We start from the raw sequence: 57,671 nt of genomic DNA, 5'->3' as shown, positions 1-57,671 counted from the left end.
GGTGGTGGACAACTACTGGCAGACCGAGACCGGCTGGCCGATCATCGCCATCCAGCGCGGCGTCGAGCCGCTGCCGCCCAAGCTGGGCTCGCCGGGCGTGCCGGTGTACGGCTACGGCCTGAAGATCGTCGACGAGAACACCGGCGCCGAATGCCCGCCCGGGCAGAAGGGCGTGGTGGCCATCGACGGCCCGCTGCCGCCGGGCTGCATGACCACCGTGTGGGGCGACGACGAGCGCTTCGTCAAGACCTACTGGACCGGCGTGCCGGGGCGCCGCTGTTATTCCACGTTCGACTGGGGCGTGCAGGACGAGGACGGCTACATCTTCATCCTCGGGCGCACCGACGACGTCATCAACGTGGCCGGCCACCGGCTCGGCACGCGCGAGATCGAGGAGAGCATTTCCTCGCACGCGGCGGTGGCCGAGGTGGCGGTGGTGGGCGTGCACGACGCGCTCAAGGGCCAGGTGGCGATGGCCTTCGTGATCGCGCGCGACGCCAGCCGCACGGCCACCCAGGCCGACCGCCTGGCCTTCGAGGGCGACCTGATGAAGACCGTGGACCAGCAGCTTGGCGCGGTGGCGCGCCCGGCGCGGGTGTTCTTCGTGGGCGCGCTGCCCAAGACCCGCTCCGGCAAGCTGCTGCGGCGCGCCATGCAGGCCGTGGCCGAGGGGCGCGACGCGGGCGACCTCACCACCATCGAGGACCCGAGCGCGCTGGCGCAGTTGCAGGCGGCGATGCAGGGCTGAGGCGGACGGAAGGGCTGGCCGGGGCGGGGCGGCGAATGCCGCGCCCCGGCCGGAGATGACGGCGGCGCCGCTGCGCCGCCGCAGAGATTGTGCTTGCCAGGCGCCGGCATGCGGGCTAATATTTTAGGAATAAAATATTTAGGCATGATCTAGATGCGCGGCCGCGCATCGCATGTGCCGAGTTCGCCGGCCGGCGGTATTCCCGGGCCGGCACGCAGGAGACGGAAGATGCGAGTGCTGTGTATCGGCGGCGGCCCGGCGGGGCTGTATTTCGGCCTGCTGACCAAGCTGCGGGACCCCGCCAGCGAGGTCTGGGTGGTCGAGCGCAACCGCCCCTACGACACCTTCGGCTGGGGCGTGGTGTTCTCCGACGCCACGCTGGACAACCTGCGGCAGGCCGATCCGGTCAGCGCGCGCGAGATCGACGCGGCGTTCAATCACTGGGACGACATCGACGTCCACATCGGCGGGCGCACCATCCGCTCCGGCGGGCACGGCTTCATCGGCATCGGCCGCAAGCGCCTGCTCAACATCCTGCAGGCGCGCTGCGAGGCGCTCGGCGTGCACCTCGTGTTCGAGACCGACGCGACCGACGACCAGGCGCTCGCGCAGCAGTACCGGGCCGACCTCGTGATCGCCTCGGACGGCATCAACAGCCGCGTGCGCACGCGCTATGCCGACACCTTCCGGCCCGACATCGACACGCGCCGCTGCCGCTTCGTCTGGCTCGGCACGCACAAGCTGTTCGACGCCTTCACCTTCGCCTTCGAGAAGACCGGGCACGGCTGGTTCCAGGCCCACGCCTACCGCTTCGACGACAGCACTTCCACCTTCATCGTGGAGGCGCCGGAGCCGGTGTGGCGCGCCGCGGGCATCGAGCAGATGAGCCAGGAGGAGGGCGTGGCCTTCTGCGAGCGCCTGTTCGCGCGCCATCTCGACGGCCACCGCCTGATCAGCAACGCCACCCACCTGCGCGGCTCGGCCAGCTGGATCCGCTTCCCGCGCGTGATCTGCCAGACCTGGGTGCACTGGAACACGCTGGCCGACGGCCGCCGCGTGCCGGTGGTGCTGATGGGCGATGCCGCGCACACCGCGCATTTCTCGATCGGCTCGGGCACCAAGCTGGCGCTGGAAGACGCCATCGAGCTGGCCGACAACATCCGCGCCGCTGGCGATGCGGGCGATGTCGGCGCCGCCGCGCTGCCGCGGGCGCTGGAGCGCTACCAGGCCAGCCGCAGCGTGGAGGTGCTCAAGATCCAGAACGCCGCGCGCAATTCCACCGAGTGGTTCGAGAACGTCGAGCGCTATGCCGGCATGGCCCCGGAGCAGTTCGCCTACTCGCTGCTGACGCGCTCGCAGCGCATCTCGCACGAGAACCTGCGCGTGCGCGACGCGGCCTACGTGGCAGGCTTCGAGCGCTGGCTGGCCGGGCAGGCCGCGGCGCATGCCGGCGGCGCCGCGCCCGCCGCGCATCCCGTGCCGCCGATGTTCACGCCGTTCCGCGTGCGCGGCGTGACGCTGAAGAACCGCGTGGTGGTGTCGCCGATGGCGATGTACTCGTGCGTGGACGGCGTGCCGGGCGATTTCCACCTGGCGCATCTCGGCGCGCGCGCGCTCGGCGGCGCGGCGATGGTGGTGGCGGAGATGACCTGCACTTCCCCGGACGCGCGCATCACGCCGGGCTGCCCGGGTTTGTGGAGCGACACCCAGCGCGACGCCTGGCGCCGCATCGTGGACCTGGTGCACGCCAGCAGCGACGCGCGCATCGCCATGCAGCTCGGCCATGCCGGGCGCAAGGGCTCGACCCAGCTCGGCTGGGAGCAGATGGACTATCCGCTTGCCGGCGGCAACTGGCCGCTGCTGTCGGCCTCGCCGCTGCCCTACCTGCCCGGTGTCTCGCAGGTGCCGCGCGAGATGACGCGCGCCGACATGGACCGCGTGCGCGACGATTTCACCGCCGCCGCGCGGCGCGCCGCCGAAGCCGGCTTCGACTGGCTGGAGCTGCACTGCGCGCACGGCTACCTGCTGTCGAGCTTCATCTCGCCGCTGACCAACCGGCGCGCCGACGAATACGGCGGCACGCTGGCCGCGCGGCTGCGCTATCCGCTCGAGGTGTTCGCCGCGGTGCGCGCCGCGTGGCCGCAGGACAAGCCGATGTCGGTGCGCATCTCGGCGCACGACTGGGTCGAGGGCGGCATCACGCCCGACGACGCGGTCGGGATCGCGCGCGCGTTCAAGGCCGCCGGCGCCGACATGATCGACTGCTCGTCCGGCCAGGTCAGCCCGGACCAGGCGCCGGTGTACGGCCGCATGTACCAGACGCCGTTCGCCGACCGCATCCGCAACGAGGCCGGCATCGCCACCATTGCCGTGGGCGCGATCTTCGAGGCCGACCACGTCGACAGCATCATCGCCGCCGGGCGCGCCGACCTGTGCGCGATCGCGCGCCCGCACCTGGCGGACCCGGCCTGGACCCTCCACGAGGCGGCGCGCATCGGCCACCGCGAGCTGGCGTGGCCGAAGCAATACCAGGCCGGCAAGCGCCAGCTCGAGACCAATCTGGAGCGCGCCGCGCAGGTGGCGCAACAGCAGGCGGCGCAGGCGGCGCGGGCGATACAAGCGGCGGCGCGGCATGCGCGGCAAGCGGAGGAACGTTGAACATGGCGGCACAACTTGCATTGCAGGGCCGGCACGCGCTGGTCACCGGCGGCGGCCGCGGCATCGGCGCGGCGATCGCGCGGCGGCTGCTCGCGCACGGCGCCAGCGTCACGCTGCTCGGGCGCGACGCCGCCACGCTGGCCGCCACCGCCGACGCGCTGGCCGACGCGGTGGTGCCGCCGGCCACGCTCGGCACGGTGAGCGCGGACGTCGCCAGCGCCGACAGCGTGGCGGCGGCCTTTGCCGCGGCGGCCGCGCGCGCGGGGCGCATCGACATCCTCGTCAACAACGCCGGGCAGGCGCGCAGCGCGCCGTTCCTGAAGACCGATCTGGTGCTGTGGCAGGGCATGCTCGAAGTCAACCTGACCGGCACCTTCCTGTGCACGCAGGCGGCGCTGCCCGGCATGCTGGAAAACGGCTGGGGCCGCATCGTCAACGTGGCCAGCACCGCCGGGCTGGCCGGCTACGGCTACGTCAGCGCCTACTGCGCGGCCAAGCACGGCGTGATCGGGCTCACGCGCGCGCTGGCGCTGGAGACCGCGCGCGGCGGCGTGACCGTCAACGCGGTCTGCCCCGGCTACACCGAGACCGACATCGTGCGCGACGCGGTGGCCAACATCGTGCGCAAGACCGGCCGCGGCGAAGCCGAGGCGCGCGCCGAGCTGGCGAAGGGCAACCCGCAGGGCCGGCTGGTCCAGCCCGAGGAAGTGGCCGACGCGGTGGCGTGGCTGTGCCAGCCGACTGCCGGCGCCATCACCGGGCAGGCGGTGCCGGTGGCCGGCGGCGAAGTCATGGCCGGCTAGCCGCGCGCGCCGGGACACGACCCACGCAATCCAACCAACACCCGCAAGCGAGAGAGACGAGATGAGCGAAATCGCACTGGACATGCGCCACCACAAGCGCAGCTTCGCCGGCTACCAGCCCAGGCACTTCCTGTGGTCGGTCTCGGCCGACGGCAAGGTCGGCACCGTGACGCTGAACCGCCCCGAGCGCAAGAACCCGCTGACCTTCGATTCCTACGCCGAGCTGCGCGACCTGTTCCGCGGCCTGTGCCATGCCAGCGACATCAAGGCCGTGGTCGTCACCGGCGCCGGCGGCAATTTCTGCTCGGGCGGCGACGTGCACGAGATCATCGGCCCGCTCACGCGCATGACCATGCCCGAGCTGCTCGACTTCACGCGCATGACCGGCGACCTGGTCAAGGCCATGCGCGCCTGCCCGCAGCCGGTCATCAGCGCCGTCGACGGCATCTGCGCCGGCGCCGGCGCGATGATGGCGCTGGCCTCCGACATGCGGCTGGGCACGGCGCAGGCCAGGACCGCCTTCCTGTTCGTGCGCGTGGGCCTGGCCGGCGCCGACATGGGCGCGTGCTCGCTGCTGCCGCGCGTGATCGGCCAGGGCCGCGCCGGCGAGCTGCTCTACACCGGCCGCGCGATGAGCGCAGAAGAGGGCCTGCAATGGGGCTTCTTCAACGCGCTGCACGCGCCCGGCACGCTGCTGGCCGACGCGCAGGCGCTGGCCGCGCAGATCGCCGCCGGCCCCACGTTCGCGCACAGCGTGACCAAGAAGCTGCTGCACCAGGAATGGAACATGGGCCTGGACGAAGCCATCGAGGCCGAGGCCGAGGCGCAGGCCATCTGCATGCAGACGCGCGACTTCCGCCGCGCCTACGACGCCTTCGTCGCCAAGGCGCGCCCGGTGTTCGAAGGCGACTGAATCTTGCGCGCAACGCCGAACCAGAGGAAATCCCACGCCATGTCCGACAAGAGTTATCTCTCGCTGCCGTTCTTCGACGATGCGCACCGCGCGCTGGAGCAGCGCCTCGACGCCTGGGCCGCAGCCTCGCTCGCGGTCGACCACCGCGACACCGACGCCGCCTGCCGCGCGCTGGTGCGCCAGCTCGGCGCGGCCGGCTGGCTGCGCTATTGCGTGCCGGCCGCCTATGGCGGCGCGCTCGACAAGCTGGATTCGCGCTCGCTGTGCCTGCTGCGCGAGACGCTGGCCCGCCACGACGGCCTGGCCGACTTCGCCTTCGCCATGCAGGGGCTGGGCAGCGGCGCGATCTCGCTGGCCGGCAGCGAGGCCGTGCGCGAGCGCTACCTGCCGCGCGTGGCGCGCGGCGAGGCCATCGCCGCGTTCGCGCTGTCCGAGCCCGATGCCGGCTCCGACGTGGCGGCCATGCAGTGCCGCGCCGCGCGCGACGGCGACGACTACGTGCTCGACGGTGCCAAGACCTGGATCTCCAACGGCGGCATCGCCGATTTCTACTGCGTGTTCGCGCGCACCGGCGAGGCGCCCGGCGCGCGCGGCATCTCGGCCTTCGTGGTCGACGCCGACACGCCCGGGCTGACGATTGCCGAGCGCATCGACGTGATGGCGCCGCACCCGCTGGCCACGCTGCGCTTCGACCGCTGCCGCGTGCCGGCCGGCGCGCGCCTGGGCGAGGCGGGGCAGGGCTTCAAGGTGGCGATGATGACGCTGGACATCTTCCGCGCCTCGGTGGCCGCCGCGGCGCTCGGCTTCGGCCGCGCCGCGCTGGACGAGGCGTTCGCGCGCGCCAGCACGCGGCCGATGTTCGGCGGCGTGCTGGCCGACCTGCAACTGACGCAGGCCGCGCTCGGCGACATGGCCACCGCGATCGACTCGGCGGCGCTGCTGACCTACCGCGCGGCGTGGCTGCGCGACGTGGCCGGCGTGCGCACCACGCGCGAGGCGGCGATGGCCAAGATGGTGGCCACCGAGAACGCGCAGCAGGTGATCGACCGCGCCGTGCAGATGTTCGGCGGGCTCGGCGTCAAGGTCGGCACGCGCGTGGAAAGCCTGTACCGCGAGATCCGCTCGCTGCGCATCTACGAAGGCGCCACCGAGGTGCAGAAGCTCATCATCGCGCGCGAGACGCTGGCGCAGCAGCGCGGCTAGCGCGGCGGACAGCGCGGCAAGACCCTTACCAGCATCATCAGAATGAAGGAAGCGGAGACAATCATGGCTAGCACAGCCCACCTCGATACCTTTGCGCGCGACCGGCTGCCGCCCCCGGAGCAGTGGCCCGAGCTGCTGTTCAACGAAGACACGCAATATCCGCCGCGCATGAACTGCGCGCTGGAGCTGGTCGAGCGCCACGTGCGCGAGGGGCGCGGCGCGCGCGTGGCGATCCGCTACGAGCAGGACGGCGCGCGGCACGCGGTCACCTACGCGGAGCTGGCCGCGCTGTCCAACCGCATCGCCCACGTGCTGACCGGCGACATGAAGCTGGTGCCCGGCAACCGCGTGCTGCTGCGCGGGCCCAACAACCTGATGATGGCGGCGAGCTGGCTGGCGGTGGTCAAGGCCGGCCTGATCGCGGTGCCGACCATGCCGCTGCTGCGCGCCAAGGAACTCAGGCAGGTCATCGACCGCGCCCAGGTCGGCGCGGCGCTGTGCGACGCGCGCCTGCGCGACGAGCTCGACGCCAACCTCGCGCCCGGCGGCGCGCAGCACTGCCCGGGCCTCGCGCAGGTGCGCTACTTCAACGGCAGCGGCGCCGACGCGCTGGAAGCGGCCATCGCCGGCAAGCCGGACGCCTACGCGGCCTGCGACACCGCCGCCGACGACATCTGCCTGATCGCCTTCACCAGCGGCACCACGGGCCAGCCCAAGGGCACCGTGCATTTCCACCGCGACGTGATCGCCATGTGCGACCTGTTCCCGCGCCACGTGCTCAAGCCGGGCCCGGACGACATCTTCTGCGGCACGCCGCCGCTGGCCTTCACCTTCGGCCTGGGCGGCATGCTGTGCTTCCCGCTGCGCGCGGGCGCCTCCACCGTGCTGGCCGAGCGGCTCACGCCGGAGAGCCTGCTGGCGCTGATCCAGTCGTGGCGCGCCACCATCGTCTTCACCGCGCCGACCTTCTACCGCCAGATGGCGGCGCTGGCGCCGGGCTACGACATCGCCAGCCTGAAGAAGAGCGTGTCGGCCGGCGAGGCGCTGCCCGACGCCACGCGCCAGAGCTGGAAGGCCGCCACCGGCATCGAGATGACCGACGGCATCGGCGGCACCGAGATGATGCACATCTTCATCTCCAGCGCCGGCGCGGACGTGCGGCCCGGCGCGATCGGCAAGGTGGTGCCGGGCTACGTGGCGCGCATCGTCGACGAGGCCATGCAGCCGGTGCCGCCGGGCACGGTCGGCAGGCTCGCGGTGCGCGGGCCCACCGGCTGCCGCTACCTGGACGACCCGCGCCAGGCGGCCTACGTGAAGGACGGCTGGAACCTGCCCGGCGACACCTTCATGGCGGATGCCGACGGCTATTACTTCTACCAGGCGCGCTCGGACGACATGATCGTCTCGGCGGGCTACAACATCGCCGGCCCCGAGGTGGAGAGCGCGCTGATGCGCCACGTGGCGGTGGCCGAATGCGGCGTGGTCGGCATGGCCGACACCGAGCGCGGGCAGGTGGTGGCGGCCTACGTGGTGCTGCGCCCCGGCGTGCCGGCGGGCGAGGACACGCGCGCGGCGCTGCAGGCCTACGTCAAGGCGGAGATCGCGCCGTACAAGTATCCGCGCCGCGTGATCTTCGTCGACGCGCTGCCGCGCACCGAGACCGGCAAGCTGCAGCGCTTCCGCCTGCGGCAGATGGCCGAGCAGCAGGCGGCGGCGGACGGCGGGGCGGGGCAGCCGTGAGCGAGGTCTTCGCCGGCACGCGGCGCGTGCGCTTCAAGGACTGCGATGCCGCCGGCATCGTGTTCTTCCCGCGCTACTTCGAGATGCTCAACGACCTCGTCGAGGACTGGTTCCGCGAGGCGCTGGGCTGGCCCTTCGGCGAGATGCACGGCGCCGGCGGGGCCGGCGTGCCGACCGCGGCGCTGTCGTGCCGCTTCATGGCGCCGAGCCGGCTCGGCGAGGTGCTCACGCGCGAGCTGCGCGTGACGCATCTCGGGCGCAGCAGTTTTTCGCTGCTGGTGCGCTTTCGCGGGCCGGCCGGCGACGCGCGGCTGGAGATCGCGCAGCGGCTGGTGTGCGTCGATGCCGGCAGACTGGCGCCGCGCGCGCTGCCGCCCGCGGTGCACGCGGCGATGGCGCGCTTCCTGGCGCCGCCGGGCGAGGCCGGCGGTATGCCTGCCGACGGCCCGCGCGGCGAGGACGGCGGCTGAGCGCCGCGCCAGCCCGGGCTGCATGGGACTGCACGGGGCCGCATCGGAAAACATGGAATTCAACATCACAAGAACGACGGGGAAACCGATCATGAAGATTCTGCAACCACCAGACTGGGCGCCGCCGCGCGGCTATGCCAACGGCGTGATGACGGAGATGCGCGTGGGCAGCCGGCTGCTGTTCGTCGGCGGCCAGATCGGCTGGAACGGCAGGTGCGAGTTCGAGACCGACGATTTCGCGGAACAGGCCGGGCAGGCGCTGCGCAACGTGGTGGCGGTGCTGGCCGAGGGCGGGGCGCGCCCGGAGCACATCGTGCGCATGACCTGGTATGTGAAGGACAAGGCGGCCTACGTGGGCGCCTACCGCGCCATCGGCGAGCATTACCGCGCCACCATCGGCCGCCATTTCCCGGCCATGACGGCGGTGGAGGTGTCCGACCTCGTGGAGGCGCGCGCCAAGGTGGAGATCGAGGTGACGGCAGTGGTGCCGCCGGCATGAACCCCGCGGCGTGCGGCCGCAGGCCGGGTGGCCCGCACGCCGCCGTGCGGTCCGCAAGTCCTTGATAACTTGAGAAAATGGGCGCGGCAGGGTATAATCCGAAAGTTTCGCTTTCAGAACCCCTCACCCTAGCGCCTACCGAATTCCACCTTCCGCCGCCCCCATTTCGCCCTGGCTCCGCCCCATGTTTTCGTGTGGCGTTTCGAGCGCCTGGCGAACGGTCCGGGCAACAGGCGGCGCCTCCGGCGCCATGCCTGCTGCCAAGCCGGACAACGGGGCAAGAGGCGTTGAGCAGGTCGGTCACGGGGTGAATCCAGCAGGAGCCTACCCGTGTTACCGTCTTTTCCGTCCGCCATTCTCGCGCTTGCAGACGGCACGGTCTTTCGTGGCTATTCCATCGGCGCTTCCGGTCATACGATTGGCGAAGTGGTGTTCAACACCGCCATCACCGGATACCAGGAAATCCTTACCGACCCGAGCTATTCGCGGCAGATCGTCACGCTGACGTATCCGCATATCGGCAATTACGGCGTCAACGGTGAGGATGTCGAGGCAACGAAAGTCCATGCCGCCGGCCTGATCATCAAGGATCTGCCGATTCTGGCCTCCAGCTTCCGCAAGGAGCACACGCTCGCGCACTACCTCAAGCAGGAAAAGGTGGTGGCGATCGCCGGCATCGATACCCGCAAGCTGACCCGCATCCTGCGCGAGAAGGGTGCCCAGAACGGCTGCATCCTGGCCGGCGAGGACAATGTGCAGAAGGCCATCGACCTGGCCCGCTCGTTCCCCGGCCTGGCCGGCATGGACCTGGCCAAGGTGGTGTCGGCCAGGGAGCCGTACGAATGGACCCAGTCCGAGTGGAAGCTCGGCGCGGGCTACGGCAAGCAGGAGCAGCCGCAGTTCCACGTGGTCGCCTATGACTACGGCGTCAAGTTCAACATCCTGCGCATGCTGGCCCAGCGCGGCTGCAAGGTGACGGTGCTGCCGGCGCAGGCCAGCGCGGCCGACGCGCTGGCGCTCAACCCGGACGGCATCTTCCTGTCCAACGGCCCGGGCGACCCGGAGCCGTGCGACTACGCCATCGCCGCCACGCGCGAGTTCATCGCGCGCGGCATTCCCACGTTCGGCATCTGCCTGGGCCACCAGATCATGGCCCTGGCCGTGGGCGCGAAGACGCTCAAGATGAAGTTCGGCCACCACGGCGCCAACCACCCGGTCAAGGACCTGGACGACGGCCGCGTGGTGATCACCTCGCAGAACCACGGCTTCGCCGTGGATGCCGCCACGCTGCCGGCCAACGTGCGCACCACGCACGTGTCGCTGTTCGACGGCTCGCTGCAGGGCTTCGCGCTGACCGACAAGCCGGCGTTCTGCTTCCAGGGCCACCCGGAAGCCTCGCCCGGCCCGCACGACGTGGCTTACCTGTTCGACCGCTTCACCAAGATGATGGCGGACGCGCGCAAGTAAGCGCGGCGCAACGGACCGGCAACGAAGCAGAACCGAAGAAGAAACGAAGACAGCAAGACCCAGGAACCAGCAGGAACCCCCCATGAACGCCTTCATGCACGCCACGCTCGGCATCACCGATTTCTGGACCTATGTGCTCGGCACGATCTTCATCGTGCTGCTGCCGGGGCCGAACTCGATGTACGTGCTGTCGGTCGCCGCCCAGCGCGGCGTGCGCGCGGGCTACAAGGGCGCCTGCGGGGTGTTCCTGGGCGACGCGGTCCTGATGGTGCTGTCGGCGGCGGGCGTGGCCTCGCTGCTGCAGGCCAGCCCGGCGCTGTTCTACGTGGTGAAGTACATCGGCGCGGCCTACCTGGGCTGGATCGGCCTGCAGATGCTGCGCGGCGCGCTGCGCAGCTGGTCGCAGCGCGGCGCCGAGGCCGGGCGCGAAGCGCCCGCGGCCGCGCCGGCGGACCGCGCCAACCCGTTCCGCAAGGCGCTGGTGGTGAGCCTGCTCAATCCCAAGGCGATCCTGTTCTTCATCTCCTTCTTCATCCAGTTCGTCGATCCGCAGTTCGGCCATCCGGCGCTGTCGTTCGCCGTGCTGGGGCTGGTGTGCCAGGTGTTCAGCTTCGCCTACCTCACCTCGATCATCTTCGCCGGCGCCAGGCTGGCGGAGATGTTCCGCCGCCGCCGGCGCCTGTCGGCGGGCATGGCCAGCGGGGTGGGCGCCATGTTCATCGGCTTCGGCGCGAAGCTGGCCACGGCCACCCTGAACTGAATCGAATCCTGATATCCGGCGCGGCCCGCGCGAGCGCGCGGCCGGCCAACAAAGAGAGCGTGCAATGCCAAAGCGCACAGACATTAAGAGCATCCTGATCATCGGCGCCGGCCCCATCATCATCGGGCAGGCGTGCGAGTTCGACTATTCCGGCGCCCAGGCCTGCAAGGCGCTGCGCGAGGAAGGCTTCAAGGTCATCCTGGTCAACTCCAATCCGGCCACGATCATGACCGACCCCAACACGGCCGACGTGACCTACATCGAGCCGATCACCTGGGAAGTGGTCGAGCGCATCATCGAGAAGGAGCGCCCCGACGCCATCCTGCCGACGATGGGCGGCCAGACCGCGCTGAACTGCGCGCTGGACCTGCACCGCCACGGCGTGCTGGACAAGTACAAGGTGGAGCTGATCGGCGCGTCGCCCGAGGCCATCGACAAGGCCGAGGACCGCCAGAAGTTCAAGGAAGCGATGACCAAGATCGGCCTGGGCTCGGCCAAGTCCGGCATCGCCCACTCGATGGAAGAAGCGCTGGCCGTGCAGTCGCAGATCGCCAGGGAAACCAGCACCGGCGGCTACCCGATCGTGATCCGCCCGTCCTTCACGCTGGGCGGCTCGGGCGGCGGCATCGCCTACAACCGCGAGGAATTCGAGGAAATCTGCAAGCGCGGCCTGGACCTGTCGCCCACGCGCGAGCTGCTGATCGAGGAATCGCTGCTGGGCTGGAAGGAATATGAGATGGAAGTGGTCCGCGACAAGGCGGACAACTGCATCATCATCTGCTCGATCGAGAACCTGGACCCGATGGGCATCCACACCGGCGACTCGATCACCGTGGCCCCGGCGCAGACCCTGACCGACAAGGAATACCAGATCCTGCGCAATGCCTCGCTGGCGGTGCTGCGCGAGATCGGCGTGGACACCGGCGGCTCCAACGTGCAGTTCTCGATCAACCCGGCCGACGGCCGCATGATCGTGATCGAGATGAACCCGCGCGTGTCGCGCTCGTCGGCGCTGGCCTCCAAGGCCACCGGCTTCCCGATCGCCAAGGTCGCGGCCAAGCTGGCGGTCGGCTACACGCTCGACGAACTCAAGAACGAGATCACCGGCGGCCAGACCCCGGCCTCGTTCGAGCCGTCGATCGACTACGTGGTCACCAAGGTGCCGCGCTTCGCCTTCGAGAAATTCCCGCAGGCCGACAGCCACCTGACCACCCAGATGAAGTCGGTGGGCGAGGTGATGGCGATGGGCCGCACCTTCCAGGAATCGTTCCAGAAGGCGCTGCGCGGCCTGGAAGTCGGCGTGGACGGCCTGGACGACAAGTCCACCGATCGCGACGAGATCGTCGAGGAAATCGGCGAAGCCGGCCCGGACCGCATCTGGTACGTGGGCGATGCGTTCCGCATCGGCATGTCGCTCGAGGAAGTGCACGCCGAGACCGACATCGACCCGTGGTTCCTGGCCCAGATCGAGGACATCGTCAAGACCGAGACCCTGGTCAAGGCGCGCAAGCTCGACAGCCTGTCGGCGGCCGAACTGCGCCACCTGAAGCAGAAGGGCTTCTCCGACCGCCGCCTGGCCAGGCTGCTCGGCGCCACGCCGGCCGAGGTGCGCGCCGCGCGCCACGCCGCCGGCGTGCGCCCGGTCTACAAGCGCGTGGACACCTGCGCGGCCGAGTTCGCCACCAACACCGCCTACATGTACGGCACGTACGAAGCCGAGCATGGCGAGTGCGAGGCGCAGCCGACCGCCAACAAGAAGATCATGGTGCTGGGCGGCGGCCCGAACCGGATCGGCCAGGGCATCGAGTTCGACTACTGCTGCGTGCATGCCGCGCTGGCGCTGCGCGAGGACGGGTACGAGACCATCATGGTCAACTGCAACCCGGAAACCGTGTCGACCGACTACGACACCTCGGACCGCCTGTACTTCGAGCCGCTGACGCTCGAAGACGTGCTGGAGATCGTCGACAAGGAAAAGCCGGTCGGCGTGATTGTGCAGTACGGCGGCCAGACCCCGCTGAAGCTGGCGCTGGACCTGGAAGCCAACGGCGTGCCCATCATCGGCACCAGCCCCGACATGATCGATGCCGCCGAGGACCGCGAGCGCTTCCAGAAGCTGCTGCAGGAACTCGGCCTGCGCCAGCCGCCCAACCGCACCGCGCGCGCCGAGGACGAGGCGCTGCGCCTGGCCGAGGAAATCGGCTACCCGCTGGTGGTGCGCCCGTCCTACGTGCTGGGCGGCCGCGCGATGGAAATCGTGCATGAGCCGCGCGACCTCGAGCGCTACATGCGCGAGGCCGTGAAGGTGTCGCACGACTCCCCGGTGCTGCTGGACCGCTTCCTCAACGACGCCATCGAGTGCGACGTCGACGCCCTGTGCGACGGCCAGCGCGTGTTCATCGGCGGCGTGATGGAGCACATCGAGCAGGCCGGCGTGCACTCGGGCGACTCCGCCTGCTCGCTGCCGCCGTACTCGCTGGCCCAGGCCACCGTGGACGAGCTCAAGCGCCAGACCGCGGCGATGGCCCGCGCCCTGAACGTGATCGGCCTGATGAACGTGCAGTTCGCCATCCAGCACACCGACGGCCAGGACGTGGTCTACGTGCTGGAAGTGAACCCGCGCGCGTCGCGCACGGTGCCTTACGTGTCCAAGGCCACCGGCCTGTCGCTGGCCAAGATCGCCGCGCGCTGCATGGCCGGCCAGTCGCTGGACTCGCAGGGCATCCACGACGAAGTGGTGCCGCCGTACTTCAGCGTCAAGGAAGCGGTGTTCCCGTTCAACAAGTTCCCGGGCGTGGACCCGGTGCTCGGACCCGAGATGCGCTCCACCGGCGAGGTGATGGGCGTGGGCAAGACCTTCGGCGAGGCGCTCTTCAAGAGCCAGCTCGCCGCCGGCTCGCGCCTGCCGGAGAAGGGCACGGTGCTGCTGACCGTGAAGGACAGCGACAAGCCGCACGCCGTCAGCGTGGCCCGCATGCTGCACGAGATGGGCTATCCGCTGGTGGCCACGCGCGGCACCGCCTCGGCGATCGAGGCCGCCGGCATTCCGGTGCGCGTGGTCAACAAGGTCAAGGACGGCCGCCCGCACATCGTCGACATGATCAAGAACGGCGAGCTGGCGCTGGTGTTCACCACCGTGGACGAGACCCGCACCGCCATCGCCGACTCGCGCTCGATCCGCATCTCGGCGCTGGCCAACCGGGTGCCGTACTACACCACCATCGCCGGCGCGCGCGCCGCGGTGGAAGGCCTCAAGCACCTGCAGAGCCTGGAGGTCTACGACCTGCAGGGCCTGCACGCCTCGCTGGCCTGAGCGCCGCGGGGCCCGGCCCGGCCGGGCCCCCGGGCCGCCCGCAGTTGCTGCGGGCGGCAGTCTTGGCCTAAACTACGGCAATCTGGTCGGTCAGGGCCGACGACCCAATCTGAGAACAACCTGAAAAGCCGCGGTTGAGCGGAAGTGCCCGGGCACGTTGCCGGTGCATGGTTCCCGCTCCGCTGCGGCTCATTTTTTTGCAGAACGAAAGACATGAGCACGATTCCGATTACCAAGCGCGGCGCAGAGTTGCTGAAAGAAGAGCTGCAGCGCCTGAAGGCGGTCGAGCGTCCCGCCGTGATCAATGCCATTTCCGAAGCGCGCGCGCAGGGTGATCTCTCGGAAAACGCCGAGTACGACGCCGCCAAGGAAAAGCAGGCCTTCATCGAAGGCCGCATCCTGGAAGTGGAATCCAAGCTGTCGGCCGCGCAGGTCATCGACCCGAGCCAGCTCGACACCGACGGCCGCATCGTGTTCGGCGCCACCGTGGACCTGGAAGACCTGGAATCCGGCAAGCCGGTGTGCTACCAGATCGTCGGCGACGACGAGGCCGACCTCGACAGCGGCAAGATCTCGGTCAGCTCGCCCATCGCGCGCGCGCTGATCGGCAAGTTCGAGGGCGACGTGGCAACCGTGCTGGCCCCTGGCGGCGAGCGCGAATACGAAGTCATCACGGTTCGCTACATCTGAACGATCAACGAGGCTTCGTGTTCTCCTCTTCCTATTCCAGTCTGCCGCCGCTGCCGCATCGGATCTTTCTTCTGCTGACCGTGGTCTGGGCCGGCAGCCTGTGGACGGTGGGCTACATGGTGGCCCCGACCCTGTTCGCCGTGCTGCCCAGCCGGGAAACCGCCGGCCTGATCGCCGGCCAGTTGTTCCGCACCGAAGCCATTCTCGGCATCGTGGTGGGCGTGCTGCAGCTGGCGCTGTGCAACCTGATGATCCGCCGCGGCGCGGGCCGCTACCGCGGCCTGCGCTGGCTGGTGCTGGCCATGCTGGTGTGCGTGCTGGCCGGCTATTTCGGCATCCAGCCGTTCATGGAAGACCTCAAGGACAAGGCGTCCGCGCTCGGCGTGGGCGTGTCGGAGTCGCCCTACAAGGGCCAGTTCGGCATGCTGCACGGCGTGTCGAGCGTGATCTACCTGGTGCAGAGCCTGCTGGCCCTGGTCATGGTGTGGCGCGCAGCGGCGCCACGTTCGGCGGGCGAATAAGAAGTCGTTTCAAAAAGATCCTGGCGTCGTTGCGCGGCACGGCAAGTACCAGTTGTACTGTCTGCGGCCGCGCCTGGCCAGGACCGCTTCGCTTCATGTTGAAACAACTTCTAAGCCCGAATAAGGCACATGGCCCGAAGCGCGGCCCTGGCCGCGCCGGGCAGCGCTTCAGTCGAGCGCCTTCTTCTTCTGGCTGGACGGACGCGGACGCGCGCGCTTGACGTTGCCGCCGGCGGTCACGCGCTCGTTGCCGAGCACCGTCACCTGCGAGCGCTTCGGGCGGCGGTTGGGCGCCGCGCTGGGCTTGCGCACCGTCACGGTGCGCGGGGCGGCGCCGCCACGCGGCGCCAGCCGGCCCAGTTCCTGGGGACGGTTTTCCTTGAGGACGGCCGGGCCCGGGCGCCATACCACCAGCAGCTTGCCGATGTGCTGGATCGGGGCCGCGTCGAGATCCTCGCAGATGGCTTCGTAGATGGCGATGCGGTTCTCGCGGTCGTCGCCGAACACACGGATCTTGATCAGGTCGTGCGAGGCCAGGCTGCGGTCGATTTCCGCCAGCACCGGGCGCGTCAGGCCGTCGGCGCCGATCATCACGACCGGGTTGAGGCCGTGGGCGCGGGAGCGGAGTTCGGAGCGCTGGGCTGGAATAAGTTGAAGAGCGGGCATAGATAAAGCGCAGGCGAGGGCGCAAATGGGCGCGGGTTAGTGCAAACGGGCGCGCAGCTCGGTGCGCAAACCAGGCACCGAAGTGCCGAAAAAACGAATCGGCGCGTATTATCCGTCAAACTGGCACCGTCGGGCTGCAAAAACAGCAAAACGAATGAAAAGCGCGCGGCCGCTCCCGGACCGGGGCGGCGCGGCAAATGGTTTCCGGGGCGGGTGCCCCGCGCAGGCATCAGGCGAGTTTCAGGCAGGTATCAGGCAGGTTTCACAGGCAAATGGCCAAGAACAAATTCAATCAGTCGTGGCTGCACGACCATATCAACGATCCGTATGTGAAGCTGGCGCAGCGCGAGGGCTACCGTGCCCGCGCCGCGTACAAGCTCAAGGAGATCGACGAGCAGGACAAGCTGATCCGTCCCGGCCAGGTCATCGTCGACCTCGGCGCCGCGCCGGGCAGCTGGAGCCAGTACGCGCGCAACAAGCTGGCGGCGTCGCCGCGCGCCAAGGACGGCGGCATCGACGGCGCGGTGGTGGCGATCGACATCCTGCCGATGGAAGCCGTCGCCGACGTCACTTTCATCCAGGGCGATTTCCGCGAGGAGCCGGTTTTCCGCCAGCTCGAGGAAATCGTGCTGGCCGCCTCCGGCGGCGCGAAGATCGACCTTGTTTTGTCGGATATGGCCCCCAATCTGTCCGGGGTGGCCTTCGCGGACGCGGCGCGCATCGATTACCTGTGCGACCTGGCGCTGGAATTTGCGCAGGCCCATCTGAAGCCGGAGGGCTCATTGCTGGTAAAGTGCTTCCATGGCAGCGGTTATAGCCAGATCGTGGAGAAGTTCAAGCGCCAGTTCAAGGTGGTCGCCAAACGCAAGCCCAAGGCGTCGCGCGACAAGTCTTCCGAGACCTTCATTCTTGGGCGTTACCTCAAGTCGGTGGGGTGAGATGGGCCAGCGGGACGGGCCTATCGCATCGATGAATTTGCTTTTCCCCCCGGCACCGGGCACTGCATTACAATGCAGCTATCCCGTTGGCAAGGCGTTCGTAAAGGAGTTTGGCCTTGAATAACAACCTGTTTCAAAAGGCGGCAATCTGGCTCGTGATCGCGCTGGTGTTGTTTACCGTCTTCAAGCAGTTCGACAAGCCCCGCACGCAGGAGGGCGTCACCTATTCGCAGTTCATGGATGACGCCAAGAACGGCAAGGTGGGCCGGGTTGACGTGCAAGGCCGCAATCTGGTGGTGACGCCCAAGGAAGGGCAGAAGTACACCATCATCTCGCCGGGCGACATCTGGATGGTCGGCGACCTGATGAAGTACGGCGTCCAGGTGACCGGCAAGGCCGACGACGAACCCAACGTGCTGGTCCAGGCCCTGTACTACCTCGGGCCGACCCTGCTGATCATCGTGTTCTGGTTCTACATGATGCGGCAGATGCAGGGCGGCGGCAAAGGCGGCGCCTTCTCGTTCGGCAAGTCGCGCGCGCGCCTGATCGACGAGAACCAGAACGCGGTCACGTTCCAGGACGTCGCCGGGTGCGACGAATCCAAGGAAGAAGTGGTCGAGCTGGTCGACTTCCTCAAGGATCCGCAGAAATTCCAGAAGCTGGGCGGGCGCATCCCGCGCGGCGTGCTGCTGGTCGGCCCCCCGGGCACCGGCAAGACGCTGCTGGCGCGCGCCATCGCCGGCGAGGCCAAGGTGCCGTTCTTCAGCATCTCCGGCTCGGACTTCGTTGAAATGTTCGTCGGCGTGGGCGCGGCCCGCGTGCGCGACATGTTCGAGAACGCCAAGAAGCAGGCGCCCTGCATCGTGTTCATCGACGAAATCGACGCGGTCGGCCGCCATCGCGGCGCCGGCATGGGCGGCGGCAACGACGAGCGCGAGCAGACCCTGAACCAGATGCTGGTCGAGATGGACGGCTTCGAGGCCAACTCGGGCGTGATCGTGATCGCCGCGACCAACCGCTCCGACGTGCTGGACAAGGCGCTGCTGCGTCCGGGCCGCTTCGACCGCCAGGTCTACGTGGGCCTGCCGGACATCCGCGGCCGCGAGCAGATCCTCAAGGTCCACATGCGCAAGGTGCCGATCGGCAACGACGTCGACGCTTCGGTGATCGCGCGCGGCACGCCCGGCTTCTCGGGCGCCGACCTGGCCAACCTGGTCAATGAAGCAGCGCTGTTCGCCGCCCGCCGCAGCAAGCGCGTGGTCGACATGCAGGACTTCGAGGACGCCAAGGACAAGATCTACATGGGTCCGGAGCGCAAGTCCACGGTCATGCGCGAGGAAGAACGCCGCGCCACCGCGTACCACGAGTCCGGCCATGCGGTCGTGGCCAAGCTGCTGCCCAAGGCCGACCCGGTGCACAAGGTCACGATCATGCCGCGCGGCTGGGCGCTGGGCGTGACCTGGCAGTTGCCGGAGCATGACAAGTACTCGAAGTACAAGGACAACATGCTCGACGAGATCGCCATCCTGTTCGGCGGCCGCGCGGCGGAAGAGGTTTTCCTCAACGCCATGAGCACCGGTGCTTCCAACGACTTCGAGCGCGCCACCAAGACCGCGCGCGACATGGTGACCCGCTTCGGCATGAGCGACACGCTCGGCACGATGGTCTACGTCGACACCGAGCAGGACGGCATGTTCGGCAAGATGTCCTCGAAGACCGTGTCGGAAGCCACGCAGCAGAAGGTCGACGCGGAAATCCGCCGCATCGTCGACGAGCAATATGGCCTGGCCAAGCGCCTGCTCGAGGAAAACCGCGACAAGGTCGAGGCCATGACGACCGCGCTCATGGAATGGGAAACCATCGACGCCGACCAGGTCAACGACATCATGGCGGGCAAGCCGCCGCGGCCGCCGCGCGGCGCGTCCGGCCAGAACGGTGGTGGCAACACCCCGTCGGGCGGCTCGCCGGTGGCGCCCGCCACCGCGCCCGCCGCGGCCTGAACGGCCGGCTCGGCGGCAGCGGCCGCAGTCGTTTGCCTGCCCGTCCACCGAGCCTGAAGCCGGCGCCCCGTGCGCCGGCTTTTTCATTGCCGCCGCCCGGGCGCGGCCTGCTCCGCGGTCTATTCCACGGCCTATTCTGTGGCCTATTCCGCAGCCTGCCTCGCGGCCCGTCCCGGTTTCCTGCACTTTCCCGGTTTTCCCATGTTGTCCCCGATCTCCGCTGACTCGCATTTCCAGTGCGGCCGCTTCCGTTTCGCACGCAACCGCCGCCCGCTGGTGATGGGCATCCTCAACGTCACGCCCGACTCGTTCTCCGACGGCGGCCAGCATGCCGGGCGCGATGCCGCGCTGCGCCATGCCGAGCGCATGATCGCCGAGGGCGTCGACATCATCGACATCGGCGGCGAGTCCAGCCGGCCGGGCTCGGCGGCGCTGCCGCTGGAGCAGGAACTGGCGCGCGTGCTGCCGGTGGTGGAGGCGCTGCGCGACTGCGGCCGGCCCCTGTCGATCGACACCTACAAGCCCGAGGTCATGCGCGCCGCGCTGGCCGCCGGCGCCGACCTGATCAACGACATCTGGGGCTTTCGCATGCCCGGCGCGGTCGCGGCCGTGAGCGAGGCGGCGGCGGGGCAGGCCGGCCTGTGCGTGATGCACATGCAGCGCGACCCGCAGACCATGCAGGAAGACCCGCGCTACGGCGACGTGGTGCGCGAGGTGGCCGGCTTCCTCGGCGAACGGGTGGACGCGCTGCGCGCCGCCGGCGTCGACGAGGCCCGCATCACCCTCGACCCGGGCTTTGGCTTTGGCAAGACGCCGGATCATAATCTGCAGTTGCTGGCCCGCCTGCCGCAACTCGCGGTAGCGGGGCTGCCGCTGCTGGTAGGCTTGTCGCGCAAGTCGACGCTGGGCGCCATCCTCGGCGGCCGGCCGCCACAGCAGCGCGTGGCCGCCAGCCTGGCCGCGGCGGTCTGCGCGGCGGAACGCGGCGCGTACATCGTGCGGGTGCACGACGTGGAGCAGACCGTGGACGCCATCAAGACGTGGTGGGCCATCCGGCAGGAATCGATCACAGGGGACGCGGGCTAGCATCCCCACAAGACAGAACGACGGGAGAAAACACGTATGACACGCAAGTACTTCGGCACCGACGGGGTGCGCGGCAGGGTGGGCGAGGCGCCCATCACGCCCGATTTCGTGATGCGCCTCGGCTACGCGGCCGGCATGGTGCTGGCCCACGGCGCGCGCCAGCAGGCGCAGGGGCGCCCGACCGTGCTGATCGGCAAGGACACCCGCATCTCCGGCTACATGCTGGAAGCCGCGCTGGAAGCCGGCTTCACTTCGGCCGGCGTCAACGTGCTGCTGACCGGGCCGCTGCCCACGCCCGGCGTGGCCTACCTCACGCGCGCGCTGCGGCTGTCGGCCGGGGTGGTGATCTCGGCCAGCCACAACCCGTACTACGACAACGGCATCAAGTTCTTCTCCGCCGACGGCGACAAGCTGCCCGACGAGGTGGAGCTGGCCATCGAGCAGGCCCTGGAAGAGCCGATGGTGTGCGTGCGCTCCGACGACCTCGGCCGCGCGCGCCGCATCGACGATGCGGCCGGGCGCTACATCGAGTTCTGCAAGAGCACGTTCCCCTACGAGCAGGACCTGCACAAGCTCAAGCTGGTGGTGGACTGCGCCCACGGCGCCGCCTATCACATCGCGCCGCACGTGTTCCACGAGCTGGGCGCCGACGTGGTGTCGATCGGCAACCAGCCCGACGGGCGCAACATCAACGCCGGCTATGGCGCCACCGCGCCGGAGAAGCTGATCGAGGCGGTCAAGGCCCACGGCGCGGACCTCGGCCTGGCCTTCGACGGCGATGCGGACCGCCTCCAGGTGGTGGACCGCGACGGCCGCCTGTTCAATGGCGACGAACTGCTCTACCTGATCGTGCAGGACCGCCTGCAGTCCGGACAGAGCGTGGCCGGCGCGGTCGGCACGCTGATGACCAACATGGCGGTCGAGCTGGCCTTCAAGCGCCAGGGCGTCGAGTTCGTGCGGGCCAAGGTGGGCGACCGCTACGTGCTGGAGGAACTGAACAAGCGCAAGTGGGTGCTGGGCGGCGAAGGCTCGGGCCACCTGCTCTGCCTGGACCGGCACACCACCGGCGACGGCATCGTCTCCGCGCTGCAGGTGCTGGCCGCGCTGCGGCGCAGCGGCAAGACCCTGGCGCAACTGCTCGAAGGCGTGTCGCTGTTCCCGCAGACGCTCATCAACGTGCGCGTGGAAAAGGGCTTCGACTGGCAGTCGCACGCCGGCCTGAGCGCCGCGCGCGCGGTCATCGAGCCGCAGCTCGAAGGCAAGGGCCGGGTGCTGATCCGCGCCTCGGGGACCGAGCCGGTGGTGCGGGTGATGGTCGAGGCCGAGCAGGTCGAGACCGCCGAGCGGGCGGCGCAGACGCTGGCCGATTCGCTGCGCGCCTGACACGCCACTCCGCCGCGCGCGGGATGCGGGGGCTTGCCTTCCGCGCCCGCAGGCGGGAGAGGGCAGGCCGCTTGCGCCGCGAGCGTGGCGGATGCGGTGGGCCGGCGTCGCCGGTGGCATGGAGCCGGGTTTTCACCCGGTTTTTTTACGCCCGTACTGCAATTAACGGCCATCTGGTGCGCGCGCGCCAAATGCTAGCAAAATGTGTCTATCGGGGCGATTTTGGGCGAAATAGTGTATTAAACGGCGCGTTTTGTCATGCGCATGTCATCCTCCTGGCGACCGTCAAAGAGACTTGCCGTCGACTTACAAGAAGATCTCGTGATGTCATGGAATTGTCATATACGGGGCATAAAGTTCGACGTGTCAAAAAATTGTCATTCCCCAACCATGTCTCTGGAGGACATATGAAGCTGGTCAAGACTGCCGTAGCAGGCATCGTGTCGTTGGTGGTGGCGGGCACTGCGTTCGCGGCGGAAATTACCGGTGCTGGCGCATCTTTCCCGGCGCCCGTGTATTCCAAGTGGGCCGACGCATACCAAAAGGCAACGGGTAACAAGGTCAACTATCAATCCATCGGTTCGGCCGGCGGCATCAAGCAGATCGGCGCGAAGACCGTCGATTTCGGTGCTTCGGACGCACCCCTCACGGACGACGAACTGGCCAAGCAAGGCCTCGTGCAGTTCCCGACGGTGATCGGCGGCGTGGTGCCGGTGATCAACCTGCAGGGCGTCAAGCCGGGCGAGCTGACCATCACTGGCGAAGTGCTGGCCAACATCTACCTGGGCAAGATCAAGAAGTGGGACGATCCCGCCATCAAGGCGCTGAACCCGCACGCCAAGCTGCCGAGCCAGGACATCCTGCCGGTGCGCCGCGCCGACGGTTCGGGCACGACCTTCATCTTCACCAACTACCTGACCAAGGTCAGCTCGGACTGGAAGAGCTCGGTCGGTGAAGGCACCACCGTCAACTGGCCGGGCGGCGGCACGGGCGGCAAGGGCAACGAAGGCGTGGCCGCGTTCGTGCAGCGCCTGAACGGCGCGATCGGCTACGTCGAGTACGCCTACGCCAAGCAGAACAAGATGACCTACCTGAACATGAAGAATTCTTCGGGTGCGGTCGTGCAGCCCAGCGACGACGGCTTCAAGGCCGCCGCCGCCGGCGCGGACTGGAGCAAGACGTACTACCAGATCCTGACCAACCAGCCGGGCAAGGCCGCATGGCCGATCGCCGGCGCCACCTTCATCCTGCTGCACAAGAGCCAGGAAAAGCCGGCGCAAGGCACCGAAGTGCTGAAGTTCTTCGACTGGGCCTACAAGAGCGGTGCCGCGATGGCCACCGACCTGGACTACGTGCCGCTGCCGGAAGGCGTCGTCAACCAGATCCGCAACACCTGGAAGACCTCGGTGAAGGACGGTTCGGGCAAGTCGCTGTACTGATGCCGGGCTGACCGCCATCGCCGGGCCCTGGCGCCCGGCCTGGCGGTTTTGCCTGTCCGGCGCCGGCCTGGCGCCGGACAGGCAAGACCGCGGCAGACGCTGCCGCGCCGCTGTACCGAAGTACCGAATACCTGAGTATCCAAGGCATCCGCCGCGTCCGCGCGGGCATGCAGCGCGGGCCCCGCAGTCCGCGGCCGCGCTGGCAGCGGGCGGTACGCCACCTAAACGAACCCCAATATCACATCATGGCGACTACATCCGATCTATCCGCAGTGCGGCCCCCCAGCCGCACCGGTGACATCCTGTTCGGTGGCCTGACGCGCGGCGCCGCCATCGTGACCCTGCTGCTGCTCGGCGGCATCATCGTATCGCTCGCGATCAGCGCCTGGCCGTCGATCCAGACCTTCGGCCTGCGCTTCCTGTGGACCGCCGAGTGGGATCCACCCGCGGACGTCTACGGCGCGCTGGTGCCGATCTACGGCACCCTCGTCACGTCGCTGATCGCCCTGATCATTGCGGTGCCCATCAGCTTCGGCATCGCGCTGTTCCTCACCGAGCTGTCGCCGGCCTGGCTGCGCCGCCCGCTCGGCACCGCCATCGAGCTGCTGGCCGCGGTGCCCTCGATCGTCTACGGCATGTGGGGCCTGCTGGTGTTCGCGCCGATCTTCGGCGAATACTTCCAGAAGCCGCTGGCCGCCACCGTGGGGCAGCTGCCGCTGATCGGCAAGCTGTTCCAGGGCGCGCCGCTGGGCATCGGCCTGCTGTGCGCGGGCGTGATCCTGGCCATCATGATCATTCCGTACATCGCCTCGGTGATGCGCGACGTGTTCGAAGTGACGCCGGTGCTGCTCAAGGAATCGGCCTACGGCGTGGGCTGCACCACGTGGGAAGTGATGTGGCGCGTCGTGCTGCCCTACACCCGCGCCGGCGTGATCGGCGGCGTGATGCTGGGCCTGGGCCGCGCGCTGGGCGAGACCATGGCGGTCACGTTCGTGATCGGCAATACCAACCTGCTGGACAGCCCGTCGCTGTTCTCGCCGGGCAACAGCATCACCTCGGCACTCGCCAATGAATTCGCCGAAGCCGGCGCCGGCCTGCACACGGCCGCGCTGATGGAGCTCGGCCTGATCCTGTTCTTCATCACTTTCGTGGTCCTCGCGCTGTCCAAGATCCTGCTGCTGCGCCTGGCCAAGAGCGAGGGCGCAAAATGAGCCAAGCCTCGATGTCCACTTCTTCGTCGATGCCGGCCGTGAGCCAGGACGCGGATGCCGTGCGCACGCGCCTGCAGGCGCGCCGCCGCCGCACCAACGTCTATGCGCTGGCCGCGTCGCTGGGCGCGATGGGCTTCGGCCTGTTCTGGCTGGCGTGGATCCTCTGGACCACCATCACGCTGGGCGTGGGCGGCATGTCGCTCGACCTGTTCACGCAGATGACGCCGGCGCCGAACACCGCCGGCGGCGGCCTGGCCAACGCCATCTACGGCAGCTTCGTGATGGTCGGGGTGGCCACGCTGATCGGCACGCCGCTGGGCATCCTGGCCGGCATCTACCTGGCCGAGTACGGCAAGAAGTCGCCGCTGGCCAGTTTCATCCGCTTCATCAACGACATCCTGCTGTCGGCGCCGTCGATCGTGATCGGCCTGTTCGTCTACGCGCTGGTGGTGACCCGCATGGGCCATTTCTCCGGCTGGGCGGGGGTGTGCGCGCTGGCGCTGCTGCAGGTGCCGATCGTGGTGCGCACCACCGAGAACATGCTGAACCTGGTGCCCAACGCGCTGCGCGAGGCCGCCTTCGCCCTGGGCACGCCCAAGTGGAAGATGGTGCTGTCGATCACGGTGAAGTCGTCCTACGCGGGCATCGTCACCGGCGTGCTGCTGGCGGTGGCGCGCATCGCCGGCGAGACCGCGCCGCTGCTGTTTACGGCCTTGTCCAACCAGTTCTGGACCAGCGACCTGAACAAGCCGGTGGCCAACCTGCCGGTGACGATCTTCCGCTTTGCCATGAGCCCGTTCGTGGAGTGGCAGCAACTGGCGTGGGCCGGCGTGTTCCTGATCACCATCGGCGTGCTGGCGCTCAACATCGTCGCGCGCATGCTGTTCAAGAAGTGACCGGCGGCCCATATCGCCCTTGTTGCATAGACGCCCGAACCGGCAAACCGAAAATTTCCTGCGAGAGACGAGCATGACCTCGACCGTCATCGACATTCCCGATACGACCCGCGCCAAGATCGACGTGCGCAACCTGAACTTCTACTACGGCCAGTTCCATGCGCTGAAGAACGTCAACATGTCGATCCCCGAACGCAAGGTGACGGCCTTCATCGGCCCGTCCGGCTGCGGCAAGTCGACGCTGCTGCGCACCTTCAACAAGATGTACGCGCTCTATCCGGAGCAGCGTGCCGAGGGCGAGATCAACATGGACGGCGACAACCTGCTGACCGCCAAGCAGGACATCGCCCTGCTGCGCGCCAAGGTCGGCATGGTGTTCCAGAAGCCCACGCCGTTCCCGATGTCGATCTACGACAACATCGCCTTCGGCGTGCGCCTGTTCGAGAAGCTGTCGCGCTCGGAGATGGACGACCGCGTGGAGTGGGCGCTGTCCAAGGCCGCGCTGTGGAACGAAGTCAAGGACAAGCTCAACCAGTCGGGCTACGGCCTGTCGGGCGGCCAGCAGCAGCGCCTGTGCATCGCGCGCGGCATCGCCATCCGCCCCGAGGTGCTGCTGCTCGACGAACCGTGCTCGGCGCTGGACCCGATCTCGACCGGCCGCATCGAAGAGCTGATCGCCGAGCTGAAGGACGACTACACCGTGGTCATCGTCACGCACAACATGCAGCAGGCGGCGCGCTGCTCGGACTACACCGCGTACATGTACCTGGGCGAGCTGATCGAGTTCGGCGAGACCGAGAAGATCTTCATCAAGCCGCACCGCAAGGAAACGGAAGACTACATCACCGGCCGCTTCGGCTGATTGAGCGCTGCGCGCATAATGCACAGCATACGAACAACGGCATCAGTGGAATTTGCGGAACACTTGCAGGACCAGAGGCCAGGAGAACAACATGTCTGACAAGCATCTGTCGACCCAATTCGACGCCGACCTCAACGCCATCAGCACGAAGCTGCTGCAGATGGGCGGGCTGGTCGAATCGCAGATCGAGACCGCCATGCGGGCGCTTTCCGAATTCGACGGCGCGCTCGCCGACCAGGTGGTGGAGCGCGAGCAGCGCCTCAACGCGCTGGAGCTCGAGATCGACGCCGACTGCGGCAACATCATCGCGCGCCGCCAGCCCACCGCGCGCGACCTGCGCCTGGTGATGGCGATCTCCAAGACCATCACCAACCTCGAGCGCGCGGGCGACGAGGCCGAGAAGATCGCCAAGCGCACCAAGCACATCATGGAAGACGCCGGCGCGCACCAGATCAACTATTCCGAGGTGAAGCTCTCGGGCGACCTGGCCATCGCGCTGCTGCGCCAGGCGCTGGACGCCTTCGCGCGCCTGGACACCGTGGCCGCCGCCCGCATCGTCAAGGACGACAAGGCCATCGACGACGAATTCCGGGCCTTCGTGCGCAAGCTCATCACCTACATGATGGAAGACCCGCGCACCATCTCGGTCGCGCTGGATTTCCTCTTCATCGCCAAGGCGATCGAGCGCATCGGCGACCATGCCAAGAATATCGCCGAGTTCATCATCTACATCGTCAAGGGCACCGACGTGCGCCACGCCTCGCGTGAGGACATGGAGCGCGAAGCGCTGAGTTGACGGGCGCCATAGCGGAGAGAAAATACATGCCAAGCAGCATTCTTGTCGTCGAAGACGAACCGGCGATCGCGGAACTGATCGCGGTCAACCTGCAACACGCTGGACACTATCCGATCCGGGCCTACAACGCGGAGCAGGCACTGTCGCTGATGAGCGACGTGCTGCCCGACCTGGTCCTGCTCGACTGGATGCTTCCGGGCAAGTCGGGGGCAACCTTCGCGAAGGAACTGCGCAACAACGACCGCACCAAGCAGATCCCGATCATCATGCTCACCGCGCGCAGCGAGGAGCAGGACAAGGTGATGGGGCTCGAGGCCGGCGCCGACGACTATGTCACCAAGCCGTTCTCGCCCAAGGAACTGCTGGCGCGCATCAAGGCGGTGTTGCGCCGCCGCGCGCCGCAGCTCACCGACGATGTGGTCGCCATCAACGGCCTGCGCCTGGACCCGGCCACGCACCGCGTCACCGGCCACGACGAGTCGGGCCTGCTCAAGCTCGACCTCGGCCCCACCGAGTTCCGCCTGCTGCACTTCCTGATGACGCATCCCGAGCGCGTGCACAGCCGCTCGCAACTGCTGGACCAGGTGTGGGGCGACCACGTGTTCGTCGAGGAACGGACCGTGGACGTGCACATCAAGCGCCTGCGCGCGGCCCTGACGCCCGGCGGCTACAGCAATATGATCGAGACGGTACGCGGCAGCGGCTATCGCCTGGCGCGCGGCCCGAGCCACTGAACCCGGGCCGGCCGTGCCGGCGCCGGCGTGGCGGCGGGGCCGCCGCAGTCGCCCTAGCCGCCGGTGCCGCCGGTGCCGCGGCCGGCGCGCCGCCAGCCGGCTCTCCGGCGGACCCGCGCGCGCCGCGCGTCCAGCCAGCCCTGTCACCCCCGCTTCACCCGCCTGTCATGCGCCTGTTGCCGATTTCGTGGCACACTCCACCGCATCGCGCGCGGGCCTGCGGCCTGCCTGACCTTCCCCCTTCTTCATGAACGTCATCTGGGCCCGCTCGGCGGCCATCCTGATCGTCCTCGGCCTGGCATCCGCCGGGCTGTATTTCCTGTCCGGCCCGGTGTCGGCGCTGTCGTTCCTGTGCGCCGCGCTGCTCGGCCAGCTGCTGTACTACCTGTACCAGATCAACCGCCTGTGGCGGGTGCTGGACGCGCCGGCCTACGGCGAGATCCCGAGCGCGCTCGGGCTGTGGGGCGAGGTGTATTACCGCCTGCACCGCCTGGTCAAGCGCTGGCGCATGCAGGTGCTGCAGGTGGAGCAGCAGCACACGCGCTTCATCCAGGCCATCCAGGCCTCGCCCAACGGCGTGCTGATGCTCGACGACGCCGACCAGATCGAGTGGTGCAACGACGTGGCCGAGCAGCATTTCGGCCTCAACGCGCGGCGCGACGTGCGCCAGCGCATCACCCACCTGATCCGCCGCCCCGAGTTCGTGCAGTACCTGACGCTGCAGCGCTTCGACGATCCGCTGCTGATGCGCGACCTCGGCGAGCACAAGCGCAGCGTGATCGCCGTGCAGATCCTGCCCTACGGCGAGAACCGCAAGCTGGTGCTGACCAACGACATCACCAAGCTGGAGAACACCGAGGCCATGCGGCGCGACTTCGTCGCCAACGTCTCGCACGAGCTGAAGACGCCGCTGACGGTGCTGACCGGCTTCCTGGAAACCGTGCGTGACCTGCCGGTGTCGGAGCAGGACCGCAACCGCTACCTGGACATGATGCTGGTGCAGTCGATGCGCATGCAGCATCTGGTCGAGGACCTGCTGGTGCTGGCCAAGCTCGAGAGCGACGCGCTGCCGCCGAGCTACGACCGCGTCGACATGGCCAGCATGGCGGCCCACCTCGTGCACGATGCCGAGGCGCTGTCGCAGGGGCGCCACCAGCTCAGCGCGGACATCGACCCCGAGGTGCAGATCCGCGGCGCCGAGACCGAGCTGTTCTCCGCGTTCGGCAACCTGGTCTCGAACGCGGTGCGCTACACGCCGGACGGCGGGCGCATCGGCATCAGGTTGAGCTACGAGAACGAGCACGCCATCTTCGCGGTCAGCGATACCGGCCTGGGCATCGCCGCCGACCACATCCCGCGCCTGACCGAGCGGTTCTACCGCGTCGACCGCAGCCGCTCGCGCGACACCGGCGGCACGGGCCTCGGGCTGGCGATCGTCAAGCACGTGCTGTCGCGCCACCATGCCGACCTGCGCATCACCAGCGAAGTGGGGCGCGGCAGCGTGTTCCGCGTGGTGTTCCCGCCCGACCGCAGCGGCCACGCGCCGGTTCCCGCCGCGCACCCGCAGCCCGATCATTCGCGCCAGCCGCCGCAGAAGGCCGCCTGAACGGCAAGGCCGCGCGCCGGGACCGGACATGCCGGCCTCCGGCGCGCGGCCACCGCGGCACGCCGGGCGTGCCGCGGGTGACTTGCGTGCGGTATTCCGCCGCCGGCGTCAGGCCGCGGCGAACATCGCCAGCAGGTCGTTCTGGCTGACGTGCGGCTGCCTGGACTTGGTGTGCTTGCGCAGGTAGGTGCCGTCGGACTGCATGACCCAGGCCGAGGCGTTGTCTTCCAGGTGCACGCGCAGGCTTTCCTTGATCACGCGCGCCTTGAGGGCCTTGTCCAGCACCGGGAACGCCACTTCCACGCGGCGGAACAGGTTGCGGTCCATCCAGTCCGCGCTGGACAGGTAGGTCACTTCGGCGCCGTCGGCCAGGAAGTAGTAGACGCGGTGATGCTCGAGGAAGCGCCCGACGATGGAGCGCACCGAGATGTTCTCCGACATGCCCGGCACGCCGGGCCGCAGCGCGCATACGCCGCGCACGATCAGGTCGATCTTCACGCCCGCGCGCGAGGCCTTGTAGAGCTCGTCGATGATGGACGGCTCGAGCAGCGCGTTCATCTTGGCGATGATGCGCGCGCGCTTGCCGGCGCGGGCGTTGCGGGCCTCGGCGCGGATGTGCTCCACCAGGTTGCTGTGCATGGTGAACGGCGACTGCCACAGGTGGTTCAGGCGGATCGTGCCGGCGGTGCCGGTGAGCAGCTGGAACACGTGCTGCACGTCCTCGCAGATTTCCTCGTTGGCAGTCAGCAGGCCGAAGTCGGTGTACAGCCGGGCGGTGCGCGGATGGTAGTTGCCGGTGCCGAGGTGGGCGTAGCGGCGCAGCTTGAACTGCTTGCTCTTGGCGCCGGTCAGCTCGCGCCGCACGATCAGCAGCATCTTGGCGTGGCACTTGTGGCCCACCACGCCGTAGACCACGTGGGCGCCGGCCGATTCGAGCCGCTCGGCCCAGTTGATGTTGGTCTCTTCGTCGAAGCGCGCCAGCAGCTCCACCACCACCGTGACTTCCTTGCCGTTGCGCGCCGCGGTCATCAGCGCCTCCATCACCGGCGACTCGTTGCCGGTGCGGTAGACGGTCTGCTTGATGGCCACCACGGCGGGATCGACCGCGGCCTGCTGCAGCAGGTCCAGCACCGAGCTGAAACTCTCGTAGGGATGGTGCAGCAGCACGTCCTGCTGGCGGATCGCGTCGAACATCGGCACGCCCGGCGTGAACACCTTGACCGGCGCGGGCACGTGCGGCGGGAACTTGAGGGCAGGGCGGTCCACCAGGTCGGGGATCTGCATGAGCCGCACCAGGTTGACCGGGCCGCTCACGCGGTAGACGTCCTGCTCGCCGAGCCCCGATTCGAGCAGCAGGCGGCGCGCGATCGCCGGCGGCGTGTCGGAGGAAATCTCCAGGCGCACGGTGTCGCCGAAATGGCGCGCCGGCAGCTCGCCCTGCAGCGCTTCGCGCAGGTCGGTGATGTCGTCCTCGGAGACGAACAGGTCGGAGTTGCGGGTCACGCGGAACTGGTAGCAGCCGTTGACCTGGATGGCGGGGAACAGCTCGTGCACGAAGCCCTGCATGAACGACGACAGCAGCACGAAGCCGTAGGGGAAGCCGGACAGCTCCTCGGGCATGCGCACCATGCGCGGCAGCGCGCGCGGGGCCTGCACGATGGCGAGGTCGGCCTCGCGGCCGAAGGCGTCCTTGCCCGAGAGCTCGACCACGAAGTTCAGGCTCTTGTTGAGCACGCGCGGGAACGGATGGGCCGGATCGAGCGCGATCGGCGTGAGCACCGGGCCCAGCTCGCGCAGGAAGAAGCTGCGCGCCCATTCGCGCTGCGCGTCGTTCCAGGTCGAGGTCAGGTGGAAGAACACGCCCTCCTTCTCCAGGAGGGGGAAAATCACGTTCTGCAGCATGTCATACTGCGAGGCCACGAGTTTCTGCATGCGCTCGGTGACGAGCTGGTAGGCCTGCTGCAGCGAGAGGCCGTCGGGCGTGATGCCGGACGGATTGTCGCGCATCTGTTCCTTGAGCCCGGCCATGCGGATCTCGAAGAACTCGTCCAGATTGCTTGAAACGATGCAGATGAACTTGAGCCGCTCCAGCAGCGGTACCTTGGGGTCAGCGGCCTGCGCCATCACGCGCGAATTGAATTCCAGGAGGCCCAGCTCGCGATTGAGCAGCGCGCCGGGGGGGCTAGTCGACATTGGCATGACCTTCTTATGGTGATGCGGCGACTTTTTCATAGAATCGTGTCAGATTGATGACAAAGTGATTTTGTCATGATGTCGACACGATAAAGACATATTTTCTGTTCCCGGGCGCATGGCGTCCCGTGACACTGCTAACTGTGCCGCGCCGTGCGGCCGCTATCCAGATTTCCCTACCGCGATGAACCAAAACCCACGCTTGCTGGCCGCCGTCGACATGGGCTCCAACAGCTTCCGCCTGATGATCGGCCGGGTCGACGAAAGCCAGACCGCGTCCGGCACGGCGAGCCAGATCTTCCAGGTCGACGCCCTGCGCGAGCCGGTGCGCCTGGCGGCGGGTCTGACGCCCGACAAGTACCTCGACCAGCCGGCCCGCCGGCGCGGCATCGATGCCCTGCGGCGCTTCGGCGACCGCCTGCGCGACTTCTCCGCCGACCACGTGCGCGCGGTGGCCACCAACACCCTGCGCGTGGCCAAGAACGCCTCGGAGTTCCTGATCGAGGCGGAGAACGCGCTCGGCTTTCCGATCGAGGTGATCGCCGGGCGCGAGGAAGCGCGGCTGATCTACCTGGGCGCCTCGCACGACGCGCCGGCCTGCACCGGCAACCGGCTGGTGGTGGACATCGGCGGCGGCTCGACCGAGTTCATCATCGGCAACGGCTACTCGTCCAAGCTGATGGAGAGCCTCTACATCGGCTGCGTCTCGCACAGCCGGCAGTTCTTCCCGAGCGGCAACGTCGACGAATACGCGATGAAGCAGGCCGAGCTGGCCGCGCGCCGCGAGATCCAGGTGCTGGTGCGCCAGTACCGCGCCGCCGGCTGGCAGCAGGCGGTGGGCTCGTCGGGCACCGCGCGCGCGCTGGCCGAGCTGATCGAGCTCAATGGCATGAACGACAACCCGGCCGAGCACGGCATCACGCGCGAGGGCCTGGAGCGCCTGAAGCGCGCGCTGGTCAAGGCGGAGAACGCCAACCGCGTCAAGCTGGTGGGGCTCAAGGCGGACCGCATCCCGGTGCTGCCGGGCGGCCTGTCGATCATGCTCGGCGTGTTCGCCGAGCTGGACATCGAGCGCATGGACGTCACCGACGGCGCGCTGCGCCTGGGCGTGCTGTACGACCTGCTGGGGCGCACGCACCACGAGGACATGCGCACCATCACGGTGGACCAGTTCATGCGGCGCTACGGCGTCGACCGCGCGCAGGCGCTGCGCGTGCAGCAGGCCGCGCTGGGGCTGCTGGCGCAGTTCCCGGAGCCGCGCCACGAGCGGCGCGACGACAACCTCGCGCTATTGGGCTGGGCCGCCGGCCTGCACGAGATCGGCATGAGCATCTCGCACAGCGGCTATCACAAGCACTCGGCCTACATCGCCACCCATGCCGACATGCCGGGCTTCTCGAAGACCGACCAGGCGCGGCTGGCCACGCTGCTGCTCGGCCATGCCGGCAAGCTGGGCAAGCTGTCGGGCAGCGGCAAGTTCGTGGACTGGCGCATGCTGTTCAGCCTGCGGCTGGCCTTCGTGCTGTGCCGGCGCCGCGCCGACGAGCCGCTGCCGGACATCACCGTGGGCCAGCGCTCGGACGCGCTCGACGACGGTTTCGAGGTGCGCCTGCCCAAGGCCTGGATCGAAGCCAATCCGCTGGTCGAATACAGCCTGGCGCAGGAGGCCGACGAGTGGGAGCGCATCGGCAAGCGCTACAAGGTGGTGTACGCCTGAACGGCGCATGGCGAAGGCGGGAGGGCAGGAGCGCCCCGCCCGCGGCCACCGCTGGCCCGGCCCGCGCGAACGGCGGCCGTCCGTGCTGCGCCGCGCGCGGTGCTCAGACGCCGCGGTTCAGGCCGAGGAAGTGGCGCGCGTAGCGCGGGTTCATGTCGTTGACGCGCAGCAGCGTGAGGAAGTCCGCCACGTTGAAGTCGGGGTCCCAGGCCGGCATGCCGCAGATGCGGGCGCCGAGGCGCAGGTAGCCCTTGATGAGCGCGGGCGGCTCCACGTCGAGCGTCTGGTTCAGCTCGTCGATCGGCAGCGGCAGGCGCGGGAAGGCGTGGTATTCGATCGGTGCCAGCGCGCGTTCGGCGAACACGCGGTACAGGCTGGCCGCATAGTGGCCGCCGTCGCTCATCGGCACGCTGGCGCAGCCCAGCATCGACTCGATGCCCCAGCGCTGCAGGTACTCGCCCAGGCCGCCCCACAGCGCCATGATGACGCTGCCCGAGCGGTAGTCGCGGTGCACGCACGAGCGGCCCAGTTCGACCATCTTGGGCTTCAGGTGGGCCAGGCGCACGAGGTCGAATTCCGACTCGGCGTACAGGCAGCCGATGCGCTTGGCCTGGTGCGGCGCCATCACGCGGTAGGTGCCGACGACCTTGAGCGTGGCGAGGTCGCGCACGATCAGGTGGTCGCAATAGGCATCGAACATGTCCACGTCGAGTTCGTGCGCGGACGGGTTCAGCCGCGCGCCCATTTCCTCGGCGAAGACCTTGTAGCGCAGGCGCTGGGCCTCGACTACTTCATCCTGGTGGCGCGCCCACGCCACGCTGAAAGCAGGCTGTTCATGCGCTTGGGCATGTGCTTGCGCAGGTGGCGGGCGATGAAGACGCCTCCGCGCCGAATGGCCGGCTTGGCCATTGGGCAGGGAATCGAACAACGGCTGGGTGGGCGTCGGGAGATCTCGCATCAGTATGTCCTTTAGGTGACGAAACTGTTGCAACCGAATGTAGATACGGCAGGTGACAGTGCCGTGAAGCGGTCATGACGGTTCGGTGACTGTACAACGGCGCGCGCCACCTCTGCAACGGCAGTGTTGCCCGGATGGCACTGGCGCCGCCGCCGGGGGCTCCGGCGCGCGGCGTTGGCGCTAGAGGAATTCGGGGTTGATCACGGCCCGCAGCACGACCTGCGATTCGCTTTCGCGGGTGCGGCCGGACAGCCACCAGATGCCGCTCTTGCGCACGCTCCAGTTGATCTCGGAGCCCGCCAGCAGCAGGCTGGCGAGGCGCCCGAGCCAGGGCTGGTGGCCGACCACCACGGTGTGCTCGGCGCCCTGCGGCCAGTCGATGGCGGCCAGCACCGCGCTGACGTCCGCGCCGGGCGCGAGGTCGGGCAGCACTTCGGCGTTCTCGCGCAGCGCGGCGGCGGTTTCGCGCGTGCGCAGCGCGGGGCTGCACACCACGCGCGCGCCGGGCGGCAGATGCGCGCGCAGCCATGCGGCGGACGCATCGGCCTGCTTGTGGCCGCGCCGCGTCAGCGGGCGCTGCAGGTCGGCATTGCGGGTCAGGCCGAGCGCGGCGGGCAGTTCCTCGGCTTCGGCGTGGCGCCACAGGATCAGGTTCATGGCAGCGGGGAAAATCGCGGGATGGGGTGGCGGGGCGAGGTCGGCAACGGAGCGGACGGCACGAGGAGTATGGCGACGCGCGCCGCGGCGCGCAAGGCGGGCAAACACCCGTCGGATGCGCCCGAGCGTTGCATGCCGGCATGACGGCCATGTGACCGGCGGGACATGCGCGGAGGCGCGGCAGCGCGGCGGGCGGAGCAGTCGTGCGGGAATGCGGGGGAGGGGGACGCGCGGATGTCGGATGCGTGGATATGACGCCGCCGCCGAAGCCGGTCTGTGCGGGAACGCACATTCGGGCCGCGGCGGCACGACGCCGCTCCGGGGCAGGGCCGCGCCGGGCGGCGCCCTCGGGAAGCGGTCAGGCGCGGCGTCCGCCGTGGCGGCGGGCGCCGCAGAGCATCAGGCCTTGTGGCGGAAGTTGATGCGGCCCTTGGTCAGGTCGTAGGGCGACATTTCCAGCGTCACGCGGTCGCCGGCCAGGATGCGGATGCGGTGCTTCTGCATCTTGCCCGACGCATAGGCCCAGATCTCCACGCCGTTTTCCAGCGTGACGCGGTAACGGTTGTCGGGCAGGGCTTCCGAGACAACACCGCCAAATTCAATCAGTTCTTCCTTAGCCAATCTCTTTCCTTTACTGCAGCCGGGGCTGCATGAATGTCGGTAAATCCGGTGAGGCGGGTGCCGGCTTGCCGCCGGCGTTTCCGCAAGGTCCGGGTGCCGGCAGTGACAAGCGCCGGCTTGCTTGGGTGCGCCGAAGGTTGCGAAGAGGCAAGCTGACCCGGACCGGCACGGCAACTGCGCGTGCAATGAGGTCCACGTTAGGGAATCGCCAGGGGGCGCGTCAGAGCCCGGCCGATTGCCTTGCCGGTTGCGGCCGCGTGCCAAGGCGGCCGTGCTACCGTGGTGGGCGCGGAGCGATGCGAGGGCAGGATGCTTCCGGTGGCTCGCCGGCACTGCGCCGCAAAGCGTGCTGCAAAGCGGCATCCGGCAGGGGCGCCCGGTTACAGGGCATGCTGCATTCACCCCGGGCTAACGCGCGATTGTACCATGAGCGGGCCCGGCAGGCGCGCCAGCATGCCGGCGCGCCGGCACTTGCGTGGCCGGTGCGGGCGGGGCCGGAAAGCATGCGGGAGGACGGAAGGCAGGCCGCGGAGTGACCCGGGCGGCGCCTGGCCGTGTCCGGACCCGGCGGCGGTCCTTGTGCGGGGCAAGGCATCCCGCGCGTTTGCCGCGGCGGTGCATTGTTGCGGTGCGGCGAAGGCTGTGGCGGCTGCACGAAAGTGGCGCGTGCCTCATCTTCCAGCGCCTGCTCGCGGCGCGCGGCGCACGAAAAAACGCGCGAAAAAAAGGCTTAGACCCGATGGTCTAAGCCTTTGATCTCATTGCCAAATACTGGTCGGGGCGACATGATTCGAACATGCGACCCTCTGATCCCAAATCAGATGCGCTACCAGGCTGCGCTACGCCCCGAAGCGGCGAATTGTAGCCCGGCGCGGGGGCGGGGGTCAAACTTTGTTTGGCTTGCCGGGCAGGCTGCCCGGCACCGCCGGCGCGGCTGCCGCCGCCATCGGAAGGGATCGGGTCCGCTTGACTTGAGCGCGAGCGCTGACATAATCCGCACACCCCGGCAGCCACGCTCCCGCGCCCGGTCAGGCGCAGGGCGGGCGGGCCGCCGGCGGCCCGCGGCCATGAAAACAGGGCCGCAGCAACGACCACAAGAGCGCCCCGCCACGATAGCGGGGCCTGCCCCAGACCGCCGGGGCGCAAGGAAGGCGGCCGATGTGCAAAAAGAATGGCGCAAACCTTCCGGGCTGCGGGTCCCGGGAGGCGCATGGCGGCGCGACGTAGCGCCGCCTGCCAGTTGGACGGGGAAATCATGTTTCAGTCGCAGGTCAGTGTGCTGGTCGCAGCCGTATTCGGGCTGCAGATGGCGGTCGTCTTCGCCGTATTGCGGCGCACGCCGGGCATGGGCCGTGCCGGGCTGAGCGCGTGGGTGGCCGGTGAATTGCTGGTGACGGCCGCCGCCGCGCTGCTGGCCGCGCAGGGCTACCTGCCGGGCTGGCCGGTGCTCGGCCTGGCCGACGTGCTGATGACGGCGGCGCTCTCGCTGATGGTGTACGGCACGCGCCGCTTCTACGACCGCAGCGGGGCCGCGGCCTCGCTGTGCATGCTGAATCTCGTGGTGCTGGGCGGCACGGTCTATTTCGAGCTGTCCGGCGCGCCGCCGGCCGGCCCCGCGCTGCTGTCCGCGCTGGCCAATCTCTATCTGCCGCTGGCCTTGCTGCGCGTGGTGGCGCCGCAGGTGCCCGCGCGCCGCGGCACCGGCCGCCTGGCCGCGCTGTCGCTCGGCCTGATCGCGCTGGCATGCGCGGGCATGGGTTTCTACCAGGCCGCCGAGCTGACGCTGGTGCCGGCCGGGCTGCTGGCGCTGCCCAGGCAGGTGCCGCAGGAGACCTTCACCATCCTGCATGCTTTCGGCATCGTCAGCCTGTCAGTCAGCTTCGCGCTGATGGCGCACGACCGCCTGCGCCGCCGGCTCGAGCGCCGCGCCAGCTATGACGACCTGACCGACGTGCTGTCGCGCGGCCCCTACTGGGCGACGCTGGAGGAAGCCTGCCAGGAAGCGGAGCGGCTGCACCAGCCGCTTACGGTCGCCTTCATCGACCTCGATCATTTCAAGGCCATCAACGATCTCTACGGGCATCTCGCCGGCGACAGCGTGCTGCGCCACTTCGGCGGCCTGCTGCGCAAGACCGTGCGCAGCGGCGATTTCGCCGGGCGCCTGGGCGGCGAGGAATTCGGCATCGCCATGCCCGGCACCGCGCTCGAGCAGGGGCGCGCGCTGAGCCTGCGCCTGAGCACGCTGGTGCGCGCGACGCCGTGCCCGTCGGAGCCGGACGCGATCTCGTACACGGTCAGCATCGGCATGGCGGAGCGGCTGCCGGGCGAAGGCGCGGACGGCCTCATGCGCCGCGCCGACAACGCGCTCTACGACGCCAAGACGATGGGGCGCAACTGCGTCTCCACCCAGCCCACCGAGCGCGCCTCCGGCCTGGGCTCGGCGGCGCGCATCCGCGTCTCCCAGGCTTCCTGACGCGCGCCGGGGCGCATGGCGGTGCTCACGCCGGGCGTGCGCTGAGGTAGAATGCTGGCCTCCACGCCGGCCCGGCGCTTGCTCGCCGCGGCCGCGCCATCCGCCCTTAGCTCAGTTGGATAGAGCACTCGCCTTCTAAGCGAGCGGTCACACGTTCGAGTCGTGTAGGGCGGGCCACTGCCTCTCTCCGCTCTCCGTAGGTCTTCCACTTCCAGGTGCTCCGCCACGTCCGGCTTCACGGCATCAATGACGCATGCGGTGAACATGGTCGAGCGCCAGCCGTTTCCTCGGCGGGAAGGCATCGCGCGCGCATCCGGCATCCGTCCGGGTCCTGGCCGGCGCCGCGCGCCGGCGTGGACTAAGATGCCACGATGACCTTCCCAGGCAAGCCCATGCTGAATTCCCGCGGCGGCACCAGCAAGGTGCATTACTGGCTGGCCGGCGGTGCCTGCGTGCTGCTGGCCGCGGCGGCGGCGCGCCACGCGCTGCTCCTGGCGGTGGAGAGCGGCGCGTTCGAGCCCAAGCCGGCCAGCGCCGCCGGCGCGCTCACGCCCGACCGGCTCGGCGCGCCGTCCCGCCAGTTCGCGTTCGCCAGCGGCGCGCGCCTGCTGCGCGCGTCGTGCGTGCAGGCGCCGCGCGCCGACGCGCCGGCGCTGCTGATCTATCACGGCGACGAGGAAAACCTCTCCGACTGGGCCCATGCGCAGGCGCTGCTGTATCGCAACGGCATCACCTCGTGCGTGTTCGACTACAGCGGCTACGGGGCGAGCGGCGGCAAGCCCGGCGTGCGCCGCCTGCGCGAGGACGGCATGGCGGCGTACGACCAGTTCCTGGCGGCCACGCCGCGTGCGGCGCGGCGCTATGTGATGGGATTCTCGCTCGGCTCGGGCGCGCTGCTCGACGTGGCGCAGGCGCTGCGGCCGGCGCCGGCCGGCATGGTGATCGCGGCCGGCTTTACCTCGGCGCGCGCGGCGGCGGTGGTCACGGGGCGCGTGCCGGCCTGGATGGCGCGCCTGCTGCCCGAGCCGTGGGACAACGAGGAGCGCCTGCGCCGTTCGCGGCTGCCCGTGCTGGTGGTCCACAGCCGCGCCGACGACGTGATTCCGTTTTCCCATGCCGAGCGCCTGGCGCGCGCCGCCGCCGGGCCCCGGCGCCTGGTCGCGCTGGCGGCGCTGCCGCACGACGCCGCCATCGAGCCGCAATGGCAGGAGGCGTTCTGGGCGCCGGTCGTGGCCTACCTGCGTTCGGGCAATCTTGGCGAGGCGGGCGGCATGGGCGCTGCGGCCGGCGACTAAAGCCGCTGGCCGCACGAACGAAAAAAGGGCGCCGGCCGGAGCCGCGCGCCCTTTTTCGCGGTGGCGGCGGCGTTGCCGCCGCGCCGCCTACGCTTCCGCGGGCAGGCTCGCGCCGACCGTGTTGAAGCCGGCGTCCACGTAGGTGATCTCGCCGGTCACGCCGCTGGCGAGGTCGGACAGCAGGAAGGCGGCCACGTTGCCGACTTCCTCGATGGTCACGTTGCGGCGCAGCGGCGCGGCTTCCTCGAAGTGGCCCAGCAGCTTGCCGAAGCCCTTGATGCCGGAAGCTGCCAGCGTCTTGATCGGGCCGGCCGAGATGCCGTTGGCGCGGATGCCGCGCGGGCCGACCGACGCGGCCAGGTAGCGCACGCTGGCTTCCAGCGAAGCCTTGGCCAGGCCCATCGTGTTGTAGTTGGGCACCGTGCGTTCCGCGCCGAGGTAGGTCAGCGTCAGCAGCGAGGCCGTGTCCGACAGCATCGGCAGCGCGGCCTTGGCCAGCGCGGGGAAGCTGTAGGCGGAAATGTCGTGGGCCACGCGGAACGCTTCGCGCGAGAGGCCTTCGAGGAAGTCGCCGGCGATCGCCTCGCGCGGCGCGAAGCCGATCGAGTGGACCAGGCCGTCGAGCTTGTCCCAGTGCTTGCCCAGTTCGGCGAAGGTGGCGGCGATCTGCTCGTCGCTGGCGACGTCGCATTCGAGCACGATGCTGCTGTCGAATTCCTTGGCGAAGTCGTTGATGCGGTCCTTGAAACGTTCGCCGACGTAGGTGAAGGCGAGTTCCGCGCCTTCGCGTTTGCAGGCCGATGCGATGCCGTAGGCAATCGAGCGGTTGGACAGCAAGCCGGTGATCAGGATTCGCTTACCTGCCAGAAATCCCATAGGTTCTCCAATGATGTTCGGGGCGGACGGGCACGATTCGTGCAATGCCGTCCGGGGTTGCGGCGCGCCCCGCGCGAAGGCCGCGCTGCGGCAGCCCGAGGGCCGGCGTGTCTGCTGCGCCGCGTACTGGAATGTCCGGATGGCTGGGTGTCATCCGATCCAATGTAAAATTGTCTCATAACTTGACCGCGCCGCCGACGGCCGCGGCTTGTCCGATTCAGGCGGAGGTTTCCAACCGGATGTATATTCGCGCACGTAGACCGCTTCAGGCGGCATGGCAGCGCATGCGCACGTTTGCGGTGCTGGGTTGTGGACTTCTTGCCCTGGCTGCCGCAGGTTTCCCCCTGTCCGCCGGCGCGGCCCACGGTTTTGCGCAGTATGGCGAACTCAAGTACCCCGCCGGTTTCACCCATTTCGACTACGTCAATCCCGACGCCCCGCGCGGCGGCACGCTGACGCTGGCCAATCCCGACCGCCGCACCAGTTTCGACAAGTTCAACCCGTTTACGCTCAAGGGCACCTCGGCCCCGGGCGTGAACACGCTGATGTTCGAGTCGCTGCTGATCGCCAGCGCCGACGAGACCGCCAGCGCCTACGGCCTGCTGGCCGAGGATGTCGCGGTGGCGCCGGACGAGCTCTCGGTGACTTTCCGCCTGCGCCCGCAGGCGCGTTTCAGCAACGGCGACCCGGTGCGGGCCAGCGACGTCAAGTATTCCTACGACATGCTGATGAGCAAGGCTTCCAGCCCGGGCTACCGCAGCATGTGCATGGACGTGAAGTCGGTCACCGTGGTGGACCCGCGCACGGTGCGCTTCGATTTCCGCCAGCGCAACATCGAGCTGCCGCTGATCGTCGGCTCGCTGCCGGTGTTCTCGAAGAAATGGACCGCCACCACGCCGTTCGAGAAACTGACCTTCGAGGCGCCGGTGGCCAGCGGCCCGTACCTGATCGAGCGCTATGACGCCGGGCGCGGCATCACCTTCAAGCGCGACCCGGGCTACTGGGGCAACGACCAGGCCGTGCGGCGCGGCACCTTCAACTTCGACCGCGTGGTCTACCGCCTCTACAAGGACGAGACCGCCAAGCTCGAGGCCTTCAAGGCCGGCGAGTTCGACGCCATCGTGGAATACAAGGCCAAGAGCTGGGCCAAGAGCTACGAGGGCAAGCGCTTTTCCAGCGGCGAGCTGCTCAAGACCGATTTCCCGCACCGCAACGGCGCCGGCATGCAGGGTTTCGTGATGAACATGCGCAAGCCGATGTTCCAGGACGTGCGCGTGCGGCAGGCCCTGATCCTGGCGCTGGACTTCGAATGGCTCAACCGCCAGTTGTTCTACGGCGCCTACCGGCGGCTCGACAGCTGGTTCTCCAACAGCGAGCTGGCCGCCAGCGCCACCTTCGACGGGCGCCCCGGCCCCGGCGAGCTGGCGCTGCTCGAGCCGCTGCGCGCGCAACTGGCGCCCGAAGTGTTCGGCCCCATCGTCACGCAGCCCAACACCGATGCGCCGCGTTCGCTGCGCGACAACCTGCGCGCCGCGCGCCGGCTGCTGGCGCAGGCGGGCTGGACCTACGAGGACGGCGCGCTGCGCAACGCCAAGGGCGAGCCCTTCGTGTTCGAGTTCCTGGACGACGGCGGCGCCATGAGCCGCGTCATCACCACCTACGTGCGCAACCTGGAAAAGCTGGGCATCGAGGTGAACCAGCGCACCACGGATTTCGCGCTGTACCAGAAGCGCCTCGAGGATTTCGATTTCGACATGGTGTCGATCCGCTTCCCGGACTCGCAGAGCCCGGGCAACGAGCTGCGCGACCGCTTCAACAGCGAGGCCGCCGGCACGCCGGGCTCCGACAACCTGTTCGGCCTCAAGTCGCCGGCGGTCGACCGCCTGGTGGACAATGTGCTGCACGCCCACACGCGCGAGGACCTGGTCAGCGCCGGGCGCGCGCTGGACCGCGTGCTGATGCACGGCTACTACATCGTGCCGAACTGGTACAGCGCGTCGCACCGCGTGGCGTACCGCAAGGAACTGGTCTATCCGCAGCGCCTGCCGTACTACTACACGGCCGAGGGATGGATCCTGAGCAACTGGTGGCGCGCCGACGCCAGGCCGCCCGCCCGCTGAGCGCGGACGGCAACTGAAGGAACCGAGATGCTCGCTTACCTGTTCAAGCGCGTGCTGCTGATGATCCCGACCCTGATCGGCGTCATCACCCTGACGTTCGTGGTGATCCAGTTCGTGCCCGGCGGCCCCGTCGAGCAGATGATGATGGAGATGAAAGGGCGGGGCGCCGGCGGCGAGGCCAGTGGCGGCGGCGCGGAATATCGCGGCCGCCGTGGCGTGGACCCGGACAAGATCAAGGAGATCCAGGCGCTGTACGGCTTCGACAAGCCGCCGCTCGAGCGCTATTTCATCATGCTCAAGCGCTTCGCGCGCTTCGACCTGGGGCAGAGCTACTTCCAGCACCGCAGCGTGTGGGAGCTGGTGAAGTCCAAGATGCCGGTGTCGATCAGCCTGGGCCTGTGGACCTTCTTCCTGACCTATCTCATATCGGTGCCGCTCGGCATCTCCAAGGCGATCCGCGCGGGCAGCCGCTTCGACGTCGTGACCAGCATGGTGGTGCTGGTCGGCTATGCCATTCCGGGCTTCGTGCTGGGCGTGCTGCTGCTGGTGCTGTTCGGCGGCGGCACCTTCGTGCAGTGGTTCCCGCTGCGCGGGCTGACCTCCGACGACTGGGACCAGCTTTCGATGATGGGCAAGGTGATGGACTACCTGTGGCACCTCGTGCTGCCGATCACCGCCTCGGTGGTGGGCAGCTTCGCGGTCATCACCATGCTGACCAAGAACGCCTTTCTCGAGGAAATCCGCAAGCAGTACGTGCTGACCGCGCGCGCCAAGGGCCTGGCCGAGCGCCGCGTGCTGTGGAAGCACATCTTCCGCAACGCGCTGATCCCGCTGGTGACCGGCTTCCCGGCGGCCTTCATCGGTGCCTTCTTCACGGGCTCGCTGCTGATCGAGACGCTGTTCTCGCTCGACGGCCTGGGCCTGCTGTCCTACGAGGCGGTGCTGCGGCGCGACTATCCGGTCGTGCTGGGCACGCTCTACCTGTTCACCCTGATCGGCCTGGTGACGCGGCTGATCTCCGATGTCTGCTACGTGATGGTCGACCCGCGCATCCACTTCGAGGCGGTGCACCGATGAAATTCCGCACGCGCGCGCCATCCAGCGGCCTGCCGCATTCGCCATCGCCGCGCCAGCGCGCGTGGCAGCGCTTTCGCTGCAACCGGCTGGGCTACTGGAGCCTGATCCTGTTCATCGGCATCTTCGTGCTCAGCCTGTTCGCGGAAGCGCTGTCGAGCGACCGGCCGCTGGTGGTGAAGTACAAGGGCGAGTGGTATTTCCCGATCGTCAAGGTCTATCCCGAGACCACCTTCGACGGCGACTTCCCCACGCGCACCGACTATCTCGACCCGTTCATCCGCGACCGCATCACCAGCAACGGCAACTTCGCCGTGTTCCCGCCCAACCGGTATTCGTACGACACGCTCAACTACTTCTCGAAGGAGCCCAACCCGGCGCCGCCTTCGGCGGAGAACCTGCTGGGCACCGACGACCGCGGGCGCGACGTGCTGGCGCGGCTGCTCTACGGCTTCCGCGTCTCGGTGCTGTTCAGCCTGGCGCTGACGCTGATCGGCGTGTTGATCGGCACGCTGACCGGCGCGCTGATGGGCTTCTTCGGCGGGCGCTTCGACCTGATCTCCCAGCGCGCCATCGAGATCTGGAGCTCGATGCCGGAGCTCTACCTGCTCATCATCTTCGCCTCCATCTTCACGCCCAGCCTGGCGCTGCTGATCATCCTGCTGTCGCTGTTCGGCTGGATGGGCCTGTCGGACTACGTGCGCGCCGAGTTCTACCGCAACCGCTCGCTCGACTACGTCAAGGCGGCGCGCGCGCTCGGCCTGTCGAACGTGCAGATCATGTGGCGCCACATCCTGCCCAACAGCCTGACGCCGGTCATCACCTTCCTGCCGTTCCGCATGAGCGCGGCCATCCTGGCGCTGACCAGCCTCGACTTCCTCGGCCTGGGCGTGCCGCCCACCACGCCCAGCCTGGGCGAGCTGCTGGCGCAGGGCAAGGCCAATCTCGATGCCTGGTGGATCTCCCTGTCGACCTTCGCCGTGCTGGTGCTGACCCTGCTGCTGCTGACCTTCATGGGCGACGCGCTGCGCGACGCCTTCGACACCCGCCTGGGCCTGGCGCAACTGCGCGGCCGCGCGGAGCCGAAGGCACCCGAAGGCTCGCCCGCCGCCGAGGTGACGCCATGAGCGCGCTGCCGCAGGCCGGCGCGGGCGGCCGCGCGAAGGGGGGCAAGCCACGCGAGCCAGGCAGTGGCGGCGGCCCGCTGATGTGCATCGAGCGCCTGTCGGTGACGTTCGGCCAGGGCGAGGATGCCACCCGCGCGGTGCGCGACGTCAGCTTCGACCTGTGCGCCGGCGAGCGTTTCGCGCTGGTGGGCGAATCGGGCTCGGGCAAGACCGTGACCGCGCTGGCCATGCTGCGGCTGGTGGAGGACGCGCGCTACCAGGGCGCGGTGCGCTTCGAGGGGCGCGATCTGATGCAGGTGTCCGAGCGCGAGATGCGGGGCATCCGCGGCGCCGACATCGCGATGATCTTCCAGGAGCCGATGACGGCGCTCAACCCGCTCTACACGATCGGCAACCAGATCGTGGAGACGCTGTCGCTGCACGAGGGCCTGGACCGCCGCGCCGCGCGCGAGCGCGCCGTGGCGTTGCTCGAGCGCACCGGCATCAGCGATGCGGCAAACCGTTTCGACAGCTTCCCGCACCAGCTCTCGGGCGGCCAGCGCCAGCGCGCCATGATCGCGATGGCGCTGGCCTGCCGGCCCAAGCTGCTGCTGGCCGACGAGCCCACCACGGCGCTCGACGTCACCATCCGCGTGCAGATCCTCGACCTGCTGCGCGACCTCCAGGCCGAGTTCGGCATGGCGGTCATGCTGATCACGCACGACCTCAACCTGGTGCGGGCCTTCGCCCAGCGCGTGGGCGTGATGGAGAAAGGCGTGCTGGTGGAGGTCGGCAAGACCGCCGAGGTGTTCGCCGCGCCAAGCCATCCCTATACCCGCAAGCTGATCGACAGCCGGCCGCGCCGCGAGGTGCTGCCGCTGGTGCCGCTGGCGCCGGTGCTGCTGGAGGCCCGGCAGCTGTGCGTGAACTACGCGCGCAAGAAGCGCGGCATGGCCGGCTGGTTCGGCCGCGAGCAGTTCGCGGCGGTCAAGGACGTGGATTTCACGCTGCGCGAGGGCGAGACGGTCGGCATCGTCGGCGAGTCGGGCTCGGGCAAGACCACGCTGGCCCACGCCGTGCTGAACCTGACCCGGCGCAGCGGCGGCGACATCCGCTTCCTGGGCCGCGGCCTGGACGAGGTCTCGCGGCGCGAGCGCAGCACGCTGCGCTCGCGCCTGCAGGTGGTGTTCCAGGACCCGTTCGGCTCGCTGTCGCCGCGCATGACCATCGAGCAGATCGTGGGGGAGGGGCTGGCCCTGCACCAGCCCGGCCTGTCGCGCGACGCCATGCGCCAGCGCGTCACCGAGGCGCTGCGCGAGGTCGGCATGGACCGCACCGCGCTGGGACGCTACCCGCACGAGTTCTCGGGCGGCCAGCGCCAGCGCGTGGCGATCGCGCGCGTGCTGATCCTCAAGCCGCAGGTACTGGTGCTGGACGAGCCGACCTCGGCGCTCGACGTGTCGATCCAGCAGCAGGTGCTGGCGCTGCTGACGCAGTTGCAGCGCAAGTACAACCTCAGCTACCTGTTCATCAGCCACGACCTGGCGGTGATCCGCGCGATGGCCCATCGCGTCATCGTGATGAAGTCCGGCGAGGTGGTCGAGGCGGGCGATACCGAGGCGGTGCTGGGCGCGCCGCAGCACGCTTATACGCGCAAGCTGATGCTGGCGGCCGAGATTGGTGCGCCCGAGCCGGTCGGGCCGCAAATTGGTGCAGCCGAAACCGGGGTGTCACCGGGTTGACTCGGGACTGACATACGATAAACAAGAAAGCAGATGCGACTTCCGATGTATGGGCTTGATTCCAAAGCCTTTTAGGGGGATTTTGTAACGCACTTTGACATGCGCGTGACAACCTTATACCATCCGGCGAGAAGTATTTTCAGGGGTGGTTCGCGCGCCGCTTATGAGCGACGCGAGTGTTTTGCATCACATAAGCGGCTGGTCTGCTTATTGCATGCCGCCCACGGGGGAAATCACCCCAGTTGAATTCGAGCCGGTCCGGCGTGTCGTCCCGGGCCAGGCCAAGACCGATTGAACAGGAGAACCAATGCAGCGAACGGTACTTCATTCCCTGGCGCGCGCCGCCGTTGGAATTGCCATTGCCTGCGGTGCTGCTCTGTCGAATGGAGTGCTGGCTGATACGGTGTTCAAGGACCCCGACGCCCGCATCGATGCGCGTAGCGAGCTCAGCTCGGACCCGCATCCGGAAGGCAAGCGCGGCTTGCTGTCCTCGATGATGAGCTCCACCAGCCACGTCGCCAGCAAGGCCGGCGACCTCGTCATGAATGCCCTCGGGCTGATCGGCGTGCGCTACCGCTTCGGCGGCAACAGCCCGGAATCGGGCCTCGACTGCAGCGGCTTCGTGCGCTACGTGTTCAACGACACGTTCGGCTTCATGCTGCCGCGCCGCTCGGTGGAGATGAGCCAGGTCGGCACCACAGTGGCGGCCAGCGACCTGCGCCCCGGCGACCTGGTGTTCTTCAACACCATGCGCCACACGTTCTCGCACGTCGGCATCTATATCGGCGACAACAAGTTCGTGCACGCGCCGTCCACCGGCAGCAAGATCCGCGTGGACGACATGCGCGCCTCGTACTGGGTCACGCGCTACAACGGCGCGCGCCGCATCGACGACAACCTGCAGGGCGGCGTCGGCGCGGACAACCTCGGCAACATGGTCGAGACGCTCAAGCGCTTCGATCCGAACGCCGGCAACCGGACGCTCTACGGCGGCTGATCTCGGCCCGGACCGGATGAAAAAAGGACTGCCTCGGCAGTCCTTTTTCGTTGGCGTCGTCCTCGCCGTCCGTGAAGTCCGGGCCGTTGGCCTCGCCGATGGCGCGGCGGGTTTGCCGCGCGGACGGGCGGCGTCGGTTTCCGCTATTGCGCGGCCACCGCGGCGGCGGGCTTGAGCCGCGCCTGCGCGAGCTTGTCGCGCAGGCTGGCGAGCACGGCCGCGGTGGCCTGCTCGCCGGCCAGGATGGCGCGGTTGCGCGCGGTGAAGTCGCTGCCGCCCATGTCGGGCAGGTCGGGGCGGATCACCACGTCGGCGCGCGCCAGCGCCATCTTGTTGAGCGACTGCCCCATGATGGCGGTGGTCTGCAGCAGCACGCCGCTCTGGCCGCCGTTCTTCTGGCTGGACGGGTCGGCGGAGATGTTCACGGCGATCACGAAGTCCGCGCCCATGACGCGCGCGGAATCCACCGGCACCGGCTCCACCAGCCCGCCGTCGACGTAATCGTGACCCTGGATCGAGACCGGCTGGAACACGCCGGGCACGCTGCTGGAGGCGCGCACCGCCTGCCCCGTGTTGCCGCGCCGGAACAGGATGCCGTGGCCGGTCTTGAGGTCGGTGGCGACGATGCCCAGCGGCAGCTTCATGGCCTCGATGGGGCGGTTGCCGACCAGCTTGTTCACGTAGTTCTGCAGCGCCTCGCCCTTGAGCCAGCCGCCGAAGCGGGTGCCGAAGGGCAGGGCCCAGTCGGCGATGGCGGCTTCGTCCATGGTCAGCGCCAGCTTGTTGAGCTGGAAGCCGCTCATGCCCGAGGCATAGAGCGCGGCGACCACCGCGCCGGCGCTGGTGCCGGCGACCAGGTCCGGGTGGATGCCCTGCGCCTCCAGCGCCTTGATGACCCCGATATGGGCGAAGCCGCGCGCGGCGCCCCCGCCGAGGGCCAGGCCGATCTTGAGCGGGCGCGGTGGCGCCGGCGGCGCGGCTGCCGGCGTTTCCGGCTGGGCGGTGAGGGTCCCGGGCTTGGGGCCGAAAGAGCAGGCGGCGAGCAGCGCTGCCGCGCCCGCGCCGAGGAAATGGCGTCGTTGCATGGATCCGTGAGGGAAGGGGAAATGCCGCGGCCGTCACAGCCGGTGCGGTGCCGCGGCGAATGTGCCGCCGGCGCCGGCGCCGCGTTGGCGCGGCAGCATTTCAGACCGGGCAAAGCATAAATGATTCCACGCGCGGCGGCACCCGGCGCGCTGCGGGGCCGGGCGGCGCGCCCCCGCTTGCTATAATGCGGCGATCCTACACCCCGGCCTGCGCGCATCCGCGCGCGGGCTTTTTTGTTTCGCTCCGACATGACACAACGCGTCCGCACCCGCTTCGCGCCGAGCCCCACCGGCTTCATCCACCTCGGCAACATCCGCTCCGCGCTCTACCCCTGGGCGTTCGCGCGCCGCATGAAGGGCGATTTCATCCTGCGCATCGAGGACACCGACGTCGAGCGCTCGTCCCAGGAAGCGGTGGACGTGATCCTGGAAGGCATGGCCTGGCTCGATCTGGACATCGACGAAGGCCCCTACTACCAGATGCAGCGCATGGACCGCTACCGCGAGGTGGTCAGGCAGATGCTGGACAGCGAGCTGGCCTACCCGTGCTACATGAGCACCGAGGAACTCGACGCGCTGCGCGAGGCCCAGCGCGCGCGCGGCGAGAAGCCGCGCTACAACGGCTTCTGGCGCCCCGAGCCGGGCAAGGTGCTGCCCGCGCCGCCGGCCGGCGTGCAGCCGGTGATCCGCTTCAAGAACCCGATCGGCGGCAGCGTGGTGTGGGACGACGCGGTCAAGGGCCGCATCGAGATCGCCAACGACGAGCTGGACGACCTCGTGATCGCCCGCCCCGACGGCACGCCCACCTACAATTTCTGCGTGGTGGTCGACGACCTCGACATGAAGATCACCCACGTGATCCGCGGCGACGACCACGTCAACAACACGCCGCGCCAGATCAACATCATCCGCGCGCTGGGCGGCACGCCGCCGGTCTACGCCCACCTGCCGACCGTGCTCAACGAGCAGGGCGAGAAGATGAGCAAGCGCCACGGCGCCATGCCCGTGACCGGCTATCGCGACGAAGGTTACCTGCCCGAGGCCGTGCTCAACTACCTGGCCCGGCTGGGCTGGGCGCACGGCGACGCCGAGATCTTCTCGCGCGAGCAGTTCATCGAGTGGTTCGACCTCGAGCACCTGGGCAAGTCGCCGGCGCAGTACAACCCGGAAAAGCTGGCCTGGCTCAACAACCACTACATCAAGGTGGGCGACAACGCGCGCCTGGCCACGCTGACCCGGCCGTTCATCGAGGCGCTGGGCGGCAAGGTGGAAGGCGGCGCCAGCCTCGAAGCGGTGATCGGCCTGGTCAAGGACCGCGCCAACACGCTCAAGGAAGTGGCCCAGGCCGCGCTGCTGTTCTACCGCGGCGAGACGCAGCCGGACGCCGCGCTCAAGGCCGAGCACCTCAACGCCGACGTGCTGCCCGCCCTGCAGGCCCTGGCGGCGCGCCTGGGCGCGCTGGCCGAGTGGAAGCGCGAGGACATCGGCGCGGCCTTCAAGGCCGTGCTGGCCGAGTTCGGCCTGAAGATGCCCAAGCTGGCCATGCCGGTGCGCCTGCTGGTGGCGGGGCAGTTGCAGACGCCCGCCATCGACGCGGTGCTGGAGCTGTTCGGCCGCGAAACGGTGCTGCGCCGGCTGCAAGCTGGCCTCGCCTGAAATTTTTTGCGGAAAGTCGCGGAAGGGGCTTGCGCTCCTGCCGCGACTTGAGCATAATCTCGTTCTCCCTGCAGCGCGGACAAAAACCAAGCGGGCTTAACGGACGGCAGCGAACAGCAGTAATTCCCGCAGTAATGCGGATCGCTGAAAAAAGTTAAAAAAAGGGGTTGTCAAAAAGCAAGGTTGTTTATATAATCTTGTCTTCGCTGAAACAAAGAAACAAACGCGAAACGACAGCAGCAGCAAGCTGGAGCAGTAAATCAGCAGTAACGTAGTGCCTTGGGGCTATAGCTCAGCTGGGAGAGCGCTTGCATGGCATGCAAGAGGTCAGCGGTTCGATCCCGCTTAGCTCCACCAAAATGCCGGAAGTTTCGATTGCGGTCATGGCGAAACTTCCCGGTGTGGTGAAGACCGGATTATCCGGATATTCGCCGCGCCAGACGGAATAAGTCGGAAGACAAGTTTCTGTCCCCTTCGTCTAGAGGCCTAGGACATCACCCTTTCACGGTGAGTACAGGGGTTCGAATCCCCTAGGGGACGCCAGATAACGGACGTAACCAAACGTCCGGTTTGTCGTCGGCGGCATCGCTGCCGGCAGCAAGTAGAAGTATTGGAGTGGTAGTTCAGTTGGTTAGAATACCGGCCTGTCACGCCGGGGGTCGCGGGTTCGAGCCCCGTCCACTCCGCCAAATCAAGACCCGCATGGTTATGCCATGCGGGTTTTTCTTTTTCCGCCCGCATTTTCCCGTCTTCGGTTTTTCCTGCTGCATTTCCTGCCGCGGCATGCGTTCGCGGTATTCGCTCCGGCCGTGCCCCGATAATCGCCCGCCTCGCTGGCCGGATACCGCCGCGGCGCATTATCGGCGCGCCGGCGAGCGATTATCCCGGCGCCGGCTTCAATCCTGCGGGCGCCGGCTTACCGTGACGAAATAGCGCACCAGCAGCGTCGCGGCCAGCGCCAGGCTCACGCTGTTGGCCAGCCAGAAGCCCGCGGCGCCGCGCGTGAAGGCCGGCAGCGAGCCGATCAGGCCGAAGCCCAGCACGTAGCCGCCGCCCAGCCCCACGCCCCACAGCGACAGCGCGTAGATCAGCGTCGGCACCAGCGCGATCTTGTAGGCGCGCAGGATGAAGGCGGTCATGACCTGGACCGCGTCGAAGGCCTGGTAGAAAGCGATGAACAGCATCAGGGGCAGGGCGGCCCGCACCACCGCCGGGTCCTTGGCGTAGGCGTGCAGCAGCGGCTCGCGCAGGACCCACAGCAGGCTGCCGACCATGACGGCGAGCAGCGCCGCCAGGCAGATGCCGCGCCGCGCGATGCGGCGCGCCGCGGGCAGGTCGCGCGCGCCGATCGACTGGGCCACCAGCGTGGAGGTGGCGATCGCCAGCGACAGCGGCAGCATGTAGGCCACCGCGCCGAGGTTGGCGATGATCTGGTGACCGGCCAGCACCACCGTGCCCATGCGCGTGATGAAGATCGACATCAGCGTAAACGAGGTGATCTCGATCAGGTAGGTCAGGCCCATCGGCACGCCCAGGCGCAGCAGCGCGCGGATCGGCCGCGCCTGCGGCCAGGCCCAGCTCGAGAAGATCTGCAGCGGCCGGTAGGCCGCGTTGCGCCGCAGGATCAGCACGCCGGAGACGCACCACATCCAGCTGATCAGCGTCGAGGCCAGCGCGCAGCCGGGGCCGCCCATCGCCGCCAGGCCGAGGCCGCCGTCGATGAACCAGGCATTGAGCGGGATCTTCACCGCCAGCCCGACGATCTGCAGCACCGTCACCATCACCGGCCGCGACAGCGCGTTGTTCAGCGCCGAGTAGATGCGAAAGCCGAGCGCGGCGGGCAGGCCGAAGGCCTGGATGTGCAGGTAGGTGGTGGCCTTCTCGACCAGTTCGGGCGGCGCCTGCGCGAACTGCAGCAGCGGCCCGGGAAAGGCCAGCAGCAGCATGCCCGGCACCGCCAGTGCCACGCCCAGCCACGCCGCCTGCCTGACTTCGCTGCCGATCTCCGCCGCGCGGCCCGCGCCGTGCAACTGCCCGGCGATCGGGGCGAGCGCCTGCAGCACGCCCATCAGGCTGATGTAGACGGTGACGTAGATCGAGCCGCCGAGCCCCACGGCGGCGAGGTCGGTGGCCGAGGCGCGCCCGGACATGATGGTGTCGATCACGCCGAAGGCGATCACCGCGAGCTGGCCGACCAGGACTGGCGCGGCCAGTTCGCCGATGCGGCGGATATCCTGCAGCAGTTTCATCCGATGGGCCGGCGCGCCGCGGCGCTGCCGGATAGCTGTGGCTGTTGAGTGCGTGTTGTCCGCATTGTCCGCGTCGGTTGTGACGGCACGCCCCGTTGGTACGTCCCGCCGGCGCGTCCTAGCGGCGCGGCAGGCGGCGCTGCGGCAGGACCGGCTTGGGCGGCGGCGCCTTCGACATATCGACGAGGCGGTACATGCGGAAGCGCTCGTCGCGGTCCGACGGCCGGCGGCCTTCCCAGACCAGCCGCCATTCGAAATGCGAGATGCTGGTCGGCTCGCCGTAGTCCACCGAATCGTGGCGCAGCAGGATGTCGCAGCCGTCGCTCGGGCCGCCGAAGCGGATGTGCCCGAAGTAGGCGAACGAGGCCAGTTGCGCGTCGCCCATGCGGATCGGCTGCACGCAGTTGTAGGTGGCCGGCAGCGCCATCGATGCGGCCTGCGCCACGTCGCGGTAGGTCTTGCCGTAGTTGATCGACGGCATCCACAGCGTCATCGCCAGCACCCACATCAGCGTGGTGCCGGCGGCCGAGATCACCACCGGGCGCCAGATCTGCTTGGGCGCGCGCGACAGCCGCCAGCGCACGATCAGCACCCAGGCCGCGGTGACGATCAGCGCGTAGACCACCGCGCTGACGGTGAAGTCTTGCTGGAAGCCCGGCAGCAGCCGGTAGATGTTGGCGGCGATGCGCGGCGGCTGGCCGGTCGTGCGGGCGATCCACATGAACCAGACGAAACCGCCGAAGATCGTGAAGAACAGCAGCGCGAACCAGTCGATCGCATTGATGGCCGCGCGCGTCAGCGTGGGCAGCCCGAAGGCGGCCAGCACCGCCATCGGCGGCAGCAGCAGGATGAACTGCACGTCGCCGGGCTGGCGCAGCAGGAACAGCAGCAGCACCAGCGGCACCAGCAGCGACAGCGGCAGCGCCACATGCGGCGCGCGGCGCATGCCCGACCAGCTCAGCCACGCCCAGCACGCGATCGGCCACACCGGCCAGGTAAACAGCAGCAGGTTGCGCGCGATGAAGTTGAGCGCCAGCGCATTGGGCGCGCCGTAGGTGCGGCGGTCGTCGCGCGACCACTCGCGGATGAAGGTCACGGCGTCGTTGTGGTCGGCCGCGCCCAGGTAGGCCACCGCCATCCACGCGGCCACCAGAGCCAGCGCCAGCGGCACGCTGGCCAGCAGCAGGCGCGGCAGCGGCAGCGGCCTGCAGGCCAGCCCGCAGGCGATCACGGCCAGCAGCAGCACCACCGGCAGCATCGGCCCGCTCGACAGCGTCAGCGCGCCGAGCCCGGCGCCGAGCCAGAGCCCGCCCTGCAGCGGCTTGTCCAGGCTGCGCACCATGCCGTACAGGCTCATGGCGACGAAGCAGACCTGGCCGACCTGCGGCGTGGTCTCGTGCCCGCGCATGGCCAGGCCCACGCAGGCCAGGAAGATCAGCAGCGCGCCGTCGGCCAGCGTGCGGCCGTAGTCGCGCGCGTTGGGCTGGCCGCCGAAGACATAGGCGAACGGCTGCACCTCGGCGCGGCGGCCGAGCAGGTAGGTGGCGTACCAGATCAGCGCGCAGGTGCCGAAGTAGAACAGCGCCGTGGCCAGGCGCGAGGCGTCGGGCGCGCCCAGCCAGCCGCCGAACAGGCGGATCATGGCGGCGCCGACCCAGAACACCAGCGGACCGTCGTCACTGTACGGGCGGCCCACGATGTTCGGCATCAGCCAGTCCTGGGCGCCGCCGGTGGCCAGCTGCCACATCACGCCGAAGCCGGCCGCGTCCTCGTTCTTCCACGGGTCGCGGCCGAACAGGCCGGCCAGGCCATAGATGATGCAGATGGCCAGCAGCAGCGCGCGCGGGAGCGTGCCGGTGGCGGCTGCGGTGAGGTGGACTCGGGAGGTCTTGGCTGCGCTCATCGATGGGTAGGGCTGGGTGGCGGCCGGGCGGGCGCCTGCGGTTGGCTGCGTCTGTCGCCGGCGCGCGGGGCGCGAAGACTGCAAAAGGGACTACTGAAACGACTGCCGGAACAGCCGCCGGAACGACTGCCGCAAAGACAGCGGAAGCAGGGCCGGGCGGCGCGGGCCGCAAAAGCAAAGAGGCAGCCGATGCTGCCTCTTTGCTTGGGTGCGCGGCGCCGGAGCATCGTCCGAGGCCGGGCTGCGAGCAGGCTCGCGCAGCGAATTACTTCGCCGCGGCCTTGCCCAGCTTGCTGCCGAACTTCTGGCGGAACTTCTCGACGCGGCCGGCCGTGTCCATGATCTTCTGGGTGCCGGTGTAGAACGGGTGCGATTCCGACGAGACTTCGATCTTCGCCAGCGGGTATTCCTTGCCGTTGTATTCGATCGTGTCGCGGGTCTGGATCGTCGAGCGGGTCACGAACTTGAAGTCGTTCGACACGTCGTGGAACACGACTTCGCGGTAATTCGGGTGAATGCCTTCTTTCATGGTGCTTCCTTTCAGGTTGGGTAGCCAGTCCGCTGCATGCCGCGCTGCCGCTGCCGGGGTTTCCGGGGTTCCGGTCGAACCGGTTGGCAGTGTTGCGGCGAACGAACCACTTGCCGATAACGGACAAACCGGGATTATCGCAGAAAAACAAAAACATGGGCAAGATTTGCGAGCGTGCCGACAGTGTCGGCCGGGCGCCCGGAAATAGGCCAGATGCGTCACATCGCGGCCGGGTCCTGGCGGTAGAACGTGGCCAATGCGCCATATAGCGCCGGCCAGTGCCTGCGCAGCCCGGCCGGTTCGACAAAGAAGGTCTCCGATGCCACCGCGAAGAACTCGCTCGGCGCCTCGCAGCCGTAGGGATCGATCACGCGCAGCGCCGGCGGCAGCCGCTCGGGATGGTCCCAGGCATGGTCGGACTGGCGGTCGCAGGCATCGGCGAAGCGGTCGTATTCGCCCAGCAGCGTCTCGGCCCACTGCTCGCGGTCCACGCCCGGGTGCAGCACGCGCGAGAACGGCGGCACGCCGTCCGGCTCGCCGTCTAACATATCGAGCTTGTGGGCGAACTCGTGGATGACCACGTTGTAGCTGTCGTCGGGGTGCGCGTGATGCGCGTGATGCGCGCCCGCACCCGCGCCGGGGGCCAGCACGTCGGGCCAGGACAGGATCACCGGGCCGTGCTCCCAGGCCTCGCCGCTGGCTTCCTCGACCACGCCGTGCACCAGGCCGATGTCGTCCTCGACGGTGCGCCGGATGATGAACTCTCCCGGATACAGCACGATGCCGCGCCAGCCGCGATACCACTCGATGCCGAGCTTGAGGATGGGCACGCAGGCCTGCGTCGCCACGCTGGCCACCATCTCGTCGGCCAGCGGCAGCGCGTGCGCGGTGGAGAATTCCTTCTCGGCGATGAACAGCGTGGCGAGCTCGCGCAGCGTGGCGAGGTCAGCGGCGCCGTAGCGCTGCACGAACGGCAGCGTCGCCACCGTGTGCGCCCACAATGCGTCGGGGATGGCGTAGTGCTCGAGCTTGCGCTCGCGCGAGCGGCCCCGCAGGAAGTGGCTGAGTTTGCCGAACATGGTTCTCCTGCCTGGTTCTTCGGACTGCGTGCTTCGCCGACAGGTTGCGCTCGTAGGTCGCGCTCGTAGCGCGCCGCAAAGCAAGAAGGGCGTGCCGTGGCACGCCCTCCTGCGCGATACGCGCGCGCCGTGGCGAGCCACCGCGCGCGGCACGGCCAGCGCTCAGCCGCCCCTGCGCATCATATCGAAAAACTCGGCGTTGTTCTTGGTCGCCTTCATCTTGTCGAGGATGAATTCCATCGCCTGCACTTCGTCCATGTCGGAGATGAACTTGCGCAGCACCCACACCTTCTGCAGGATTTCCGGCTTGATCAGCAGCTCCTCGCGGCGCGTGCCCGACTTGTTCAGGTTGATCGACGGATAGACGCGCTTCTCGGCCAGGCGGCGCTCGAGGTGCACTTCCATGTTGCCGGTGCCCTTGAACTCTTCGTAGATCACGTCGTCCATGCGGCTGCCGGTCTCGATCAGCGCGGTGGCGATGATGGTCAGCGAGCCGCCTTCCTCCAGGTTGCGCGCGGCGCCGAAGAAGCGCTTCGGGCGCTGCAGCGCGTTGGCGTCCACACCGCCGGTCAGCACCTTGCCCGAGGCCGGCACCACCGTGTTGTAGGCGCGCGCCAGGCGCGTGATGGAGTCCAGCAGGATCACCACGTCGCGCTTGAGCTCGACCAGGCGCTTGGCCTTCTCGATCACCATTTCGGCGACCTGCACGTGGCGGATGGCCGGTTCGTCGAAGGTCGACGCCACCACCTCGCCGCGCACCGAGCGCAGCATCTCGGTCACTTCTTCCGGGCGCTCGTCGATCAGCAGCACGAACAGGTCGGCTTCCGGATGGTTGTTGGCGATCGCGTGGGCGATGTGCTGCAGCATCACGGTCTTGCCCGACTTCGGCGAGGCCACCAGCAGCGCGCGCTGGCCGCGGCCGATCGGCGCGATCATGTCGATGATGCGGCCGGTGATGTTTTCCTCGGCGCGGATCTCGCGTTCGAGCGTGAGCGGCCGGTTCGGATGCAGCGGCGTCAGGTTCTCGAACATGATGCGGTTCTTCACCGCCTCGGGCGCCTGGCCGTTGACCTTGTCCACCTTCACCAGCGCGAAGTAGCGCTCGCCGTCCTTGGGGGTCCGCACCTCGCCTTCGATGGTGTCGCCGGTATGCAGGTTGAAGCGGCGGATCTGCGAAGGGCTGATGTAGATATCGTCCGTGCTCGCCAGGTACGACGTCTCGGGCGAGCGCAGGAAGCCAAATCCGTCAGGCAGGACTTCCAGCGTGCCGTCGCCAAAGATGGTTTCGCCCAGCTTGGCGCGCTTCTTCAGGATGGCAAACATCAGTTCCTGTTTGCGCATCCGCTGTGCGTTGTCGATCTCGAGGGTCGCGGCCATTTCGAGAAGCGCAGACACGTGAAGCGATTTGAGTTCTGTCAGGTGCATAGACGAGGGGTACAGAGGCGCCCGGACGGGCTGGACCTAAAGAGGGGGGAAGAAATGAGCGGACGCTCGGGGAAGTTGTTGGTGCCATCTTAGCACAATCCGGCCGGTGCGCCAGGGCTGGCGCACGCACGTCGGATTGTGGCGACAAACGGGGCCGCGCCTGGTGGCGCCGCGCCCCGCGCAATCGTCTTACAGATTGCCGTCGAGGAATGCGGTCAGCTGCGACTTGGACAGCGCGCCGACCTTCTGCGCGGCCACCGCGCCATTCTTGAACAGGATCAGCGTGGGGATACCGCGGATGCCGAACTTGGCCGGCACCTGCTGGTTCTCGTCGACGTTGATCTTGGCGATCTGCAGCTTCTCGCCGTAGTCCTTGGCCACTTCGTCCAGGATCGGGGCGATCATCTTGCACGGACCGCACCATTCGGCCCAGAAGTCGAGCAGGACAGGCTTGTCGGACTGGAGCACGTCGGCGTCGAAGGAGGCGTCGCTCACATACTTGATTTGTTCACTC

The 57,671-nt window shown here is 68.5% G+C and carries 46 protein-coding genes and 5 tRNA genes (2 of these 51 only partly in view); 37 read left to right on the top strand and 14 right to left on the bottom strand.

The genetic code is table 11. From position 1 onward, the window contains the following. The 13 genes from ACWTPI_RS12550 to ACWTPI_RS12490 all read left to right on the top strand — a co-directional run. Positions 1-748, top strand: the end of a protein-coding gene (locus tag ACWTPI_RS12550) for a propionate--CoA ligase (RefSeq protein WP_059413321.1). Its footprint begins 1,145 nt before the window's first position; only the last 748 of its 1,893 coding nucleotides appear in the window; its start codon lies off the left edge, out of view; its stop codon occupies positions 746-748. Between the two features lie 228 nt (positions 749-976). Next, positions 977-3,406 (top strand): bifunctional salicylyl-CoA 5-hydroxylase/oxidoreductase, encoded by a 2,430-nt coding sequence (locus tag ACWTPI_RS12545; RefSeq protein ID WP_454731781.1) that lies wholly within the window; start codon positions 977-979, stop codon positions 3,404-3,406. A 2-nt stretch (positions 3,407-3,408) separates the two neighbouring features. Beyond that, positions 3,409-4,209 (top strand): SDR family NAD(P)-dependent oxidoreductase, encoded by an 801-nt coding sequence (locus ACWTPI_RS12540; RefSeq protein ID WP_454731780.1) that lies wholly within the window; start codon positions 3,409-3,411, stop codon positions 4,207-4,209. A gap of 61 nt (positions 4,210-4,270) precedes the next feature. Beyond that, positions 4,271-5,122, top strand: a complete 852-nt coding sequence (locus tag ACWTPI_RS12535) for an enoyl-CoA hydratase family protein (RefSeq protein WP_454731779.1) — start codon at positions 4,271-4,273, stop codon at positions 5,120-5,122. Positions 5,123-5,161: 39 nt separating this feature from the next. After that, positions 5,162-6,325: an acyl-CoA dehydrogenase family protein gene (locus ACWTPI_RS12530; RefSeq protein WP_454731778.1), complete on the top strand. Its 1,164-nt coding sequence runs from the start codon at positions 5,162-5,164 to the stop codon at positions 6,323-6,325. Between the two features lie 63 nt (positions 6,326-6,388). After that, positions 6,389-8,065 carry an AMP-binding protein gene (locus ACWTPI_RS12525; protein WP_454731777.1) on the top strand — a complete coding sequence of 559 codons (1,677 nt, stop codon included), beginning with the start codon at positions 6,389-6,391 and terminating at the stop codon, positions 8,063-8,065. Further along, positions 8,062-8,535, top strand: coding sequence for an acyl-CoA thioesterase (locus tag ACWTPI_RS12520; RefSeq protein WP_454731776.1), 474 nt, complete (start codon positions 8,062-8,064; stop codon positions 8,533-8,535). Before ACWTPI_RS12525 ends, ACWTPI_RS12520 begins: the two co-directional genes overlap by 4 nt. Positions 8,536-8,626: 91 nt before the next feature. Then, complete coding sequence (locus ACWTPI_RS12515) at positions 8,627-9,034, top strand: RidA family protein (RefSeq protein ID WP_059413324.1); 408 nt, start codon at positions 8,627-8,629, stop codon at positions 9,032-9,034. Between the two features lie 330 nt (positions 9,035-9,364). After that, positions 9,365-10,501 (top strand): glutamine-hydrolyzing carbamoyl-phosphate synthase small subunit, encoded by a 1,137-nt coding sequence (gene carA, locus ACWTPI_RS12510; protein WP_029043581.1) that lies wholly within the window; start codon positions 9,365-9,367, stop codon positions 10,499-10,501. 82 nt (positions 10,502-10,583) lie between these two features. Then, positions 10,584-11,261 carry a leucine efflux protein LeuE gene (leuE, locus tag ACWTPI_RS12505; RefSeq protein ID WP_020202879.1) on the top strand — a complete coding sequence of 226 codons (678 nt, stop codon included), beginning with the start codon at positions 10,584-10,586 and terminating at the stop codon, positions 11,259-11,261. 64 nt (positions 11,262-11,325) lie between these two features. Next, positions 11,326-14,574 (top strand): carbamoyl-phosphate synthase large subunit, encoded by a 3,249-nt coding sequence (gene carB, locus ACWTPI_RS12500; RefSeq protein WP_020202880.1) that lies wholly within the window; start codon positions 11,326-11,328, stop codon positions 14,572-14,574. Between the two features lie 213 nt (positions 14,575-14,787). Continuing rightward, on the top strand, positions 14,788-15,264 hold the full coding sequence (gene greA, locus ACWTPI_RS12495; RefSeq protein WP_020202881.1) for a transcription elongation factor GreA: 477 nt from the start codon (positions 14,788-14,790) through the stop codon (positions 15,262-15,264). 17 nt (positions 15,265-15,281) lie between these two features. Continuing rightward, positions 15,282-15,785, top strand: a complete 504-nt coding sequence (locus ACWTPI_RS12490) for a DUF4149 domain-containing protein (RefSeq protein WP_020202882.1) — start codon at positions 15,282-15,284, stop codon at positions 15,783-15,785. A 168-nt stretch (positions 15,786-15,953) separates the two neighbouring features. Here ACWTPI_RS12490 and ACWTPI_RS12485 read toward each other — a convergent pair whose 3' ends face one another. Beyond that, entirely contained in the window at positions 15,954-16,451 is a 498-nt protein-coding gene (locus ACWTPI_RS12485) for a YhbY family RNA-binding protein (protein ID WP_029043582.1), read from the bottom strand. Positions 16,452-16,723: 272 nt separating this feature from the next. Between ACWTPI_RS12485 and ACWTPI_RS12480 the strand changes: the two genes are divergently transcribed. From ACWTPI_RS12480 to phoR, 11 genes are all read left to right on the top strand, one after another. Then, positions 16,724-17,389, top strand: a complete 666-nt coding sequence (locus tag ACWTPI_RS12480; protein WP_020202884.1) for an RlmE family RNA methyltransferase — start codon at positions 16,724-16,726, stop codon at positions 17,387-17,389. A 116-nt stretch (positions 17,390-17,505) separates the two neighbouring features. Next, entirely contained in the window at positions 17,506-19,389 is a 1,884-nt protein-coding gene (gene ftsH / locus ACWTPI_RS12475) for an ATP-dependent zinc metalloprotease FtsH (protein ID WP_020202885.1), read from the top strand. A gap of 201 nt (positions 19,390-19,590) precedes the next feature. Next, positions 19,591-20,475, top strand: a complete 885-nt coding sequence (gene folP, locus ACWTPI_RS12470; RefSeq protein WP_059413326.1) for a dihydropteroate synthase — start codon at positions 19,591-19,593, stop codon at positions 20,473-20,475. A 36-nt stretch (positions 20,476-20,511) separates the two neighbouring features. Next, positions 20,512-21,858, top strand: a complete 1,347-nt coding sequence (gene glmM / locus ACWTPI_RS12465; RefSeq protein ID WP_020202887.1) for a phosphoglucosamine mutase — start codon at positions 20,512-20,514, stop codon at positions 21,856-21,858. Positions 21,859-22,265: 407 nt separating this feature from the next. Next, the gene (gene pstS, locus ACWTPI_RS12460; RefSeq protein ID WP_059413327.1) at positions 22,266-23,297 is read left to right on the top strand and encodes a phosphate ABC transporter substrate-binding protein PstS; all 1,032 of its coding nucleotides are present in this window, start codon (positions 22,266-22,268) and stop codon (positions 23,295-23,297) included. Positions 23,298-23,542: 245 nt separating this feature from the next. Continuing rightward, entirely contained in the window at positions 23,543-24,508 is a 966-nt protein-coding gene (gene pstC / locus ACWTPI_RS12455; protein ID WP_029043583.1) for a phosphate ABC transporter permease PstC, read from the top strand. Beyond that, positions 24,505-25,404, top strand: a complete 900-nt coding sequence (gene pstA, locus ACWTPI_RS12450; RefSeq protein ID WP_029043584.1) for a phosphate ABC transporter permease PstA — start codon at positions 24,505-24,507, stop codon at positions 25,402-25,404. The genes pstC and pstA overlap by 4 nt, the downstream gene beginning before the upstream one ends. 73 nt (positions 25,405-25,477) lie before the next feature. Next, the gene (gene pstB, locus ACWTPI_RS12445) at positions 25,478-26,266 is read left to right on the top strand and encodes a phosphate ABC transporter ATP-binding protein PstB (RefSeq protein WP_020202891.1); all 789 of its coding nucleotides are present in this window, start codon (positions 25,478-25,480) and stop codon (positions 26,264-26,266) included. Positions 26,267-26,357: 91 nt separating this feature from the next. Beyond that, entirely contained in the window at positions 26,358-27,062 is a 705-nt protein-coding gene (phoU, locus tag ACWTPI_RS12440) for a phosphate signaling complex protein PhoU (protein ID WP_020202892.1), read from the top strand. Positions 27,063-27,088: 26 nt separating this feature from the next. Then, positions 27,089-27,796: a phosphate regulon transcriptional regulator PhoB gene (phoB, locus tag ACWTPI_RS12435; RefSeq protein WP_020202893.1), complete on the top strand. Its 708-nt coding sequence runs from the start codon at positions 27,089-27,091 to the stop codon at positions 27,794-27,796. 247 nt (positions 27,797-28,043) lie between these two features. Then, positions 28,044-29,402: a phosphate regulon sensor histidine kinase PhoR gene (gene phoR / locus ACWTPI_RS12430; RefSeq protein WP_020202894.1), complete on the top strand. Its 1,359-nt coding sequence runs from the start codon at positions 28,044-28,046 to the stop codon at positions 29,400-29,402. A gap of 108 nt (positions 29,403-29,510) precedes the next feature. Here phoR and ppk1 read toward each other — a convergent pair whose 3' ends face one another. Beyond that, a complete protein-coding gene (gene ppk1 / locus ACWTPI_RS12425) occupies positions 29,511-31,634 on the bottom strand; it encodes a polyphosphate kinase 1 (protein WP_081651385.1) in 2,124 nt (707 codons plus the stop codon). Positions 31,635-31,779: 145 nt separating this feature from the next. Between ppk1 and ppx the strand changes: the two genes are divergently transcribed. Further along, positions 31,780-33,312, top strand: a complete 1,533-nt coding sequence (gene ppx, locus ACWTPI_RS12420; RefSeq protein ID WP_029043585.1) for an exopolyphosphatase — start codon at positions 31,780-31,782, stop codon at positions 33,310-33,312. Between the two features lie 103 nt (positions 33,313-33,415). On the opposite strand, the gene ACWTPI_RS12415 is transcribed toward ppx, so the two are convergent. The 4 genes from ACWTPI_RS12415 to ACWTPI_RS12400 form a co-directional block, all read right to left on the bottom strand. Then, a complete protein-coding gene (locus tag ACWTPI_RS12415; protein WP_082079703.1) occupies positions 33,416-34,270 on the bottom strand; it encodes a GNAT family N-acetyltransferase in 855 nt (284 codons plus the stop codon). Between the two features lie 180 nt (positions 34,271-34,450). After that, on the bottom strand, positions 34,451-34,927 hold the full coding sequence (locus tag ACWTPI_RS12410; protein ID WP_020202898.1) for a SixA phosphatase family protein: 477 nt from the start codon (positions 34,925-34,927) through the stop codon (positions 34,451-34,453). A gap of 399 nt (positions 34,928-35,326) precedes the next feature. After that, on the bottom strand, positions 35,327-35,548 hold the full coding sequence (gene infA, locus ACWTPI_RS12405; protein WP_017230249.1) for a translation initiation factor IF-1: 222 nt from the start codon (positions 35,546-35,548) through the stop codon (positions 35,327-35,329). A gap of 772 nt (positions 35,549-36,320) precedes the next feature. Then, positions 36,321-36,397: transfer RNA gene (locus tag ACWTPI_RS12400), tRNA-Pro, on the bottom strand. Between the two features lie 406 nt (positions 36,398-36,803). On the opposite strand from ACWTPI_RS12400, the gene ACWTPI_RS12395 reads away from it, so the two are divergent. The 3 genes from ACWTPI_RS12395 (at position 36,804) to ACWTPI_RS12385 (ending at position 39,316) form a co-directional block, all read left to right on the top strand. Further along, the gene (locus ACWTPI_RS12395; RefSeq protein WP_454731775.1) at positions 36,804-38,021 is read left to right on the top strand and encodes a diguanylate cyclase; all 1,218 of its coding nucleotides are present in this window, start codon (positions 36,804-36,806) and stop codon (positions 38,019-38,021) included. Positions 38,022-38,121: 100 nt separating this feature from the next. Then, positions 38,122-38,198, top strand: a tRNA-Arg gene (locus ACWTPI_RS12390). 215 nt (positions 38,199-38,413) lie between these two features. Further along, the gene (locus tag ACWTPI_RS12385) at positions 38,414-39,316 is read left to right on the top strand and encodes an alpha/beta hydrolase (protein WP_059413330.1); all 903 of its coding nucleotides are present in this window, start codon (positions 38,414-38,416) and stop codon (positions 39,314-39,316) included. Positions 39,317-39,403: 87 nt separating this feature from the next. Here the strand turns inward: ACWTPI_RS12385 and fabI are convergent, their stop codons facing one another. Continuing rightward, complete coding sequence (gene fabI, locus ACWTPI_RS12380) at positions 39,404-40,192, bottom strand: enoyl-ACP reductase FabI (RefSeq protein WP_020423770.1); 789 nt, start codon at positions 40,190-40,192, stop codon at positions 39,404-39,406. A gap of 239 nt (positions 40,193-40,431) precedes the next feature. Between fabI and ACWTPI_RS12375 the strand changes: the two genes are divergently transcribed. The 5 genes from ACWTPI_RS12375 (at position 40,432) to ACWTPI_RS12355 (ending at position 47,231) form a co-directional block, all read left to right on the top strand. Then, positions 40,432-42,312: an extracellular solute-binding protein gene (locus ACWTPI_RS12375; RefSeq protein WP_029043587.1), complete on the top strand. Its 1,881-nt coding sequence runs from the start codon at positions 40,432-40,434 to the stop codon at positions 42,310-42,312. A 27-nt stretch (positions 42,313-42,339) separates the two neighbouring features. Beyond that, entirely contained in the window at positions 42,340-43,389 is a 1,050-nt protein-coding gene (locus tag ACWTPI_RS12370) for a microcin C ABC transporter permease YejB (protein ID WP_059413333.1), read from the top strand. Beyond that, a complete protein-coding gene (locus tag ACWTPI_RS12365) occupies positions 43,386-44,513 on the top strand; it encodes an ABC transporter permease (protein ID WP_020202904.1) in 1,128 nt (375 codons plus the stop codon). Before ACWTPI_RS12370 ends, ACWTPI_RS12365 begins: the two co-directional genes overlap by 4 nt. A gap of 80 nt (positions 44,514-44,593) precedes the next feature. After that, positions 44,594-46,234 carry an ABC transporter ATP-binding protein gene (locus ACWTPI_RS12360; protein ID WP_059413419.1) on the top strand — a complete coding sequence of 547 codons (1,641 nt, stop codon included), beginning with the start codon at positions 44,594-44,596 and terminating at the stop codon, positions 46,232-46,234. Between the two features lie 307 nt (positions 46,235-46,541). Continuing rightward, on the top strand, positions 46,542-47,231 hold the full coding sequence (locus tag ACWTPI_RS12355; protein WP_029043588.1) for a C40 family peptidase: 690 nt from the start codon (positions 46,542-46,544) through the stop codon (positions 47,229-47,231). Positions 47,232-47,374: 143 nt separating this feature from the next. Here the strand turns inward: ACWTPI_RS12355 and ACWTPI_RS12350 are convergent, their stop codons facing one another. Further along, positions 47,375-48,316, bottom strand: coding sequence for a patatin-like phospholipase family protein (locus ACWTPI_RS12350; protein ID WP_454731774.1), 942 nt, complete (start codon positions 48,314-48,316; stop codon positions 47,375-47,377). A gap of 249 nt (positions 48,317-48,565) precedes the next feature. Between ACWTPI_RS12350 and gltX the strand changes: the two genes are divergently transcribed. The 4 genes from gltX to ACWTPI_RS12330 all read left to right on the top strand — a co-directional run bounded on the left by gltX (position 48,566) and on the right by ACWTPI_RS12330 (position 50,661). Continuing rightward, the gene (gltX, locus tag ACWTPI_RS12345; RefSeq protein WP_454731773.1) at positions 48,566-49,972 is read left to right on the top strand and encodes a glutamate--tRNA ligase; all 1,407 of its coding nucleotides are present in this window, start codon (positions 48,566-48,568) and stop codon (positions 49,970-49,972) included. Between the two features lie 281 nt (positions 49,973-50,253). Further along, positions 50,254-50,329, top strand: a tRNA-Ala gene (locus ACWTPI_RS12340). A 110-nt stretch (positions 50,330-50,439) separates the two neighbouring features. Continuing rightward, a tRNA-Glu gene (locus tag ACWTPI_RS12335) sits at positions 50,440-50,515 on the top strand. A gap of 69 nt (positions 50,516-50,584) precedes the next feature. After that, positions 50,585-50,661, top strand: a tRNA-Asp gene (locus ACWTPI_RS12330). A gap of 207 nt (positions 50,662-50,868) precedes the next feature. Here ACWTPI_RS12330 and ACWTPI_RS12325 read toward each other — a convergent pair. From ACWTPI_RS12325 to trxA, 6 genes are all read right to left on the bottom strand, one after another. Further along, a complete protein-coding gene (locus ACWTPI_RS12325; RefSeq protein ID WP_454731772.1) occupies positions 50,869-52,221 on the bottom strand; it encodes an MATE family efflux transporter in 1,353 nt (450 codons plus the stop codon). Positions 52,222-52,339: 118 nt separating this feature from the next. Continuing rightward, entirely contained in the window at positions 52,340-54,124 is a 1,785-nt protein-coding gene (locus ACWTPI_RS12320; RefSeq protein WP_059413337.1) for an ArnT family glycosyltransferase, read from the bottom strand. A gap of 265 nt (positions 54,125-54,389) precedes the next feature. Beyond that, positions 54,390-54,653 carry a type B 50S ribosomal protein L31 gene (locus ACWTPI_RS12315; RefSeq protein ID WP_020202912.1) on the bottom strand — a complete coding sequence of 88 codons (264 nt, stop codon included), beginning with the start codon at positions 54,651-54,653 and terminating at the stop codon, positions 54,390-54,392. Between the two features lie 218 nt (positions 54,654-54,871). Continuing rightward, the gene (locus ACWTPI_RS12310; RefSeq protein ID WP_454731771.1) at positions 54,872-55,732 is read right to left on the bottom strand and encodes a M90 family metallopeptidase; all 861 of its coding nucleotides are present in this window, start codon (positions 55,730-55,732) and stop codon (positions 54,872-54,874) included. A gap of 162 nt (positions 55,733-55,894) precedes the next feature. After that, the gene (gene rho, locus ACWTPI_RS12305) at positions 55,895-57,157 is read right to left on the bottom strand and encodes a transcription termination factor Rho (protein ID WP_029043590.1); all 1,263 of its coding nucleotides are present in this window, start codon (positions 57,155-57,157) and stop codon (positions 55,895-55,897) included. Positions 57,158-57,346: 189 nt separating this feature from the next. Next, positions 57,347-57,671, bottom strand: partial view of a thioredoxin TrxA gene (gene trxA / locus ACWTPI_RS12300; protein ID WP_020202914.1) — the 3' portion only. It continues 2 nt past the right edge of the window; 325 of the gene's 327 nt are visible here — the last part of the coding sequence; its start codon straddles the right edge of the window (only 1 of its three bases is visible, at position 57,671); the stop codon is at positions 57,347-57,349.

This window comes from Cupriavidus ulmosensis (assembly GCF_977008105.1).
Note: the sequence above shows the minus strand (reverse complement) of the source record. Positions and strands in the feature narration are given on the sequence as shown.

Excerpts from the sequence above, each read along its gene's own strand:
- pstB (WP_020202891.1), top strand. The coding sequence starts at position 25,478 with ATGACCTCGACCGTCATCGACATTCCCGATACGACCCGCGCCAAGATC.
- ACWTPI_RS12385 (WP_059413330.1), top strand. The coding sequence starts at position 38,414 with ATGCTGAATTCCCGCGGCGGCACCAGCAAGGTGCATTACTGGCTGGCC.
- ACWTPI_RS12355 (WP_029043588.1), top strand. The coding sequence starts at position 46,542 with ATGCAGCGAACGGTACTTCATTCCCTGGCGCGCGCCGCCGTTGGAATT.
- ACWTPI_RS12310 (WP_454731771.1), bottom strand. The coding sequence starts at position 55,732 with ATGTTCGGCAAACTCAGCCACTTCCTGCGGGGCCGCTCGCGCGAGCGC.
- ACWTPI_RS12360 (WP_059413419.1), top strand. The coding sequence starts at position 44,594 with ATGTGCATCGAGCGCCTGTCGGTGACGTTCGGCCAGGGCGAGGATGCC.
- ACWTPI_RS12395 (WP_454731775.1), top strand. The coding sequence starts at position 36,804 with ATGTTTCAGTCGCAGGTCAGTGTGCTGGTCGCAGCCGTATTCGGGCTG.
- greA (WP_020202881.1), top strand. The coding sequence starts at position 14,788 with ATGAGCACGATTCCGATTACCAAGCGCGGCGCAGAGTTGCTGAAAGAA.
- ACWTPI_RS12535 (WP_454731779.1), top strand. The coding sequence starts at position 4,271 with ATGAGCGAAATCGCACTGGACATGCGCCACCACAAGCGCAGCTTCGCC.
- pstA (WP_029043584.1), top strand. The coding sequence starts at position 24,505 with ATGAGCCAAGCCTCGATGTCCACTTCTTCGTCGATGCCGGCCGTGAGC.
- fabI (WP_020423770.1), bottom strand. The coding sequence starts at position 40,192 with ATGGGATTTCTGGCAGGTAAGCGAATCCTGATCACCGGCTTGCTGTCC.
- folP (WP_059413326.1), top strand. The coding sequence starts at position 19,591 with ATGTTGTCCCCGATCTCCGCTGACTCGCATTTCCAGTGCGGCCGCTTC.
- phoU (WP_020202892.1), top strand. The coding sequence starts at position 26,358 with ATGTCTGACAAGCATCTGTCGACCCAATTCGACGCCGACCTCAACGCC.
- ACWTPI_RS12415 (WP_082079703.1), bottom strand. The coding sequence starts at position 34,270 with ATGCGAGATCTCCCGACGCCCACCCAGCCGTTGTTCGATTCCCTGCCC.
- ACWTPI_RS12325 (WP_454731772.1), bottom strand. The coding sequence starts at position 52,221 with ATGAAACTGCTGCAGGATATCCGCCGCATCGGCGAACTGGCCGCGCCA.
- ACWTPI_RS12350 (WP_454731774.1), bottom strand. The coding sequence starts at position 48,316 with ATGCAACGACGCCATTTCCTCGGCGCGGGCGCGGCAGCGCTGCTCGCC.
- gltX (WP_454731773.1), top strand. The coding sequence starts at position 48,566 with ATGACACAACGCGTCCGCACCCGCTTCGCGCCGAGCCCCACCGGCTTC.
- ACWTPI_RS12485 (WP_029043582.1), bottom strand. The coding sequence starts at position 16,451 with ATGCCCGCTCTTCAACTTATTCCAGCCCAGCGCTCCGAACTCCGCTCC.
- ACWTPI_RS12525 (WP_454731777.1), top strand. The coding sequence starts at position 6,389 with ATGGCTAGCACAGCCCACCTCGATACCTTTGCGCGCGACCGGCTGCCG.
- carB (WP_020202880.1), top strand. The coding sequence starts at position 11,326 with ATGCCAAAGCGCACAGACATTAAGAGCATCCTGATCATCGGCGCCGGC.
- ACWTPI_RS12530 (WP_454731778.1), top strand. The coding sequence starts at position 5,162 with ATGTCCGACAAGAGTTATCTCTCGCTGCCGTTCTTCGACGATGCGCAC.
- glmM (WP_020202887.1), top strand. The coding sequence starts at position 20,512 with ATGACACGCAAGTACTTCGGCACCGACGGGGTGCGCGGCAGGGTGGGC.
- ACWTPI_RS12410 (WP_020202898.1), bottom strand. The coding sequence starts at position 34,927 with ATGAACCTGATCCTGTGGCGCCACGCCGAAGCCGAGGAACTGCCCGCC.
- ppk1 (WP_081651385.1), bottom strand. The coding sequence starts at position 31,634 with ATGAAAAAGTCGCCGCATCACCATAAGAAGGTCATGCCAATGTCGACT.
- ACWTPI_RS12315 (WP_020202912.1), bottom strand. The coding sequence starts at position 54,653 with ATGAAAGAAGGCATTCACCCGAATTACCGCGAAGTCGTGTTCCACGAC.
- ACWTPI_RS12370 (WP_059413333.1), top strand. The coding sequence starts at position 42,340 with ATGCTCGCTTACCTGTTCAAGCGCGTGCTGCTGATGATCCCGACCCTG.
- rho (WP_029043590.1), bottom strand. The coding sequence starts at position 57,157 with ATGCACCTGACAGAACTCAAATCGCTTCACGTGTCTGCGCTTCTCGAA.
- ACWTPI_RS12540 (WP_454731780.1), top strand. The coding sequence starts at position 3,409 with ATGGCGGCACAACTTGCATTGCAGGGCCGGCACGCGCTGGTCACCGGC.
- phoR (WP_020202894.1), top strand. The coding sequence starts at position 28,044 with ATGAACGTCATCTGGGCCCGCTCGGCGGCCATCCTGATCGTCCTCGGC.
- pstS (WP_059413327.1), top strand. The coding sequence starts at position 22,266 with ATGAAGCTGGTCAAGACTGCCGTAGCAGGCATCGTGTCGTTGGTGGTG.
- ACWTPI_RS12320 (WP_059413337.1), bottom strand. The coding sequence starts at position 54,124 with ATGAGCGCAGCCAAGACCTCCCGAGTCCACCTCACCGCAGCCGCCACC.
- ACWTPI_RS12545 (WP_454731781.1), top strand. The coding sequence starts at position 977 with ATGCGAGTGCTGTGTATCGGCGGCGGCCCGGCGGGGCTGTATTTCGGC.
- pstC (WP_029043583.1), top strand. The coding sequence starts at position 23,543 with ATGGCGACTACATCCGATCTATCCGCAGTGCGGCCCCCCAGCCGCACC.
- leuE (WP_020202879.1), top strand. The coding sequence starts at position 10,584 with ATGAACGCCTTCATGCACGCCACGCTCGGCATCACCGATTTCTGGACC.
- ACWTPI_RS12365 (WP_020202904.1), top strand. The coding sequence starts at position 43,386 with ATGAAATTCCGCACGCGCGCGCCATCCAGCGGCCTGCCGCATTCGCCA.
- phoB (WP_020202893.1), top strand. The coding sequence starts at position 27,089 with ATGCCAAGCAGCATTCTTGTCGTCGAAGACGAACCGGCGATCGCGGAA.
- ACWTPI_RS12375 (WP_029043587.1), top strand. The coding sequence starts at position 40,432 with ATGTATATTCGCGCACGTAGACCGCTTCAGGCGGCATGGCAGCGCATG.
- ACWTPI_RS12480 (WP_020202884.1), top strand. The coding sequence starts at position 16,724 with ATGGCCAAGAACAAATTCAATCAGTCGTGGCTGCACGACCATATCAAC.
- ppx (WP_029043585.1), top strand. The coding sequence starts at position 31,780 with ATGAACCAAAACCCACGCTTGCTGGCCGCCGTCGACATGGGCTCCAAC.
- ACWTPI_RS12515 (WP_059413324.1), top strand. The coding sequence starts at position 8,627 with ATGAAGATTCTGCAACCACCAGACTGGGCGCCGCCGCGCGGCTATGCC.